50 protein-coding genes, 1 other RNA gene and 1 pseudogene (1 of these 52 running past the window's edge) are annotated in these 56,975 nt (G+C 63.7%); 35 read left to right on the top strand and 17 right to left on the bottom strand.

Annotation, left to right across the window (positions count from 1 at the left end):
• Positions 1-175, bottom strand: partial view of a tRNA (N6-threonylcarbamoyladenosine(37)-N6)-methyltransferase TrmO gene (gene tsaA, locus AC0L28_RS20720; protein WP_473479938.1) — the 5' end (the start) only. 416 nt of this gene lie to the left of the window's left edge; the window shows 175 of its 591 coding nt (coding positions 1-175); it begins with the start codon at positions 173-175; its stop codon lies off the left edge, out of view.
• Between the two features lie 87 nt (positions 176-262).
• Between tsaA and AC0L28_RS20715 the strand changes: the two genes are divergently transcribed.
• Positions 263-1,285 (top strand): ArsR/SmtB family transcription factor, encoded by a 1,023-nt coding sequence (locus tag AC0L28_RS20715; protein WP_473479936.1) that lies wholly within the window; start codon positions 263-265, stop codon positions 1,283-1,285.
• Positions 1,285-2,202, top strand: coding sequence for a methylenetetrahydrofolate reductase [NAD(P)H] (gene metF, locus AC0L28_RS20710; RefSeq protein ID WP_473479934.1), 918 nt, complete (start codon positions 1,285-1,287; stop codon positions 2,200-2,202). The genes AC0L28_RS20715 and metF overlap by 1 nt, the downstream gene beginning before the upstream one ends.
• A 597-nt stretch (positions 2,203-2,799) precedes the next feature.
• On the opposite strand, the gene AC0L28_RS20705 is transcribed toward metF, so the two are convergent.
• On the bottom strand, positions 2,800-3,717 hold the full coding sequence (locus AC0L28_RS20705) for a DMT family transporter (RefSeq protein WP_473479932.1): 918 nt from the start codon (positions 3,715-3,717) through the stop codon (positions 2,800-2,802).
• Between the two features lie 217 nt (positions 3,718-3,934).
• Here AC0L28_RS20705 and AC0L28_RS20700 point away from each other — a divergent pair, with 217 nt between their 5' ends.
• Positions 3,935-5,155: an alanine racemase gene (locus AC0L28_RS20700; protein ID WP_027153812.1), complete on the top strand. Its 1,221-nt coding sequence runs from the start codon at positions 3,935-3,937 to the stop codon at positions 5,153-5,155.
• Between the two features lie 155 nt (positions 5,156-5,310).
• Here the strand turns inward: AC0L28_RS20700 and AC0L28_RS20695 are convergent, their stop codons facing one another.
• Entirely contained in the window at positions 5,311-6,042 is a 732-nt protein-coding gene (locus tag AC0L28_RS20695; RefSeq protein ID WP_473479930.1) for an SDR family oxidoreductase, read from the bottom strand.
• A 130-nt stretch (positions 6,043-6,172) separates the two neighbouring features.
• Between AC0L28_RS20695 and AC0L28_RS20690 the strand changes: the two genes are divergently transcribed.
• A complete protein-coding gene (locus tag AC0L28_RS20690; protein ID WP_287259761.1) occupies positions 6,173-7,066 on the top strand; it encodes a LysR family transcriptional regulator in 894 nt (297 codons plus the stop codon).
• 121 nt (positions 7,067-7,187) lie between these two features.
• Here AC0L28_RS20690 and AC0L28_RS20685 read toward each other — a convergent pair whose 3' ends face one another.
• Positions 7,188-8,363: a lytic murein transglycosylase gene (locus AC0L28_RS20685; RefSeq protein WP_023798717.1), complete on the bottom strand. Its 1,176-nt coding sequence runs from the start codon at positions 8,361-8,363 to the stop codon at positions 7,188-7,190.
• An 80-nt stretch (positions 8,364-8,443) separates the two neighbouring features.
• Positions 8,444-9,235 carry a glycoside hydrolase family 25 protein gene (locus AC0L28_RS20680; RefSeq protein ID WP_023798718.1) on the bottom strand — a complete coding sequence of 264 codons (792 nt, stop codon included), beginning with the start codon at positions 9,233-9,235 and terminating at the stop codon, positions 8,444-8,446.
• Positions 9,236-9,458: 223 nt separating this feature from the next.
• On the opposite strand from AC0L28_RS20680, the gene AC0L28_RS20675 reads away from it, so the two are divergent.
• Positions 9,459-10,838 (top strand): serine hydrolase domain-containing protein, encoded by a 1,380-nt coding sequence (locus tag AC0L28_RS20675; protein WP_287259763.1) that lies wholly within the window; start codon positions 9,459-9,461, stop codon positions 10,836-10,838.
• A gap of 553 nt (positions 10,839-11,391) precedes the next feature.
• Here AC0L28_RS20675 and AC0L28_RS20670 read toward each other — a convergent pair.
• The 3 genes from AC0L28_RS20670 to AC0L28_RS20660 form a co-directional block, all read right to left on the bottom strand.
• Entirely contained in the window at positions 11,392-12,078 is a 687-nt protein-coding gene (locus AC0L28_RS20670; protein ID WP_473479927.1) for a class I SAM-dependent methyltransferase, read from the bottom strand.
• On the bottom strand, positions 12,075-13,322 hold the full coding sequence (locus tag AC0L28_RS20665; protein ID WP_473479925.1) for a BtaA family protein: 1,248 nt from the start codon (positions 13,320-13,322) through the stop codon (positions 12,075-12,077). Before AC0L28_RS20665 ends, AC0L28_RS20670 begins: the two co-directional genes overlap by 4 nt.
• Positions 13,323-13,404: 82 nt before the next feature.
• Entirely contained in the window at positions 13,405-17,337 is a 3,933-nt protein-coding gene (locus tag AC0L28_RS20660) for a hydantoinase B/oxoprolinase family protein (RefSeq protein WP_287259767.1), read from the bottom strand.
• A gap of 200 nt (positions 17,338-17,537) precedes the next feature.
• Here AC0L28_RS20660 and AC0L28_RS20655 point away from each other — a divergent pair, with 200 nt between their 5' ends.
• The 7 genes from AC0L28_RS20655 to AC0L28_RS20625 all read left to right on the top strand — a co-directional run bounded on the left by AC0L28_RS20655 (position 17,538) and on the right by AC0L28_RS20625 (position 21,832).
• Positions 17,538-17,738: a hypothetical protein gene (locus AC0L28_RS20655; RefSeq protein WP_023798723.1), complete on the top strand. Its 201-nt coding sequence runs from the start codon at positions 17,538-17,540 to the stop codon at positions 17,736-17,738.
• Between the two features lie 311 nt (positions 17,739-18,049).
• Entirely contained in the window at positions 18,050-18,769 is a 720-nt protein-coding gene (locus AC0L28_RS20650; RefSeq protein WP_023798724.1) for a J domain-containing protein, read from the top strand.
• On the top strand, positions 18,766-19,527 hold the full coding sequence (locus tag AC0L28_RS20645; RefSeq protein ID WP_287259771.1) for an N-acetylmuramoyl-L-alanine amidase: 762 nt from the start codon (positions 18,766-18,768) through the stop codon (positions 19,525-19,527). Before AC0L28_RS20650 ends, AC0L28_RS20645 begins: the two co-directional genes overlap by 4 nt.
• A gap of 183 nt (positions 19,528-19,710) precedes the next feature.
• Positions 19,711-20,502, top strand: coding sequence for a lytic transglycosylase domain-containing protein (locus AC0L28_RS20640; protein ID WP_473479922.1), 792 nt, complete (start codon positions 19,711-19,713; stop codon positions 20,500-20,502).
• A 59-nt stretch (positions 20,503-20,561) separates the two neighbouring features.
• An RNA gene (gene rnpB / locus AC0L28_RS20635) (RNase P RNA component class A) lies at positions 20,562-20,959 on the top strand.
• A 298-nt stretch (positions 20,960-21,257) separates the two neighbouring features.
• Complete coding sequence (locus AC0L28_RS20630) at positions 21,258-21,542, top strand: type II toxin-antitoxin system ParD family antitoxin (protein WP_091594133.1); 285 nt, start codon at positions 21,258-21,260, stop codon at positions 21,540-21,542.
• Entirely contained in the window at positions 21,539-21,832 is a 294-nt protein-coding gene (locus tag AC0L28_RS20625) for a type II toxin-antitoxin system RelE/ParE family toxin (RefSeq protein WP_287259775.1), read from the top strand. Before AC0L28_RS20630 ends, AC0L28_RS20625 begins: the two co-directional genes overlap by 4 nt.
• 9 nt (positions 21,833-21,841) lie before the next feature.
• Here AC0L28_RS20625 and AC0L28_RS20620 read toward each other — a convergent pair whose 3' ends face one another.
• Positions 21,842-22,957: a cystathionine gamma-lyase gene (locus AC0L28_RS20620; RefSeq protein ID WP_473479920.1), complete on the bottom strand. Its 1,116-nt coding sequence runs from the start codon at positions 22,955-22,957 to the stop codon at positions 21,842-21,844.
• Between the two features lie 426 nt (positions 22,958-23,383).
• On the opposite strand from AC0L28_RS20620, the gene mraZ reads away from it, so the two are divergent.
• From mraZ to AC0L28_RS20505, 23 genes are all read left to right on the top strand, one after another.
• Positions 23,384-23,842 (top strand): division/cell wall cluster transcriptional repressor MraZ, encoded by a 459-nt coding sequence (gene mraZ / locus AC0L28_RS20615; protein WP_023798730.1) that lies wholly within the window; start codon positions 23,384-23,386, stop codon positions 23,840-23,842.
• Positions 23,839-24,870: a 16S rRNA (cytosine(1402)-N(4))-methyltransferase RsmH gene (gene rsmH / locus AC0L28_RS20610; RefSeq protein WP_023798731.1), complete on the top strand. Its 1,032-nt coding sequence runs from the start codon at positions 23,839-23,841 to the stop codon at positions 24,868-24,870. The genes mraZ and rsmH overlap by 4 nt, the downstream gene beginning before the upstream one ends.
• A 4-nt stretch (positions 24,871-24,874) precedes the next feature.
• Positions 24,875-25,267: a cell division protein FtsL gene (gene ftsL, locus AC0L28_RS20605; RefSeq protein WP_023798732.1), complete on the top strand. Its 393-nt coding sequence runs from the start codon at positions 24,875-24,877 to the stop codon at positions 25,265-25,267.
• Positions 25,264-26,991, top strand: a complete 1,728-nt coding sequence (locus AC0L28_RS20600; protein ID WP_473479918.1) for a peptidoglycan D,D-transpeptidase FtsI family protein — start codon at positions 25,264-25,266, stop codon at positions 26,989-26,991. The genes ftsL and AC0L28_RS20600 overlap by 4 nt, the downstream gene beginning before the upstream one ends.
• 54 nt (positions 26,992-27,045) lie before the next feature.
• The gene (locus tag AC0L28_RS20595; protein WP_473479916.1) at positions 27,046-28,503 is read left to right on the top strand and encodes a UDP-N-acetylmuramoyl-L-alanyl-D-glutamate--2,6-diaminopimelate ligase; all 1,458 of its coding nucleotides are present in this window, start codon (positions 27,046-27,048) and stop codon (positions 28,501-28,503) included.
• Complete coding sequence (locus AC0L28_RS20590) at positions 28,500-29,933, top strand: UDP-N-acetylmuramoylalanyl-D-glutamyl-2,6-diaminopimelate--D-alanyl-D-alanine ligase (RefSeq protein ID WP_473479914.1); 1,434 nt, start codon at positions 28,500-28,502, stop codon at positions 29,931-29,933. Before AC0L28_RS20595 ends, AC0L28_RS20590 begins: the two co-directional genes overlap by 4 nt.
• Before the next feature lie 24 nt (positions 29,934-29,957).
• Positions 29,958-31,040: a phospho-N-acetylmuramoyl-pentapeptide-transferase gene (gene mraY, locus AC0L28_RS20585; protein ID WP_473479912.1), complete on the top strand. Its 1,083-nt coding sequence runs from the start codon at positions 29,958-29,960 to the stop codon at positions 31,038-31,040.
• A gap of 8 nt (positions 31,041-31,048) precedes the next feature.
• A complete protein-coding gene (murD, locus tag AC0L28_RS20580) occupies positions 31,049-32,452 on the top strand; it encodes a UDP-N-acetylmuramoyl-L-alanine--D-glutamate ligase (RefSeq protein ID WP_473479910.1) in 1,404 nt (467 codons plus the stop codon).
• Positions 32,452-33,603 (top strand): putative lipid II flippase FtsW, encoded by a 1,152-nt coding sequence (gene ftsW, locus AC0L28_RS20575; protein ID WP_023798738.1) that lies wholly within the window; start codon positions 32,452-32,454, stop codon positions 33,601-33,603. The genes murD and ftsW overlap by 1 nt, the downstream gene beginning before the upstream one ends.
• A gap of 1 nt (position 33,604) precedes the next feature.
• Positions 33,605-34,732, top strand: a complete 1,128-nt coding sequence (gene murG / locus AC0L28_RS20570) for an undecaprenyldiphospho-muramoylpentapeptide beta-N-acetylglucosaminyltransferase (RefSeq protein ID WP_473479908.1) — start codon at positions 33,605-33,607, stop codon at positions 34,730-34,732.
• Complete coding sequence (gene murC, locus AC0L28_RS20565; protein WP_473479906.1) at positions 34,729-36,135, top strand: UDP-N-acetylmuramate--L-alanine ligase; 1,407 nt, start codon at positions 34,729-34,731, stop codon at positions 36,133-36,135. Before murG ends, murC begins: the two co-directional genes overlap by 4 nt.
• Positions 36,132-37,097: a UDP-N-acetylmuramate dehydrogenase gene (gene murB, locus AC0L28_RS20560; RefSeq protein WP_473479904.1), complete on the top strand. Its 966-nt coding sequence runs from the start codon at positions 36,132-36,134 to the stop codon at positions 37,095-37,097. The genes murC and murB overlap by 4 nt, the downstream gene beginning before the upstream one ends.
• 303 nt (positions 37,098-37,400) lie before the next feature.
• On the top strand, positions 37,401-38,327 hold the full coding sequence (locus tag AC0L28_RS20555; RefSeq protein WP_473479902.1) for a D-alanine--D-alanine ligase: 927 nt from the start codon (positions 37,401-37,403) through the stop codon (positions 38,325-38,327).
• Positions 38,315-39,256 carry a cell division protein FtsQ/DivIB gene (locus AC0L28_RS20550; RefSeq protein WP_023798743.1) on the top strand — a complete coding sequence of 314 codons (942 nt, stop codon included), beginning with the start codon at positions 38,315-38,317 and terminating at the stop codon, positions 39,254-39,256. The genes AC0L28_RS20555 and AC0L28_RS20550 overlap by 13 nt, the downstream gene beginning before the upstream one ends.
• Positions 39,253-40,560 (top strand): cell division protein FtsA, encoded by a 1,308-nt coding sequence (gene ftsA / locus AC0L28_RS20545; protein ID WP_473479900.1) that lies wholly within the window; start codon positions 39,253-39,255, stop codon positions 40,558-40,560. Before AC0L28_RS20550 ends, ftsA begins: the two co-directional genes overlap by 4 nt.
• 67 nt (positions 40,561-40,627) lie before the next feature.
• Positions 40,628-42,286, top strand: coding sequence for a cell division protein FtsZ (ftsZ, locus tag AC0L28_RS20540; protein WP_023798745.1), 1,659 nt, complete (start codon positions 40,628-40,630; stop codon positions 42,284-42,286).
• Between the two features lie 273 nt (positions 42,287-42,559).
• Positions 42,560-43,507, top strand: coding sequence for a UDP-3-O-acyl-N-acetylglucosamine deacetylase (lpxC, locus tag AC0L28_RS20535; protein WP_473479898.1), 948 nt, complete (start codon positions 42,560-42,562; stop codon positions 43,505-43,507).
• Positions 43,508-43,722: 215 nt separating this feature from the next.
• Positions 43,723-44,592: an outer membrane protein assembly factor BamD gene (locus AC0L28_RS20530; RefSeq protein WP_128174186.1), complete on the top strand. Its 870-nt coding sequence runs from the start codon at positions 43,723-43,725 to the stop codon at positions 44,590-44,592.
• A gap of 13 nt (positions 44,593-44,605) precedes the next feature.
• Positions 44,606-46,276 carry a DNA repair protein RecN gene (recN, locus tag AC0L28_RS20525; RefSeq protein ID WP_473479896.1) on the top strand — a complete coding sequence of 557 codons (1,671 nt, stop codon included), beginning with the start codon at positions 44,606-44,608 and terminating at the stop codon, positions 46,274-46,276.
• 189 nt (positions 46,277-46,465) lie between these two features.
• Positions 46,466-48,616: an NAD-dependent DNA ligase LigA gene (ligA, locus tag AC0L28_RS20520; protein ID WP_128174182.1), complete on the top strand. Its 2,151-nt coding sequence runs from the start codon at positions 46,466-46,468 to the stop codon at positions 48,614-48,616.
• On the top strand, positions 48,616-49,308 hold the full coding sequence (locus AC0L28_RS20515; protein ID WP_473480034.1) for a DUF2461 domain-containing protein: 693 nt from the start codon (positions 48,616-48,618) through the stop codon (positions 49,306-49,308). Before ligA ends, AC0L28_RS20515 begins: the two co-directional genes overlap by 1 nt.
• 230 nt (positions 49,309-49,538) lie before the next feature.
• Positions 49,539-50,267 (top strand): AzlC family ABC transporter permease, encoded by a 729-nt coding sequence (locus tag AC0L28_RS20510; RefSeq protein ID WP_473479894.1) that lies wholly within the window; start codon positions 49,539-49,541, stop codon positions 50,265-50,267.
• A complete protein-coding gene (locus tag AC0L28_RS20505; RefSeq protein WP_023798752.1) occupies positions 50,264-50,560 on the top strand; it encodes an AzlD family protein in 297 nt (98 codons plus the stop codon). Before AC0L28_RS20510 ends, AC0L28_RS20505 begins: the two co-directional genes overlap by 4 nt.
• Positions 50,561-50,584: 24 nt before the next feature.
• On the opposite strand, the gene AC0L28_RS20500 is transcribed toward AC0L28_RS20505, so the two are convergent.
• The 8 genes and pseudogenes from AC0L28_RS20500 to AC0L28_RS20465 form a co-directional block, all read right to left on the bottom strand.
• Positions 50,585-51,724 carry a DUF1501 domain-containing protein gene (locus AC0L28_RS20500; protein ID WP_473479891.1) on the bottom strand — a complete coding sequence of 380 codons (1,140 nt, stop codon included), beginning with the start codon at positions 51,722-51,724 and terminating at the stop codon, positions 50,585-50,587.
• A 37-nt stretch (positions 51,725-51,761) separates the two neighbouring features.
• Entirely contained in the window at positions 51,762-53,132 is a 1,371-nt protein-coding gene (locus tag AC0L28_RS20495; protein ID WP_473479889.1) for a DUF1800 domain-containing protein, read from the bottom strand.
• Between the two features lie 72 nt (positions 53,133-53,204).
• Positions 53,205-53,444, bottom strand: a complete 240-nt coding sequence (locus AC0L28_RS20490) for a periplasmic heavy metal sensor (RefSeq protein WP_287173571.1) — start codon at positions 53,442-53,444, stop codon at positions 53,205-53,207.
• Positions 53,392-53,673 carry a periplasmic heavy metal sensor gene (locus AC0L28_RS20485; protein WP_287173496.1) on the bottom strand — a complete coding sequence of 94 codons (282 nt, stop codon included), beginning with the start codon at positions 53,671-53,673 and terminating at the stop codon, positions 53,392-53,394. Before AC0L28_RS20485 ends, AC0L28_RS20490 begins: the two co-directional genes overlap by 53 nt.
• 91 nt (positions 53,674-53,764) lie before the next feature.
• Complete coding sequence (locus tag AC0L28_RS20480) at positions 53,765-54,073, bottom strand: hypothetical protein (RefSeq protein WP_287173493.1); 309 nt, start codon at positions 54,071-54,073, stop codon at positions 53,765-53,767.
• The gene (locus AC0L28_RS20475; protein ID WP_353843274.1) at positions 54,070-54,339 is read right to left on the bottom strand and encodes a sigma-70 family RNA polymerase sigma factor; all 270 of its coding nucleotides are present in this window, start codon (positions 54,337-54,339) and stop codon (positions 54,070-54,072) included. The genes AC0L28_RS20480 and AC0L28_RS20475 overlap by 4 nt, the downstream gene beginning before the upstream one ends.
• Before the next feature lie 53 nt (positions 54,340-54,392).
• A pseudogene (locus AC0L28_RS20470) lies at positions 54,393-54,494 on the bottom strand (sigma factor); the annotation flags it as partial.
• A gap of 309 nt (positions 54,495-54,803) precedes the next feature.
• Positions 54,804-56,651 (bottom strand): aminopeptidase P family protein, encoded by a 1,848-nt coding sequence (locus AC0L28_RS20465; RefSeq protein WP_473479886.1) that lies wholly within the window; start codon positions 56,649-56,651, stop codon positions 54,804-54,806.
• Between the last annotated feature and the right edge of the window lie 324 nt (positions 56,652-56,975).

Here is a 56,975-nt window from a genome sequence, read left to right as displayed (position 1 = left end):
GGCAAGTTTCCCGCGAGGTCCAGGGCGAGGCGATGCGGCCGATGAAGACGACGTGGCCGTCCGGCGCCATATCGGCGGGATCAGTTTCAAGGAGCTTTTCGCCGCTGCGCGTTTCGAACACGGTTTTGCCCCGATCCTGCTTCCGGCTGTGCGCGATCCGCCACGCATGCGCCATTTTCTTGTCCGGGAGCGACATAGCGCTTGCAAGCCTTTCAAAATCGACATAAACATATGTTTATATCTTTTCAAAGAGAATGCTCGCATGTATGTCGCGCTCGACACCATGGTAGATACATTGAAGGCGGCGGCCGAATCCAGCCGATTGCGCATCCTGGCGTTGCTGTCGCGCGGCGACCTCACCGTTTCCGATCTCACCGAAATCCTCGGCCAGTCGCAGCCGCGCGTCTCCCGCCACCTGAAGCTTTTACTGGAGGCGGGGCTGATCGGCCGCTATCAGGAGGGCTCCTGGGCCTTCTTCCGGCTGTCGGATTCGGATGCGGCGCGGGACTTCGTGCTCAGGCTGGTCTCCGGTATCCGGGGTGCCGATCCGCAGGTCGAGCGTGACCTCGATCGGTTGGCGGCGGTCAAGCGCAAGCGGCAGGATCGCGCCGCCGAATATTTCTCCGCAAATGCCGCAAGCTGGGATCACATCCGCTCGCTGCATGTGCCGGACCGCGCCGTGGAGGCAGCGTTGCTCAAGCTCGTCGGCAAGCGGCCGTTCCAGTCGATGCTCGACCTTGGCACCGGCACCGGGCGGCTGCTCGAGATCTTTTCGCCGCTCTACCGGCGCGGCATCGGCATCGACATGTCGCGCGAGATGCTGACGGTGGCGCGCGCCAATCTCGACAAGGCCGGCATCTCGAATGCGCAGGTGCGCCAGGGCGACATTTTTGCGCCGCCGGTCGAGCGCGACGCCTTCGATCTCGTCACCATCCACCAGGTGCTGCACTATCTTGACGATCCTGCTCGCGCCATCCGCGAGGCAGCAAGGCTGCTGCGTCCGGCAGGCCGGCTGGTGATCGTGGATTTCGCTCCGCATTCGCTGGAATTTTTGCGCGACGCCCACGCGCATGTGCGGCTCGGCTTTGCCGACCGGCAGATCACCGAGTGGTTTTCCGAGGCCGGGCTCGACCTCGAAGAGCGCCAGGAATTCGAGCCGCGCGCCGGCAATGAACCCAGGCTCACCGTAAAACTGTGGCTCGGCCGTGACCAGCGCATGCTGATCGCCGATCCTTCCAACCACGCACAACCGGCCAATGCCTTTCCGATAGGGGAAACCGCCTGATGAACCAGTTCCGCTTTTCCCGCCGCCCTGACATTGGCGACAAGATCAGGGTTTCGTTCGAGTTCTTCCCGCCGAAGAGCGACGAGATGGAAGCAAGGCTGTGGGACACAGTTACCCGGCTACAGCCGCTCAAGCCGAAATTCGTCTCCGTCACCTATGGCGCCGGCGGCTCGACCCGCGAGCGCACGGCGCGCACGGTCAAGCGCATCCTCAACGAAACGACGCTGACGCCGGCGGCGCACATGACGTGCGTCGATGCGGCGCGTCACGAGGTCGATGAAGTCATCCAGGAATTCGCCGACATGGGTGTCATTCGCTTCGTCGCCCTGCGCGGCGATCCGGCCGAGGGCGTCGGCGCCGCCTACCGTCCGCATCCGGACGGCTATGCCAATGGCGCCGAACTGGTGGGGGCGCTGAAAGGTGTCGGCGATTTCGACATCTCGGTCTCGGCCTATCCGGAAAAGCATCCGGAGAGCCCGGATTTCGCCACTGACATCGATATGCTGAAGCGCAAGGTCGACAATGGCGCGACGCGAGCGATCACCCAGTTCTTCTTCGACAACGACCTCTACGAGCGCTATGTCGAGCGGGCGCGGCGGGCCGGCATCTACATACCGATCGTGCCGGGCATATTGCCAGTCCACAATTTTACCCAGGTCGCCAATTTCTCGGCGCGCTGCGGCGCGCTGGTGCCGGCGTGGATGGCCGAGCGCTTCGACGGGCTGCAGACGGACCCGCAGACACATGCGCTGGTGGCGGCCGCGGTGGCGGCCGAGCAGGTGCTGGACCTTGTCGAGCGCGGCGTCGGCGATTTTCATTTCTACACCATGAACCGCGCCGATCTGGTCTTCGCCATCTGCCACATGATCGGCATCCGCTCGCACGAGGCTGAAGCCGCAGGGTCCGCCGCGGCGTAACTCCCCGTCAAATCCGGGATGCAAAAAGGCCGGGTAAAAACCCGGCCTTTTCAATGACTTGGACTATTTTGTGCTGATCTTCCGTTGCTTGGCGGGTCTATGGAAGAAAGCCCATAATCAGCGCCCCGATGAAGGCAAATGCAGCACAAATCATCAATGCGTTGATTGGCCTCGTGAGTCCCATGTCATAGCCTCCTCTTAAAGAGCTATGGCCCGAGTCTAGGGGCATTTCTGCCACAGGCAAGCGGAAACTATGCTGCAATGCGACGACATTGTGGAATTTGCGACAGGCCATTTGCCGTTAGGCATTGAAACTCTTCGGTAAATCCCGCTTCGGCCCTGTGTACAAAATGTGACGGAGCTGGGGCAAGAATGGGTATGGCAGCTTTACCGCCGCTGAAAGTCGGAATCGATTTTCGCGTCGGTACGAAGATTCGACAAGTTGAGTTGGAGCGTCGTTTGGGCGTCCGATTGGACCCTCAAGCGTGTCAGGCCTGGGAAGCGACCCGCTTCAGCTTGTTGGTCATGCATGTCGTTATCGCAAACCGCTACGCACCCTCGGTTCAAGCCCGAGGGCGTGCTTTTGGGCGACATGCATCAGCGTCGGCCGAACAGGCGGCCGTCGATGGTGACGAGGCCGATCGCGATCAGCGCCATGCCGCCGAGCTCGAACAATTGGAGCCGTTCGCCCAGGAACAGAAAGCCGAGCAGGATCGCGCTGGCCGGCACGATGAGCGTGACCAGCGAGGCGTGGGTGGCGCCGGCCGAGGCGACGAGGTTGAAATAGAGGATGTAGGCGAAGGCGGTGGACAGCAGGGCCAGCGCCAACACCGCCGCCCAGACCGGCGGCGAGGCCGAAAACAGGTTGGCAGTGCCGTGGCCAAGCAGCACGATCGGGATCATGATGATGGTCGAAGCGGTCAATTGTCCAGTGGCGATGACCGGTGACGGCACACCCTTGAAGCGGCGGGCGATCATCAGGGCCACCGCATAGGACAGGGAGGCGCCGACCAGCGCAAATTTCGCCCAGACCGGACCGCCCAGCCCGGCAAGCAGGCCGGGACCGATCATCACCGCAGTGCCGACGATGCCGAGCGCGATCCCGGCAAGCTTGTTCCAGGAGAGCTTTTCGTCTGATGTCAGCGCGTTGGCGAGGATCAACGTCCAGAACGGCGTCGTCGAATTGAGCACCGAGGCGACACCGGCGCCAAGCTCGGTCTGGCCGGCGAAGATCAGCGAGAACGGTATGACGTTGTTGACGAGCGCCAGCAGAAAGAACAGGCCGGCATGCGGCAAGGCGATGCGGAAGGACGGACCGCGCAGGCCGAGATAGAGATGCAGCGCCAGCGCCGCGATGGCGACGCGAAACAGCACCAGCACCAGCGGCGGAATCTCGGCAACCGCAATGCGGGCAAAGAAGAACGAGCCACCCCAGATCGCACCGAGCAGCAGAAGCTGCGCCCAGTCTTTCAAGACCATGGGGCCGCGCATTGCCGTCGTGGTTGTGATCGCCATGGAGAATCCTCCCGGATGGTTCTGAATGCCAAGTCAATCAGGCGTCTGTTCAGGCCATATTCTGTTCGATGGCAAGGGCCACCCGAAACCAGATCAGTGGACTAGCATTGCATCATCTGCCGTAGCGCCGCAGCGTCAGGGGTGCGAGACACAGAATTGTTTTCATTCCCGCATAGGTTGGATTAATTGTGCGCAGTCTAAGCCAAGGGATTCGTCCATGCAGCAATTCGAAAATGCGCGCGAAGCGGCGCTGGCGCTTCGCCCGGACGATCCGATCTATTGCTTCCGCCCGCAGGTGCTGAAGGCGGACGCCAGGCAGTTCATGGGCATGTTTCCCGGCAAGACCGCCTATGCGGTCAAGACCAACGGCGAGCAGATCGTGCTGAAGGCGCTGGTCGAGGCCGGCGTCGGCGCTTTCGACGTGGCCTCGCCCGGCGAGTTCGCCGCCGTGCGCGCGGTCTCGCCGGACGCCGAGATGCTCTACATGCATCCGGTCAAGGCACAGTCGGACATCAAGCTGGCGCTGGAGAAATATGGCATCCGGGTCATCTCGCTCGACCACGAGGACGAGATCACCAAGCTGACCCGCGTGGTGCGGGCGCTCGATATCGATCCGGGTGCGATCACCGTGTTCGTGCGCATCCAGACGAAAGGATCGGCCGCCTACGAACTGTCGAAGAAGTTCGGCGCCGGACCGGCCAATGCGGTCGAACTGGCCGAACGGCTGAACCGGACGGGCTACAAGGTCGGCTTGTGCTTTCATGTCGGCAGCCAGATCGAGGATCCCGACACCTATGAGCGCGCGCTGGCCTCGGCCGACTGGGTGCGCAACCGCGTCAGCTTCGACATCGCCGGCCTCGACGTCGGTGGCGGTTTTCCCGCCGAATACGGCCATGATCCCAACCGCAAGCAGATCGAGATGCCGTCGCTCGGCCAGATCATGTCGCGGCTGTCGGGCGATCTCAAGGAATACCAGTTCGACCAGATGCCGCTGGTGGCGGAGCCGGGCCGGGTGATCGTGGCGCGCTGCCTGTCGCTGATCGTGCGCGTGCTGCTGCGCAAGGGCAAGCGGCTCTACATCAATGACGGCATCTGGGCGTCGCTGTCGGATTCATGGACCGGCAAGATCACGCTGCCGGCGCGCTTCATTCCAGACCCGGCGATCCGCTCGCGCAATGGCGAGGAGAAGACCATCGTGCCGTTCAAGGTGTGCGGCGCGACCTGCGATTCCGTCGACATCCTGTCGCGGCCGTTCTGGCTGCCGGAAACGGTCGATACCGGCGACTGGATCGAGATCGGTCATATCGGCGCCTATTCGCTGTCGCTGAGGACACGGTTCAACGGCTTCTATCCCGACACGTTTGTCGAGGTGACGACGCCGTTCGATGAGGGCGATGCGCCACAAGGGTTCGCCAGCCTGGAGACGATGGCGGATTAGTGAATAGTGTATAGTGAATAGTGAATAGTGAATAGTGAATAGTGAATAGTGAATAGTGAATAGTGAATAGTGCGTAGTAGTCAGTAGTCAGTATTCAGTAATCAGCGGTGACTGCCTAATTCCACTGCCACCACAACCTCACTATTCACTATTCACTAAGCAACGCCGCCGCCGGCCTGGATGTTCTCGCCGGTCAGCCAACGGGCCTCGTCGGAAGCGAGGAAAACCGCGACATCGGCGATGTCGCGCGGCGCTCCGATCCTGCCGAAGGGCGACATCCCGGCGGCGATCGCGCGATCCCGCTCGGGCAGCAGGTCAGTGTCGGTAAAGCCTGGCGAAAGCGCATTCACGGTGACGGAGCGCGGTCCGAGTTCGCGCGAGAGGACGCGGACGAACTGCTCGACGGCTCCTTTGCTGCCGAGATAAAGGGCGGTCTGGGTGAAGAACATCTTGGTTCCACCGGTGGAAACCGCGATGATACGGCCACCGTCGCGCACGCGCCGCGCCGCTTCCTGAAGCGTGAAGAAGGTGCCTTTGGCATTGGCGCCGAAGACGTGGTCGAAGTCGGATTCGGTGGCCTCGACCAACGGCTTTATGACGGCGACGCCGACATTGGCGACGACGATATCAATCGCGGCCATCTGCTTCTCGGTTTCATCGAACAGCCGGCGAATGTCGGAAACAATGGAGATATCGGCGCGAATGGCGACGGCCTTGCCGCCATTCTCGCGGATGGCGGCAACGGCTTCCTGGGCGGCTTTCTCGTTGCCGACATAATTGACGACCACGGCCGCGCCGTTTGCCGCGAGCCCCTCGGCGATGGCGCGGCCGATGCCGCGCGAACTGCCGGTCACGAGCGCGATTTTGCCTTCAAGCGAATGATACATAGCTGTCCCTTTCTCGTCTGGCTACGGCCGTTCCAAATCGAGCGGCGGCGTTCCATGTGGACGTTAGGGGCATGCTATTGATCAGATAATAGCCTATAATCGAACAGGCTTGTTAAGTCTGGGGTACATAATGCGAGGGACCGAGTTTTCCGAGCTGAGGGCGTTCGCGACGATCGTCGAGGAAGGCAGCTTTGTCCGCGCCGCGGCCAGGCTCAGAATTTCGCCGCCGGCGCTTAGCCAGACGATACGCGGGCTGGAGGAGCGTGTAGGTGTCCGGCTGCTCAACCGCACGACCCGCAGCGTGTCGCCGACCGCTGCAGGCGAAACGCTGTTTGCCCGCCTCGCTCCGGCATTCAGCGAACTCGAAGGGGCTGTCGCCGACGCGCATGCATCACGCGATCGACCGGCAGGCTCGCTGCGTATCAATGTTCCACGCATCGCCGCTATGCGTTTCATCGTGCCCATCCTCGGCGATTTCCGCCGCGCCTATCCCGATATTGCCCTCACCATCATCGTCGACGACATGCTGACCGATATTGTCGAGGGACGATTCGATGCCGGAATCAGGCTTGGTGAGCGGCTGCATAAGGACATGGTGGCGGTGAAACTCAGCGGGGAGCTGGAGATGGCCGCAGTGGCGGCGCCCAGCTATCTCGAGGATCACCCCATGCCCCGTCATCCCGCCGACCTGCACCATCACCAATGCATCAATTTCCAGTGGCCCGGTGGCGGCAACGTCTATCGATGGGAGTTCGCGCGAGGCCAACACGCTTTGGAAATAGCCGTGAACGGCGGTCTGACGGTCAACGACACGGAACTGATGATCAGGGCGGCCCTGGATGGGATCGGCGTGGCTTACATGCTGGATTACCAGGTTCGGCCGTGGATCGAAACCGGCAAGCTCATCCGTTTTCTCGAAGCCTGGTCGCCGAGATTTCCGGGCTTTTACCTATATCATACAAGCTCCCGGCAGGTTCCGCCGGCCTTGCGAGTCTTCATCGACTTCCTGTTTGCCAGGCGGTGATGGATTAGTGAATAGCGAATAGTGAATAGTGAATAGTGAATAAGTCAGTAGTCAGTAGTGAGCACCTAGTTCCATTCACCATTTACCATTCACTATTCACTACTCACTACTCGCTAACCTGCTACAGCTTCGCCAAAAGCTCTGGTGTCGGCCAGCCGTCGACCGGCAGGCCTAGCCGCATCTGCTCCTTGCGGATCGCTTCGCGGGTGTTGGTGCCCAGGATGCCGTCGACCGTGCCTACGTCATAGCCTCTGGCCTCGAGCTTTGTCTGCAATGCCCTCATCTGGTCGCCGTTGAGGCCGGGTTCGGGATTGCGCGGGTCGAATTGCGGCGCACCCGCCAGCCGCGCGGCGAGATTTGCCGCGGTCAGCGCATAGGTGAAGGACTGGTTCCATTCGAGGTAGACGTCGAAATTGTCGTAGACCAGGAAGGCTGGCCCCTTGCGGCCCATAGGCAGTGCGAGGCCTGCCTTCAGGCCGTTGTCGACAAGCGGCGTGCTGTTCGGGTTGGTGACACCCCACTGAGCCCATTGCGCCAGCGGCAGCTTGTTGGTGCGGCCGGTCTGGTCCCATGGCAAGTCGTCCGGCACGCGGACTTCCTCGATCCAGGGCTGGTCGCGTTTCCAGCCGCGCGACGTGATCTTGTTGGCCGTGGTCATGATCACATCAGGCGCGCTGCCGCGCAGGTCGATCACTTCGTCGCCGTCGCCGTCGACGCCTCGGCCGAGATAGTCGGAAGGCAGCATCTGCGTCTGGCCGATTTCGCCCGCCCAGGCGCCGGTGACGTCGGCCGGGACCACGCCGCGATCGATCAGCGTCAACAATGGCACGATCTGGGGCCGGAAGAGCTGCGGGCGACGACAGTCGTGAGAGAGCGTGACCAACGCGTTCAGCGTTTGGAAATCGCCCTGCACGGCGCCGAAATCGGTTTCCAGCGCCCAGAAGGCGGCAATGACCGGGGCCTGAACGCCGAATTCGCGATCGGCGCGGGCAAACACGTCGGCATATTCCTTTAAGACGACCGCGCCCTGCTTCAGCCGATAGGCCGATATCATGCGGTTCGAAAACTCGATGAAGGTCTGGGTAAAGACGCCTTGGGCGCGATCTCGCGCCAGCACCTTTCCATCGAGAGCGGCGGTTTCCAGTGCCTCAAGTCCGGCAGTGCCGACGCCGGCGTTCTTCGCCTCGGCCACAACGCCCTGCTTCCAGGCCTGGAAATCGCCGCCGCATTGCTGTGCCACCGCCGGCGACGTGGCGGCCAGAAACAGCGCCGCGAGAATTTCCAAGCGCAATCGCATCGCCATCCTCCCGAGAAGATTACCGGCGGTTGCAGGCGTCCTTCATTGGCTGTGTCGAAAAGCAGGCTGCAGGCCCGCTGTCAACGGGTGTTCTGCCGCAGCCATTTGTTCCAGGTGGCTTCCGAGCCGTTGAACACGTTGATATCGGCCTTCCCTGAGATGCCCGGCACAATACCGGTTCCGGTGTACTGCCAGAAGGTGAACGGGTGGCTGCCGTATCTTTTGCGCGGATGGCCGGCCACCGAACGCAGCCAGTAGGGATAGCCGCGGAAGGCCGACAGGCCGTTGTCGTCGAAGAAATCGATCGAGGTGTAGATGATCGGCTTCTTGCCATAGTGCTTTTCGACGATTTCGAGGAAAGTGCTCATCTCGCTGCGCACCGTGGCCGCATTGGGGCGCAGCTTGCAGGTCGGCGATTGCGGGTTCCATTCCATGTCGAGAACCGGCGGCATTGCCGAGCGGTCTCTGGGCACGTTCTGGATGAACCAGCGCGCCTGCGTCGCGGCCGGTGTGCAGAAATAGTAGAAATGATAGGCGGCGCGCGGAATTCCGGCGGCTTTCGTGCGGCTCCAATGCTCGTTGAAATACGCGTCGAAGCGATCGCCACCTTCCGTCGCCTTGACGAAAACGAAGGAAATGCCGCTTGCCCTGGCCGCCGGCCAATCGACCGAGGTCTGGTATTTGGAGACGTCGGTGCCATGGACGGCATAGCTCCACGGCGCGCCGCTGTCCCACTCATGCGGGTCGGAGTCGTCAAAACGGGGTGCGCGCACCGCAACGCTCGGCGCGCCCGATGAGGGAGGCGCAAGATCGTCGACGGTCGAGCAGGCGCCCAGCAGCGTCAGCAAGATGAAAGCCGCGAAACGGCGCATCGCTACTCCTGAACCGGTTTCAGCCGGCCGCTGATGGGTTGTTGCTGCAGGTGGTCCCTCGACCGTGCCCCCAAGCGATCGCCCCACAGGACCGCTCTCCTATCCCTGGTGTATCGCTGATCATGGTTGATATTCCGTTGACAGCGCTCGACCAGAACCGCGATTTTGCCGAAGCAATGACGGCAAATCGATGGCATAGATGAGCTTCCGGGGGAATCGGAAAATGCAGATTGCTCTGAGGCTGGTGAAGTGGCTGCTCGGGCTGGCCGTATTGGCGGTCGCAGCACTCGCCGCCTGGCTTTACATCGCGCCGCCGGAACTGATCCGAGTCGGCTCGGGTTATACGGCCAAGATCGTCTGCTCGAATGTCTTCATCGCCGGACGCGATGCCGATGAGGTGCTCGCAGTCGACGTGCAGGCGCCGGGCCATCCACTGCTGCGGCTGATGAGGATGTCCGTCGACAAGGAGCAGGGCACGGTTTCGGCCGGGCTGTTCGGCGTGTTCGGCAAGAGCGTCGCCGTCGTTCGGAACGGGCTTGGTTGCACCGCGGTTCCGGGCGGCGACATCGCCCGGGCCAAAGCAGTCGCCGGGCCGGCGCTGACACCGGCGCCGCCGCTCGCCGCGCTCTGGCCGGAGGGCGACAAGGTCGAAGCATCGCAAAACCCCGAGATCGCGAAAATCCTCGACGATCCTGCAATGACCGGCGCCGGTATGCGGGCGGTGGTGGTGGTCAAGAACGGCCGCATCGTCGCCGAGCGTTATGGCGCAGGCTTTACCCAAAAGTCGCCGCTGCTTGGCTGGTCGATGACCAAGACGGTCAATGCCGCGATCGTCGGCACGGTGGTGAAGGACGGCAAGATGGTGATGACGAACCTGCGCCTGTTCGGGCCCTGGAAAGCGGACGGCCGCGCCGCCATCAGCCTCGCCGATATGATGGCGATGTCGAGCGGGCTGGAGTTCAACGAGGATTACGGCGACGTCACCGACGTGACGCGGATGCTCTATCTGGAGCCTGATATGGCGGGCTTTGCCGGATCCAAGCCGCTGACCGGCGAGGTGGGCAAGGTATTTTCCTATTCAAGCGGCACGGCAGCGATGCTGTCGCGGCTTTGGCAGGATGCGATCGGCGACAAGAACAAGGCGCTGGCGTGGCCAAGGATTGCACTGTTCGACCCACTCGGCATGCAGAGCGCGGTACTGGAGACCGACGAGCACGGCACCTTCGTCGGATCGTCCTATCTCTACGCCACCGCCCGTGACTGGGCGCGCTTCGGCCAGTTCCTGCTGCAGGATGGTGTCTGGAACGGCCAGGAGGTCCTGCCTGCGGGCTTCGTCGCCTGGATGCGGGAAGCCGCACCCGCCTCGAAAGTCTACGGCAGAGGCCAGGTGTGGATCGAGGGTCCGGGCGACGAGGAGAGCCCCGGCGCCGGTATCGCTGCGGGCCTGCCAAGGGATAGCTATTGGATGGAAGGCCATGACGGGCAGACGGTCGCCATAATCCCCTCGGCGCAGCTTGTGGTGGTGCGGCTCGGCCTGACGCCGGCCAAGCTCGGCTACCGGCCGCAGATTATGCTGGCAGCACTGGTGAAGGCGCTGCATTAGAGGAATGCGGCGATCGCTCGCCGCAGCGTCTATGCAGTTGTCGCCAAAGGCCTTCCACGATCAACACGCGCCCGCCCGTCTGGCGAGGAGCGAAGCGACGCGACCGATCTTGGGATTCCGTGACCTTGGAGCGCTGCTGCGGTGCAGAACCTTCGATCGCGGAGCGAGGCGCCCCCCTCTGTCCTGCCGGACGTCTCCCCCACAAGGAGGGAGATTGGCAGCTCGCGCGCCTCACCCTTCTTTCAACGTTGAAGATTGGCGAAGCCGGACGCGACATCTGATCTCCCCCCAAGTGGGGGAGATGTCCGGCAGGACAGAGGGGGGCGCGACGGATCACTGCTGTTTTCGTTCTGAGCCGCTGCATTCTTCGGCTGATGTCACGGAATGGATCCCAGGTTCCGCGCTGTGTCGCTTCGCTCCTTGCTTGACCTAGGATGACGAAGGCGCGGGGGCTTATGGCTAATCGCAGACGTTGGAGATTGGCGGTTGCAGGCCGGTCGGCAGCGACCCTCCACAGGGCTCAGTCAAAGAGCAAATCCTCTGGGCTGCGGAACTAGCTGGCGATCTTGATCACGGCCAGCCAGGCGTAACCGCGATAAAGCGTTCTAAACCGAAGGGTTGCGCCGCGCCTTGCAGATTCCGATTGCAGGATGTCCCGCAGTGCCTCGCGCGGCTCGACGTGGAATTTTCTCAACCAGCCGCGCAGCAGCGTGCGGAACCAGCGGGGCAGGGCCTCCTGCTGGCCGAAATCGACGACGTGCAGCGAACCGCCGGGTGACAGGGCTGCAAGTGCCGCCGAAATCGTCTTCTCCCAGCCGGGGATCATCGACAGCGAATAGGAGACAAAAATGCGGTCGAAACTTTCGACGGAAAATAGCACCTTCGCGTCGAAATCGGTGGCGTCGCCGCGCGCCAGCGTGACGCGGCCTGAGACGCCTTCGCGGGCAATGGCAGCAGTGGCCGTTTCCAGCATTTCGGCTGAAATATCGAGACCGAAGAAGCGGGCGTCGGGACAAAGCCGGGCGGCGAGGACGATGTTGCGGCCGGTGCCGCAGCCAAGCTCGAGCACGGTGCCGCCGGCGGGCACATTCAGCCCCGCGATCAGCCGGTCGCGGCCGAGCAGGTAGTATTTGCGGGTCAGGTCGTAGACGTGGCGCTGCCAGCGGTAGACGCCGTCCATCAGCTCGGCGTGCCCGGCCGGCGGTTCGCCGTGCCTGGCCGGCAGTTCGGTCGCGCTCATGCGGCCTGCTTCACATAAAGGTGGAAGCCGCCATAGATGGCCGAACGGTCGCGGGCCGAGAATTCGCGCGACGCCTCCTCCGCATAGCTCCACTGGTCGAGCAGCGAATTCGAGACCCGGCCGGGCAACAGGCTGGGTTCGGCCGCGGTGCGGAAGATGACGCGGGCATCGGTCGACGCGGTACGGGTGATCTCGGCCCACAGCGCATTGAGCTGGTCGTCGGTCATCCAGTCCTGCGCGTCGAGCAGGACGAAGCGGTCGACCGAACCGGCATCCTTGCCGGCAAGGAACTCGATCAGATTGGCATGGTGGATGGCGATGCGGTCGGCATTGTTGCGGATCGTTTTGTAGTTGCGTTTTTCGAGATAGGCAGGCAGCGCCGCCTCGCCGGGATTGGGGTAGCGGCGGGCAAAAGCCTGCCAGGCGAAATAGTTGTTCTCCAGCGGAAAATCGCAGGCGAGCTTTTCCAGCCGGGCCTTCAGCACGCTGGCCATGGTGCCGTCGCCCGAGGTGATCAGCGAATCGTACTGTGCCGGCGGAATGCCGAGGCCGAACAGCGAGGCTTTTCGCGATGTTGCCCATTTCAGCAGCGGTTTTTCGAAAACCGGCGCCAGTTCCTCGTCGAAGAATCGGCGCTGGTCGACGAGGCTTTTGGCTTCCATGATGCCGGCCGGATCGACGCCGAAGAATTTGGCGGTGCGATGGCCCATGGCAATGAACAGGCCGAGCAGCCCGGTCTGGTAAAAATTGCTGTCGAAGACGGCGATGCGGCGACGCCGGCGCCAGTTGCGATGTTCCCAGTAATGACGGCTGACCGGGTCGAGATGCGGCGCGATGAAACGGTCGTAGGCTTGCGAATTGTGACGGGTCTCGGCAGCGCCGAAGAAACGGAACAGGTCACCCTGCGACGGCAGATGGCGCACCGCTTCGAGCTTCATGCGGTTCAGCGCGATATGGGCGGCGTTGAGATCGACGGCGTCGATCCGTTCCGGTGACCGGGTGAGATAGGCAAGGATGTTACAGCCACCCGAGGCGATGGTGACGACGCGGTGGCCCTGGCCAAGCTGCATCGCCTCCATGTCGACGTCGGGGTCTTCCCAGATCTGTGGATAGACGAGGCCGGAAAACAGCAAGGCGAAGAGCCGCTCGGAGAGGCCGGCCTTAGACAGCGGGCGGTTCTGGTAGACGGCCTTGCCAACTTGCTTGCCGCGGCGAAAAACCAGTTCTCCGGAAACATCCGTCATGACAAGGCGATTCCCCGTTTGCTCTGGCGCAAGCGGGTAGCGCAGGTGGATGACAGGCCGGTGACAGTCTGTTGAGGCGAGTTCAGGCGTTGCCAAATCCGCCCGGCGTCGGCGTCGTCACGATGACGGCTTCACCGGCCTCGAGCACCGTCTGGTCGCAAGCCTTCAGGACTTCGATGCGGCCATCCTTGCGGCGAACCTTGGTCGAGCCGACCTCGCCATCGCCGCCGCCGTCCAGGCCTCGCGGCGGGCGATTGCGATGTGAGGACAGGATCGCGCATTCCATCTTTTCGAGGAAACGGATGATGCGCTCGGTGCCGTCGCCGGCACTCCATTTGCCTTTGCCCCCGGAGCCTTCGCGGATGTGGAAATCCTCGAGCAGGACGGGGAACCGCAACTCCAGCACTTCCGGGTCGGTCAGGCGCGAATTGGTCATGTGGGTGTGGACGCCGGAGGTGCCGGCAAAGCCGCGACCGCTGTTCATCCGGCCTGCCGGCGAGCCGGAGCAGATCGTCTCGTAATACTGGTACTGCTTGTTGCCGAAGGTGAGGTTGTTCATCGTGCCTTGCGCATTGGCCATCGCGCCCATGGCGCCGAACAGCGCATTGGTGACATGCTGCGAGGTCTCGACATTGCCGGCGACGACCGCGGCCGGGTAGGTCGGCTTCAGCATGCAACCTTCGGGAATGATGATGTTGATCGGTCTCAGACACCCGGCATTCATCGGGATCATGTCCTCGACCATGACGCGGAACGCATAGAGCACGGCTGCGCGGGCGACCGGCTCGGGGGCGTTGAAGTTGTTCTTCATGACCGACGATGTGCCAGTGAAGTCGACGGTCGCCTCGCGCTTTTGCCGGTCGACCGATATCTTCACCTTGATGATTTGGCCGGTGTCGGTCGGATACTCGTATACGGAGCTGTCGGGCAACCGCTCCAGCACGCGGCGCACGCTTTCGGCGGCATTGTCCTGGACATGGCCCATATAGGCCTCGACCACGCCAAGGCCGAAATGCGCGACCATCTCGCGCAACTCGGCAACGCCCTTTTCATTGGCGGCAATCTGCGCCTTGAGGTCGGCGATGTTCTGGTGCGGATTGCGCGCCGGGTAGGGGTGGTCGGTGAGCAGCGTCTCCAGCTCCTTCTCGCGGAACCGGCCGCGATCGACGATGCGGAAATTGTCGAACAGCACGCCTTCCTCGTCGACGGTGGTGGCGAGCGGCGTCATCGAGCCGGGCGCCGTGCCGCCAATGTCGGCATGATGGCCGCGCGAGGCGACGTAGAAGAGGATCTTTGGCGATTGGCCGATCTCCCCCCTTGTGGGGGAGATGCCAATTGGTGACAAAGAGGGCAGGGCAGAGGGGGGCAACGTCGAGCGCTCAGCTTCGCGGTATGCCGGCTCGCCAATTGGAGGCGTTGGCGGGACAGCGCCCCCCTCTGTCGGCTTCGCCGACATCTCCCCCACATGGGGGGAGATTGGGCGCCCATCCTCAAAGACCGGCGTCACCACGGTGATGTCTGGCAGATGCGTGCCGCCATTATAAGGCGCATTCAGTGCAAAGACGTCGCCGGGGTGGATGTCGCCGGAGTTCAGCCGAATGATGGTTTCCACCGAACGGTCCATGGAGCCGAGATGCACCGGCATGTGCGGCGCATTGGCGACCAGCGCGCCATTGCGGTCAAAGACGGCACAGGAGAAATCCAGCCGTTCCTTGATGTTGACCGAATAGGCGGTGTTTTGCAGCGTCACGCCCATCTGTTCGGCGATCGACATGAACAGGTTGTTGAACACCTCCAGCATGACCGGATCGGCCTCGGTGCCGAGCGCCGCCAGCCGGCGCTTTTTCTCGATGCGACGCAGGAGCACGTGGTTCCTGGCGGTGATTTCGGCCTGCCAGCCCGGCTCGACGACGATGGTCTGGTTCGGTTCGATGACCAGGGCAGGGCCGCCAAGCTTGTGCCCCGGTTTGAGCGCCTCGCGGCGGAAAATGCCGGCGTCTCGCCAGGTGCCGTCGATGAAGATTTGCCGATTTTCCGAAGGGCTTGCGGCGATGTCTTCAAGGATTGAATCACTTTCCTCGCGGCCGGCGTCGCCGCTGTCGATGCCTTCGACGCCGACCGATTCCACGATCATCGGCTTGTCGTCATAGACGAAGCCGAACTGCGCCTTGTGGGCGGCTTCGAAATCCGCCTTGGCCCGTGCGATCGAACCGTGCTCGAAATTCACCGGCAGCGCGGTGTCGGTGCCGTCGTAGCGGATCTGCAGCACCGGTTTCGAGGCGACGGCGCCCTCGGCAATGCCTTGCGCGGCAAGCTCGTCGATGACGGCTTTGCGCAGCGTCGCGATGAGTTCATCGATTGCCGGCCTGGACACTTCCGTCAGCGGTTTCAGCAGCGCCTGCTGGCGCGACGAAAAAATCGAGGACAACCCAATGCCATAGGCCGACAGCAGCCCGGAGAAGGGATGGATCAGCACCGCCTCCATGCCGAGTGCGTCGGCAACGAGGCAGGCGTGCTGGCCGCCGGCGCCGCCAAAACAATTCAGGAGATACTCGGTGACGTCGTAGCCGCGCTGCACGGAAATCTTCTTGATGGCGTTGGCCATGTTTTCGACGGCGATGGTGACGAACCCTTCGGCGACCGCCTCCGGCGTGCGGCCGTCGCCGATTTCGGCGGCGAGTGCGGCGAATTTCTCGCGCACGGTTTGCATGTCGAGCGGCTCGTCCTGGCCGGGTCCAAAAATGGCCGGGAAGAAGTCGGGGTGCAGCTTGCCCAGCATGACATTGGCGTCGGTGACGGCCAGCGGGCCGCCGCGCCGGTAGGCGGCCGGGCCGGGATTGGCGCCGGCCGAATCCGGCCCGGCGCGAAAACGGCCGGCCTCGTAGTGCAGGATGGAGCCGCCGCCGGCGGCGACGGTGTGAATGCGCATCATCGGCGCGCGGATGCGCACGCCGGCAACCTCCGTGTCGAAGGCGCGCTCATAGTCGCCGTCATAATGAGCGACGTCGGTTGAGGTGCCGCCCATGTCGAAGCCGATGACCTTGTCGAAACCGGCGAGCTTTGCTGTCTCGACCATGCCGACGACGCCGCCGGCCGGACCGGACAGCAACGCGTCCTTGCCCTGGAACATATCGGCGGCGGTAAGGCCGCCGGATGACATCATGAACATCAGGCGAGGGGATTCCCTCCCCCTTGAGGGGAGGGTGGCGGCGAAGCCGCCGGGTGGGGTCGGCTCGACTGGGTTCGACGCTCTGGCGGTGCCTTCTAAGATGACCCCCTCTGTCGGCTTCGCCGACATCTCCCCCTCGAGGGGGGAGAGGACGCCCAGCTCTTGCGCCACCTTCTGCACATACCTTGCCAGAATCGGCGACAGATAGGCGTCGACCACGGTCGTATCGCCGCGGCCGACCAGCTTGATGAGCGGCGAGACCTCATGACTGACCGAGACCTGCGAAAACCCCAGTTTCCTGCAGACTTTTGCAACCGCCTTTTCGTGGTCGGGATATTTCCAGGCATGCATGAACACGATCGCCACCGCGTCGATGCCGTCGGCCCTGGCTTGTTCGATGGCCGGGCGCATGGCGGCGATGTCGAGCAGCCTTTCGACGCGGCCGTCGGCGCGCACGCGCTCATCGACCTCGATGACGCGCTCGTTGAGCTGTTCGGGAAGGATGATCTGCTTGGCGAAGATATCGGGCCGCGCCTGATAAGCGATCCTCAGCGCGTCGCGAAATCCCCTGGTGATGAGCAGCAGCACACGGTCGCCCTTGCGCTCCAGAAGCGCGTTGGTGGCAACGGTGGTGCCCATCTTGATGTCGCCGATCAGGCCGGATGGGATCGGCGCGCCGGATTTTAGCCCGAGCAGATCGCGAATGCCCTGGATGGCGGCGTCGGCATAGGCTTCGGGATTTTCGGATAGCAGCTTGCGCGGGTGCAGCCCGCCTTGCGGGTCCCGGCCGATGACATCGGTGAAGGTGCCGCCGCGGTCGATCCAGAAATCCCATTTGGCGGTCACGGCAGCTCTCCCGGGCATTTTATTGATTCAAATGTGCTAATTCGCCATGGTCTGGTGTTAATTCGCCATGGCTTCGCCGGCAACGCAAAAGCAGATGATGTTACATACGGAAATGCAACGTTATGAAACCCATGGGGCATTCGGTGCATTCTGTCCTCGATCGTCACCGGTAGCGGGGGCGTGATTAGAGGAGAGATGTCATGAAGAAACTCATTCTTGCGTCGGTTTCGGCGCTTGCCCTGCTTGGCGTTGCGGCTTGCAGCGACAGCGGCACGGGCGGGGACGCCACCACCACGCAGAGCACCAACCCGCCGGCGAACGAACAACCGATGCAGCCGGCTCCCGACGCGACCAAGCCGGCCGAGCCGGCTCCGGCACAGCCATCTGCGCCCGCGCAGTAATTCTTATGTGATGAACAGAAGGCCGGCATCCTGCCGGCCTTCTGACTTCAGGACAGTCTTCTTGCGGCCGCCGCCGCAAGCTCGGTTTCGCCTGTCACTTTTTGGCCCAGCAGAAGGGGCCGAAATGGCGAGGTGACGAAGGCTTGCAGTTTCGCGCGCCATGGCCGCTGCTGCCGGCTAATTTCCATGATCGACGGTTGCGCCAGCTGCTCAGGCGGCCGCGAAATCGGCTGGGCCGGCCCTGCGGCATTGTCTTCAGCTTGATAGCGGTGGGGTTGATAGCGGCGGCCAGTTAGCCCTAATAGGTGCCCATGTCGATTTGGGATCGCCTCGGCGACTTCATCACCCGCGTTTCGTCCTCAACCTCGTCCGGCGTCGCCGACGTGGTCGAGGCTGTGCGCACGGTTTTCTCCGGCGACCCCGACCTGCGCCGGCGCGTCGCCTTCTCGGTGGCGATGATCGCGCTGTCGGCCAAGATGGCCAAGGCCGACGGCATCGTCACCCAGGACGAGGTGCGCGCCTTCCAGCAGATATTCGAAGTGCCGAAGGAGCAGACGCGCAATGTGGCGCGGCTCTACGATCTGGCCAAGCGCGACATCGCCGGCTTCGAGACCTATGCCGCGCGCATGGCGCAGCTTTGCGGCTCCGGCCATTCGAACTGCGCGATGCTGGAGGACATTCTCGACGGGCTGTTCCATATCGCCAAGGCCGACGGGCTGGTCCACGAGCGCGAAGGTCAGTTCCTGCATCGCATCGCCGAGATCTTCCGGATCGAGGAGGCGCATTACCAGAGCATTCTGGCCCGGCACGTCGATCTGGGTGCGGCCGATCCGTATGTCGTGCTCGGCATCGAGCGGGGAAAAACCTTCGAGGAGGTCAGGAAGCGTTACCGCAAGCTGGTTTCGGACAACCATCCCGACCGGCTGATCGCACGCGGCCTGCCGCAGGAATTCATCAAGATCGCAACCAGCAGGATAGCGGCGATCAACGCGGCCTATGAGATGATCGAACGGGGCCTGCGGCACGCATGAGCGGCTTCCTGCCCGACGAGCCGAGCGCCGAGGTCAGGGTATCGCCGAATTTCGGTCCACGACGCGAGACGGTCGACATGATCGTGCTGCACTACACCGGCATGGAGACCGGCGCCGGCGCCGAAGCATGGCTGTGCGATCCGGCCAGCGAGGTTTCGTCGCACTACCTCGTCCATGAGGACGGCCGCATCGTCCAGATGGTCAGGGAAAGCGACCGTGCCTGGCATGCCGGCAAGAGTTCCTGGTTCGGACGAAGCGACATCAACTCCTGTTCGGTCGGCATCGAGATCGTCAATCCGGGACATTCGCTGGGCTACCGAAATTTTCCGAAACGGCAGATCGATGCCCTGATCGGCCTGTGCGAGGGGATTGTTCAGCGCCATTCCATCCCGGCTCAACGGGTGCTCGCCCATTCCGACGTGGCGCCGGGACGCAAGATCGACCCGGGCGAGAGATTCCCCTGGAAGGCCCTGTTCGATGCCGGTGTCGGCCATCTTGTCGAAGCGGCACCCGTCAGGCGCGGCGCGGTGCTGAAGGCCGGCGACGCGTCTGCCGAGGTCGAGGCGCTGCAGTCGATGCTGGCGCTCTACGGTTATGGCGTGGAGATATCAGGCGCTTTCGACCGGCAAACCGAAATCGTGGTCGAGGCTTTCCAGAGGCATTTCCGGCAACGCAAAGTGGATGGCGTGGCCGACGGATCGACAATCCGCACGCTGGAACGGCTGCTTGGCTCGGTGAGGGCAGTTCCGTCCAAGTAGTCTTTTCCTGGCTGTAAGTTACAGCCTGTCATTTAAAGTGACTTGCCCCGCCTTTTTTGCCGCCAATTCGACCGTCAAATGCGATCCGTGCAAGTTGTCGGACCTACAGCCTCCCAAATGTTCCGACGTTGATTGGCGTAGCTGCGTGAAGTTCTTCGCGCGGTTTAAACAGAACAGGATCCCATGCAGAAATTAACCGTTTTAACGGCAGCTGTTGCTGTCGGCGTAATGACTTTTGCCATCGGTGCGGCCAATGGCGCGCCTTTGAGCCAGCGGGCCGACCAGGGTTTCATGACCGCGTCCGATAAGACTGCCACGCCGAAAGCCGGGCAAGATGCCGGGGAAAAAAGGACAGCCTCCGCAAAGGCGAAAAAAGCTGCTGCGGTGAAAGCGAAAAAGCCAGCATCCGCAAAGGCGGAAAAGGTCTCTGCAAAGAAGGCAGTCGTTGCAAAGAAGCCAGTCGTTGCAAAGAAGGCAGTCTCCAAGCGGCATGTGAAGCGCAACAGGACCCGCATCGACCAGGCGACGACGGCGTCGATCGGCCGGCAAAACCGGGCGGCGGCGCCGAAGCCGGCGGCCGCTGGCGATAGCGGCCAGTATTCGACGATCATCGAGCGTCATGCGGCCAGCAATGGTGTGCCGGTCTCGCTCGCCAAGGCCGTCATCATGATCGAGAGCAGGTTTCAGCCGAACCAGGTCGGCCGCGCCGGTGAGATCGGCCTGATGCAGATCAAGCCGTCGACGGCGCGGATGATGGGTTACAGCGGCTCGATCAAGGGTCTCCACGATCCCGAGACCAACATCAAATACGGCATGAAATACCTCGCCATGGCGCGCAACCTCGGCGACGGCACGACCTGCGGCACGATCCTGAAGTACAATGCCGGCCATGGCGCCAAGCGGATGAACCCGATTTCCGCGGCCTATTGCGGCAAGGTCAAAGTGCAGCTGGCCGCGCTTGGAGCGCCGGCGTAATAGACCGGGACCTGCTTTTTTGTTTGCGTTTTCGAATGTGAATCCCTTTATACGCCTTGCCAGCTGGCCGGGCGGCCGCACCCGCGAAGCCGAAAGGCTGCGGGTGAGGAAAGTCCGGGCTCCATGGAGACACGGTGCCGGTTAATGGCCGGCGGGGGCGACCCTAGGGAAAGTGCCACAGAAAGCAAACCGCCACGATCCGTCGTGGTAAGGGTGAAAGGGTGGGGTAAGAGCCCACCGCGCGACTGGCAACAGGAGCGGCACGGTAAACCCCACCGGGAGCAAGACCGAATAGGGGCGGTGCGAGGGGAAACCCTCGAGGGCTGTTTCCGGCTCACCGCCCGGGTAGGTTGCGTGAGGCGCATGGCAACATGCGCCCAAGATGAATGGCCGCCACGTTCTCGCGCCGCAAGGGGCGAGGGCCATACAGAACCCGGCTTACAGGCCAGCTGGCAATTTTCGTCCAGATTCTACGTTTTCGTCCAGATTCTAGGGGGAAACTCCCTGATATCAGCAGGTTGCGTCTTCGGGCGCGCTTGCTGGTTCAGGCGCTTCATTGACTGAATCAGCTTTTACTGGGCTGTGCATGGAGCAAGCGTTTCTTGAAACTGGTGCGATTAAATCGTACTTTCCTAAAGCGCGTCGCGTTCGACCGTCCTCTCGCGACGCGCTTTAGGTTGTTGTTTATGCAGTCGCAGAACCGCTGCACACTTTTGCGCGACATGCATTAGTACGGGCGGTATCAGGAGCGCACCATGGGTCAGGTCGACAAACGCAGCATCACGCTCTCGCCGGAATTGGCGGCGGCGGTCGACGATGTGGTCGCCGCCGGCGAATATGCTTCGGCGAGTGAGGTGATCCGCGACGCGCTCAGGCAATGGAAGGACCGCCGTGACTTGCACGGCTACACGCTCGAGGAGTTGCGCAAGCTGGTGCAGGAGGGGATCGACAGCGGGCCGGCGCTGGACGGCCCGCCAATCATGGAACGACTGCGCGCCAAATATCTGAAAATGGCCGAGGCCAAAGGCCTTGAGGAGTGAAATACCGCCTGCTTCCTCAGGCATTAATCGACCTCGAACGTATCGGCGACTACATTGCCGAACACAATCCTAATGCCGCGATCCGCCTCGTGAAAATCCTGGAGAGGCGTTGGGATTTGCTGACCTTGCATCCTTTCTCGGGGGCACCGCGCGAAGACATTGCGCCCGGCATCCGCCATCTGGTCGTCGGCGAATACCTCACCTTGTACCGTGTCGGCGCGGATGCAGTCGAGATCCTGCGTGTGCTGCATGGCCGGCGCAGTATCGAAGCCGACGATCTGGCTTCGTGATCGGTTCGCTCAACCGTCGACGCCGTCCAGTGACGCCTCGATCGCATGCCAAAGCGCTTCCACCGGCTCGCAGCCGACCGACAGGCGAACAAAGCCGGGCGGCACCGCATCACCCCAACGGGCGCGCCGTTCGGCCGAAGAGTGGACGCCGCCGAAGGAGGTCGCCGGCTGGATCAGGGCGCAGGCGCCGATGAACGCTTCGGCCCTGGCTTCACTCCCCAGGTCGAGGCCGACAAGGAAGCCGAAACGCTCCATCTGGGTGGTCGCCAGATTGTGTGAAGGATCATCCTCCAGTCCAGGAAAGCGGACGGATTTCACGGCCCGATGATCTGTCAGGCGTCGGGCGATCAGTTCGGCCGATTTGCACATGCGGTCGAAGCGGACCTCCAGTGTCTCGAGGCCTCGATGGACCAGCCAGGCTTCGAATGGTCCGGGGATGGAGCCCGACAGTTTGCGCCACTCGCGGATGCCGGTGATGATGCCGGCGTCACGGCTGGCGACATGGCCGAACAGCGCGTCGGAATGGCCATTGGGCGCTTTTGTGTCAGCAGCAACGACGATATCGGCGCCGAGGTCGAGCGGGCGCTGACCGTAAGGCGTCATCGTGGTGTTGTCGGCGACGACCAGCGCGCCGGCCTCGTGCGCAAGGCGCGCCACGCCGGCCAGGTCGCAAATGTCCAGCCCGGGATTGGATGGGGTCTCGACGAACACCAGCCGGTAGCCGGAAAAACCGCCGTCCACAAAGGACTTGGTCGGTCGTGTGTCGAACGGGACATCGAAAGGTTTGAGGAAGCGCTCGGCAAGCAGGCGCGGCGTGTAGTAACCGTCGGACGGCAACAGGATGCGATCGCCCGCCTTGAGCAGCGCGAAGAAGACCGCCGCGATCGCGGCCATGCCCGACGGGAACGCTACGGACGGCGCGTCCTCGAGGTGGCCGAGCATGTCTTCCACCGCTTCCCATGTCGGATTGTCGTAGCGCCCGTACTGGCTGACGCCGGCCGGATTGCCGGGCAGATGGAAAGTGGTCGTCATTGTCAGCGGCAGCGAGACCGGGTCGCCCTTGGCGAGCTTGACGCCACGCAAATGGGCAAGGGTGGCCGCGCGCGATTTGGCTGTTTCGGACATGTATTTTCAACCTTCTGACCGAGAAAAGAACCTGTTTCTGACCGAGAAAAGACAGGCCGACGCTATGCGTGGTGGCGCTCCGCGGCAAGCCGCCTCCGGTTAGGCCAAACCGCTCTAAACGCTTCGTTAGGCTTAATGGAGCATAAACACGGGAGTGCCGTCAAAGCTGCCCTCATCGGTTGTGGCGCGCGTTTTGTGAAGCCTATTCCCGTTGACGCCCATAGTACCCCATGATATCCCATTCAGATATTCAAGCCTTCGTTCCGCGTCAGGGTGAAGCGTACGCCAATCGGGCAGCCGCGGCGGCTGCGCGTTCGCCTGTTTTTGCCTTTTGGAGCGAAGTGAGTTTTGGGCAGGGACCGCGCTGCGGCGGCGCGGGCGGGAAGATGCAGAGGGGTGCGGCGGCGCAAGCGGCCGTAACGCGTAATGGACCGGTTTCTGTCAAGCGCGGTGAACAGGATCGATGCGAAGGGGCGGGTGTCCGTTCCAGCGCATTTCCGTGCGGTTGTGCAGAAGCGCGGTTATTCGGAACTCTATGCGCTGCGCTGCCTGGACCGTCCGGCGATGGATGTCGGTGGGCTCGACCTGCTCGACCGCTACGAGCAGCGCATCGCGCAGGAAGACCCCTTCCTGCAGACCTCGGACGACATGTCGTTCTTCTGCCATGGCGATGGAACCTTTCTCAAGCTCGATCAGGACGGCCGCATCTCGATGACCGATTTCATCCGCGAGCATACCGGCATTTCCGCGGAAGTGGCTTTTGTCGGCCGCGGCAATTTCTTTCAGATCTGGGAACCTGGACGGCTCACCGCCTATGGGGCGGAAGCACGCGCCCGGCTTTTGCAGCTTCGGCAGGGGACGAAGCCTGGGGAGCGGCCGGAATGATGGCGGGCTACGGCGATGACCCTCACGCCGTTGGCGGACCAGCCCGTCACATTCCGGTCCTCCTTGCCGAAGTGCTGGAGGCGCTTTCGCCCAAGACGGGCGAGGTGGTCGTCGACGGCACATTCGGCGCCGGCGGCTACTCCAAAGCCATTCTGGCGAGCGGCGCCTCGGTTGTCGCGATCGACCGCGATCCGGATGCGATTGCTGCCGGTCGTGTTCTCGAGCAACAATCGGGCGGCAGGCTCCGGCTTGTTCAGGCGCCGTTCTCGACATTGGACGAGCATGTCGAAAGCGCTGACGGCGTCGTGCTCGACATCGGCATCTCCTCCATGCAGATCGATCAGGCGGAGCGCGGTTTTTCGTTCCGTGCCGACGGACCGCTCGATATGCGCATGGCGCAGGCTGGCCTCAGCGCCGCCGATGTCGTCAACTCTTTCAAGGTGGGCGATCTTGCCCGCATCTTCGGGTTTCTTGGCGAAGAGCGCCATGCCGGCCGCATCGCCCGCATGATTGAAAGCCGTCGCGAAAAACATCCGTTCGAGCGCACGCTCGACCTTGCAGACGCCATTGAGACGCATATCGGCCGCGCGCCGAAGGACAAGATCCATCCAGCGACCCGCGTCTTCCAGGCGTTGCGCATTTTCGTCAATGACGAACTCGGCGAACTGGCCAAAGCGCTGTTTGCGGCTGAACGCGTGCTGAAACCGGGCGGACGGCTGGCCGTGGTGACGTTCCATTCCCTGGAAGACCGCATCGTCAAGCGCTTCATCGCCGATCGCGCCGATGCGGCGACCGGATCGCGGCACCTGCCCGAGGCGCAGGCGCGCAGCGCCACCTTCAAAAAGGTGGGCAGCGGCGTGACGCCCGGTGAGGCCGAGATATCGGCCAATCCGCGGGCGCGCTCGGCAAGGCTGCGCGCGGCGATCCGCACCGACGCGCCGGCGCGCGCCGGCGATTTTTCGATTTTCGGGCTTCCAAAACTTCCTGATCCAAAACTTCCCGGTGCCGAGCGGCCGGGAGAGAGGTGAGCACGTGTTTCGTACCAGCGACATAGTCCTTATCGCCGTCATGGTTTCGGCCGCGGCCTTGACCTTCAAGACCAAGCGCGAGGCCGAGGAACAATTGGCGGCGGTGCACAAGATCCAGGCGCAGATCCGCTACGAGGAGGATACGATCGATCTCCTCAAGGCGGACTGGAGCCTGCTTACCCAACCGTCGCGCCTGCAAAAGCTGGCCGAGACCTATAAATCGCAACTCGAGCTCGAGCCGGTCAGCGCCCGCCAGATCATCGGGCTGGACGATCTGCCGGCAAAACCCCTCACCATCGAGGACCTTTCGTCCGAGCGGCTGGGCGGCATGGCCGACAGTTCCAGCAAGGAACCGATGGGCAACGACCCCGTGGTCACCGGAGGCATCGTCCAATGATCGCCAGATTTCCAGTGATCACCAGTCTGCTGACGCGCCGCGCCAAGTCCGGTGACGACGGATCGATTGTGGTCGAAGGCGCCCGCAAGGCGACCGGCGGCAAGGGCAGGACCCGCGTCGTGATGACGATGGCGGTGTTTTTCGGCATCTATCTGACCATCACCGGGCGGCTGGTCTATCTCGGTTTCCAGAACCCCGACTTGTCCGGCGGTCCGCAGAGCCGGGTGACGGCGTCCCGGCCCGACATCGTCGACCGCAACGGCGAAGTTCTGGCGACCGACATCAAGACGGCGTCGCTGTTTGCCGAACCGCGCCGCATTGTCGACGCCGACGAGGCGATCGAAAAACTGGCGACGGTGCTTCCCGAAATCGACTACGAGCAGACCTATCACAAGCTGAAGAGCGGCGCCGGCTTCGTCTGGCTGCAGCGGCAACTGACGCCCAAGCAACAATCGGAGATTCTGCAGCTCGGCATTCCGGGCATCGGCTTCCGCACCGAAAAGCGCCGCTTCTACCCGGCCGGCGAAACCTCGTCCTACATTGTCGGCCTCACCAACATCGACAACCAGGGCATCTCCGGCATGGAGAAATACATCGACGAACAGGGGCTGAGCGATCTTCAGGCGTCCGGCCTGGCGGTGGCCAAGGATCTGAAGCCGGTGCAGCTCTCGATCGACCTGCGCGTCCAGCATATCGTGCGTGATGAGGTCGCCACCGGCATGGAAAAATACCGCGCAATCGCGGCGGGCGCCGTCGTTCTCAACGTCAAGACCGGCGAAGTGGTCGCGATGGCCTCGGTTCCGGATTTCGATCCGAACAACCCCTATAATGCGCACGACAAGGACCGCTTGAACCGCATGTCGGCCGGGCTCTACGAGATGGGCTCGACCTTGAAGAGCTTTACCACCGCCATGGCGCTCGATTCCGGCAAAGTGACGCTGGAAAGCCGTTTCGACGCTACGCGCCCGATCAGGATCGGCCGCCAGACCATCCATGATTTTCATGGCAAGTCCCGGGTGCTGTCGGTGCCCGAAGTGTTCATCTATTCGTCCAACATCGGTTCGGCCAAGGAAGCTGAAGCGGTCGGCATCGAGGGGCACCGCGAATTCCTGCATCGCCTGGGTATCCTCGAGAGAATGCAGACGGAACTGCCTGAGGTCGCCCGCCCGACCGAGCCAAAAGTCTGGAAACAGGTCCATTCGATCACCATCGCCTTTGGTCACGGTGTGTCGACGACGCCCCTGCAGACGGCGGTCGGCTGTGCCGCGCTGATGAACGGCGGCTATCTGATCCAGCCGACATTCCTGAGACGGGCGCAGGAACAGGCGATGTCGGTGGCCAAGAAAGTCGTCAGCGACAAGACATCCGAGAACATGCGCTATCTCTATGCACTCAACGCCGAGAAAGGCTCAGGCAGGAACGCCAGGGTTCCGGGTTATCGCGTCGGCGGCAAGACGGGAACGGCCGAGAAGGTTGTCAACGGCCGCTACTCAAAGGACAAGAACTTCAACGCCTTCGTCGCGGCTTTCCCGATGGATGATCCGCAATACATCGTGCTTACCATCGCCGACGAACCGAAGCCGGAAAAACCCGGCATGGGTGCGACGGCCGCCTCGAATGCTGGCGTCATGGCTGCAAACATTATCCGACGTTCGGCTTCCATGCTTGGCGTGAAGCCAGATTTCAGCCATGAAAATGGCGCAACGCTGGTTTCCTATCAGTGATTCTGAGGGCGCGCCGGCAACTGCGCGCTATTTTGTTGCTATGAACGGGGTTCGATGAAGCTGAAAGACCTAGCTGGTATCCTGCCTGTCGAGGGGACAGCTTCCTTCGATACGGAGGTTACCGGGATTTCTTCGGATTCCCGCCAGGTAGGACCGGGCGTGGTCTTCTTCGCGCTCGCTGGCACCAAGACCGATGGCGCGGCCTATTCCGCCGATGCCGCCAAGCGCGGCGCCGCAGCGATCGTGACCGGCAAGGGCAGCGGCGCCGTCTCCGGACTGCCGGTGCCGGTTTTCGCCGTCGACGATCCGCGCCTGGCGCTGGCGCTGAGTGCGGCCCGCTACTTCGGCAGGCAGCCGCAAACCATGGTCGCGGTGACCGGCACCAGCGGCAAGACATCGGTTGCGGCTTTCACCAGGCAGATCTGGGAGCAGTCAGGCTTTGCCGCTGCTTCGATCGGCACGACCGGCGTGGTGGCGCCGGGCCGCAACGAGTACGGCTCGCTGACCACCCCCGACCCGGTCGACCTGCACAGGCTGCTGCGCGAACTGGCGGATGCCGGCGTCACCCACGCATCGATGGAGGCCTCCAGCCATGGTCTCGATCAGCGCCGGCTTGACGGCGTGAAACTCGCAGCCGGCGGGTTCACCAATCTCGGCCGCGATCATATGGACTATCATCCGACAGTCGAGGACTATCATCGCGCCAAGCTGCGCCTGTTCGACGCGCTGCTGCCGAAGGGCGCGCCGGCCGTCATCTTTGCCGACGATCCCTGGTCGGAGCCGACGATCCAGGCGGCAAGGGCCGCGGGACTGGATGTGCTGACGGTCGGCCGCCACGGCGAGTTCCTGACACTGAAGCGGGTCGAGCACGAGCGCCACCGCCAGCGTGCCGAGGTGGAAGTCGATGGCGTTCTCCACGAGATCGACCTGCCGCTGGCCGGCGATTTCCAGATCGCCAATGCCCTGGTTTCGGCGGGCCTCGCCATTTCTACTGGAACACCTGCCGCCAAAGCCCTGATGGCGTTGGAGAAATTGAAGGGCGCCCCGGGCCGGCTGGACCTTGTTGGCACCGCTGCCAACGGTGCGCCGGTCTATGTCGATTACGCGCACAAGCCGGACGCGCTGGAAAACGTGTTGGCTTCGGTGCGGCCGTTCACCACCGGCCGCGTCATCGTCGTGTTCGGCTGCGGCGGCGACCGCGACCGTGGCAAGCGTCCGATCATGGGCGAGATCGCCACGCGGCTCGCCGATGTCGTAATCGTCACCGACGACAATCCGCGCTCGGAAGTGCCCGAAACGATCCGTGCCGCGATTCTTGCCGCTGCACCCGGCGGCATCGAGATCGGTGACCGGCGCAAGGCGATCCACGAGGCAGTCGCCATGCTCCATGCCGGCGATACGCTGATCGTGGCCGGCAAGGGGCATGAGGAAGGCCAGACCGTCGGCGCCGAGACGCTGCATTTTTCCGACCATGAGGAAGTCCGCGCCGCGCTCCAGGAGCACGCCGCATGAGCTTCCTGTGGACGTCAGAGGATCTCGTCGCCGCCATGGGCGGACGACCGCTCGGTCCGATGCCGGAGGGTATCGGCGGCATCTCGATCGACAGCCGCAGCCTTGAGCCGGGCGATGCTTTCTTCGCGATCAAGGGCGAGGCGATGGACGGCCATGATTTCGCGACCGCCGCCATCAAGGCCGGCGCCGGCGTGCTGGTCGTCGCTGAGGGCAAGTTGCCGTCGCTCGGGCGGCTGACGGCGCCGATGATCGTCGTGCAGGACGTCTTGGCCGCGCTGGAAAAGCTGGGGCTGGCCGCGCGCGCGCGCTCCAATGCCAAGATCATCGCGGTGACCGGTTCGGCGGGCAAGACCACCACCAAGGAAGCGCTGCGCCATGTGCTGTCCGTAGTCGGCAAGGTGCACGCATCGGCGCAGTCTTTCAACAACCACTGGGGTGTGCCGCTGACGCTGGCGCGGCTGCCTGTGGATTGCGACTATGCCGTGTTCGAGATCGGCATGAACCATCCTGACGAGGTCCGGCCACTGGCCAGGATGGTCCGGCCGCATGTCGCCATCGTCACGCTGATCGCCGCGGCACATCTCGGCTTCTTCCGCAACCTGGACGAGATCGCCAGGGCCAAGGCCGAGATTTTCGAAGGACTGGAACCGGACGGCGCCGTCCTTCTCAACCGCGACGACCCGCGCTGGAAGCTTCTGGACAAGATGGCGAGAGCCGCCGGCGTCGAGCACATCTACGGCTTTGGCGAGAATGCCCGTGCGACCTTCAAGCTGCTGGCATGCGCGCTGCATGCCGATCATTCCGTCATCACTGCCAAGATCGGCGGTCAGGAGATCACCGCCAGGGTCGGCGCGCCGGGCCGACACATGGTGCAGAATGTGCTGGCCGTGCTGGGCGCCGCGCACCTGGTCGGCGCCGACATAGCCAGGGTGGCGCTGGCGCTGGCCGATCTTTCGGCCGAACGCGGACGCGGCAAGCGCCATGTGCTGCGCCACCCGAAAGGTCCGATCACGCTGATCGACGAGAGCTACAACGCCAATCCGGCGTCGATGAGCGCAGCGATGGCGCTGCTCAACGCGACGCCGGTGTCGGGCGAAGGCAGGCGTATCGCGGTGCTCGGCGACATGCTCGAGCTCGGCGACCATTCGGCGAAGCTGCACGCTGCCCTTGCCGATCTCATCGTCGGCACCGACACGCGCACGGTGTTTCTTGCCGGCCCGCAAATGCGGGCGCTGGCCGATATCCTGCCTGATGAGATCGAGACAGAATATCGCGCCGGCGCAGAGGATCTGAAACTGGTGCTTCTGTCGGCGCTGAAGCCGGGCGACGTGGTGATGATCAAATCGTCGAAAGGCATCGGATTTTCCAAACTGGTCGACGCACTGCTCAGCAAATTTCCGGCGGCAGCCGCAACCGCCAAACAGACCTAGAGCCAGGTCCGGGGACCGAATCGCATGTTCACACTGCTCGTCGAATTCGCGGACAAGATCTCCGTCTTCAACGTCTTCCGCTACATAACCTTCCGCACCGGCGGCGCGCTGATCACCGCGGCGCTGATCGTCTTCATCTTCGGCCCGGCCATCATCAATTCGCTGAGGCTGCGGCAGGGCAAGGGCCAGCCGATCCGTGCCGACGGGCCGCAGACGCATTTCAAGAAAGCCGGCACGCCGACCATGGGCGGGCTGATGATCCTGTGCGGCATCATCGGCTCGTCGCTGCTATGGGCGAACCTGTCCAGCATCTATGTCTGGGTGGTGCTGCTGGTGACCCTGGGTTTCGGCTCGATCGGGTTCTACGACGATTATCTCAAGGTGACGAAGCAATCGCATCTCGGCTTTTCCGGCAAGGCGCGGCTGGGGCTTGAATTCATCATCGCCGGCATCGCCGCCTGGGTGATCATGCACAACGGCCAGGCGCCGTTCTCGTCGTCTCTGACCTTCCCCTTCGCCAAGGAGTTCCTCATCAATCTCGGCTGGTTCTTCATCCCGTTCTCGTGCTTCGTCATCGTCGGCGCCGGCAACGCGGTGAACCTGACCGATGGCCTCGACGGCCTTGCGATCGTGCCGATCATGATCGCGGCGGCGTCCTTCGGCGTCATCGCCTACCTGTCCGGCAATGCGGTGTTCGCCGAGTATTTGCAGATCCATTTCGTGCCCGGCACCGGTGAATTGGCGGTGGTCCTCGGCGCAGTGATCGGCGCCGGCCTCGGCTTCCTGTGGTTCAACGCACCGCCGGCGGCGATCTTCATGGGCGATACCGGCTCGCTGGCGCTTGGCGGCCTGATCGGCACGGTTGCGGTTGCCACCAAGCACGAGATCGTGCTGGTCATCGTCGGCGGCCTGTTCGTTGTCGAGATCCTGTCGGTCATCATCCAGGTCGGCTACTTCAAGATGACCGGCAAGCGGGTATTCCTGATGGCGCCGATCCACCATCATTTCGAAAAGCTCGGCTGGACCGAAAGCCAGGTGGTGATCCGCTTCTGGATCATCGCCGTCATCCTGGCGCTGGTCGGCCTGTCGACCCTCAAGCTGCGATAGGAGGCCGCTTGATCCCCGCCGCATCCTTCGCAGGCAAGCGCGTTTCACTCTTCGGGCTCGGCGGCTCGGGGATCGCCACTGCGCGCGCGTTGATCGAGGGCGGGGCGGAGGTGCTCGCCTGGGACGACAATCCCGGCAGTGTCGCCAATGCCGCGGCCGTCGGTATCGCGACCGGCGACCTGCGTGGCGCCGACTGGGCGAAATTCTCGGCCTTCGTGCTGTCGCCCGGCGTGCCGCTGACGCATCCGAAGCCGCACTGGACAGTGGAACTGGCGCGCGCTTCAGGCGTCGAGATCATTGGCGACATCGAGCTGTTCTGCCGGCAGCGGACCTTGCTGGCGCCGGCTGCACCCTTCGTCGCCATAACCGGCACCAACGGCAAATCGACGACCACGGCGCTGACGGCGCATATCCTGAAATCGGCCGGATGCGACACGCAGATGGGCGGCAATATCGGCCGCGCGGTGATGACGCTCGATCCGCCGGAGCCGGGGCGGCATTATGTCGTGGAATGCTCGTCCTACCAGATAGACCTGGCGCCCTCGATCAATCCGACTGCCGGCGTCCTGCTCAACCTGACGCCCGATCATCTCGACCGTCATGGGACGATGCAGCACTACGCCGCGATCAAGGAGCGGCTGACGGCCGGCAGCGAAACGGCCATCGTCGGCGTCGACGATTCCTGGTGCGCCCAGCTCGCCGACCGGCTGGAGCGGGCAGGCCGGCACGTCATTCGCATTTCGAAGCGCCTGCCGCTGACCGACGGCTATTTCGCCGAGGGCACCGATCTGATGGAGGCGGTGCACGGCCGTTACAGCCGGGTCGCCTTTCTCGAAGGCATCGGCTCGCTGCGCGGCCAGCACAATGCGCAGAATGCGCTGGCCGCTCTCGCCGCCTGCCTCAAGGTCGGGCTCGATCTGGGCGAGATCCAGTCGGGGCTGGAGAGCTTTCCCGGGCTGGCGCACCGTATGGAGCAGGTCGGCCGCAAGGGCCATGTGCTGTTCATCAACGATTCCAAGGCGACCAATGCCGATGCGGCTGCGCCCGCATTGTCCTCCTTTTCGCGCATCTACTGGATCGCCGGCGGGTTGCCGAAAGAGGGTGGCATCGAGCCGTTGCGCGGCCTCTTTCCGCGCATCGCCAAGGCCTATCTGATCGGCGAGGCCGCACCAGCCTTCTCGGCGACGCTTGGCGAGGCGGTGCCCTACGAGATCTCCGGCACTCTGGCGGCAGCTGTCGAGCATGCGGCAAGCGACGCGGCCAGGGACGACTGCAACGGCGAGGTGGTGGTGCTGCTTTCACCGGCCTGCGCCAGTTTCGACCAGTTCAAGAATTTCGAAGTGCGCGGCGAAGCCTTCAGGCAAGCTGCGAGCACTATTGATGGCGTGAAGCTCATCGGAGGGGCACGATAATGCAAAGCCGTCTCGACAAAAGCCCGGTTGCCACTTGGTGGTGGACGATCGATCGCTGGTTCCTGGCTGCGTTCCTGTCGCTGATGGGGCTCGGCATCGTGCTGTCCTTCGCGGCAAGCCCGGCGGTGGCCCAGCGCATCGGCCTGGACAGTTTCCACTTCGCCACGAGGCAGATCATCTTCACCATTCCCGCACTTGGCGTGATGCTGGCCGTCTCCTTCCTGGAATCGCGGCAGATCAGGCGCATGGCCCTGGCGATGCTGTGCATCACGCTGGTGCTGATGTTGGCGGTGCTCTACATCGGCGTCGAGGTGAAGGGCGCGCGTCGCTGGGTGTCGCTCGCCGGGGTGTCGCTGCAGCCGTCGGAATTCCTGAAGCCTGCCTTCGTCGTCATCTGCGCCTGGCTGTTTGCCGAACACAAGCGCCAGCCCGACATTCCAGGCAATCTGTTCGCCATGCTGCTGCTGGCCCTCGTCATCTCGCTGCTGGTGGCGCAGCCCGATTTCGGCCAGACCATGCTGGTGCTCGGCACCTGGGGGGTGATGTTCTTCATGGCCGGACTGCCATGGCTGTGGATCATCGCGCTGGGCGCTGTCGGCATCGGCGGCGTGTTTGCCGCCTATACCGTGTTCCCGCATGTCGCCGGCCGCATCGATCGCTTCATGACCGGCGAGGGCGACACGTTCCAGGTGGACATGGGCCGCGATGCGCTGATCAATGGCGGCTGGTTCGGCGTCGGTCCGGGCGAGGGCACCGTCAAGCGGGTGATACCCGACAGCCATGCCGATTTCGTCTACTCGGTGGCCGGCGAGGAGTTCGGACTGATCATGTGCTTCTTCATCATGATCATCTTCGCCTTCATCGTGCTGCGCGGCCTCGGCACCGCGCTCAAGGAGCAGGACGATTTCACACGCTATGCGGTCGGCGGCCTGGTCACGGTCTTCGGTCTGCAGTCGGTCATCAACATGGCCGTCAATCTGCAGCTGATGCCGGCCAAGGGCATGACCTTGCCGTTCATCTCCTATGGCGGCTCTTCGCAGATCGCCATCGCCATCTCGATGGGCATGGTGCTGGCGCTGACGCGCAAGCGGCCGGAAAAGCGCAAGCAGTTGGGCTTCGCGCCGTCGCAGCGCGCCATGCCGGCGGAGTGAAATGTCGAGGGGCGCGATCCTTTTGGCGGCCGGCGGCACGGGCGGGCATCTCTTCCCGGCCGAGGCGCTGGCGCACGAGCTGATCAGGCGCGGCTGGACGGTGCATCTGGCCGCCGATGATCGTGCCGAGCGTTTTGCCGGCCAGTTCCCGGCCGCGGGTATCCATCCGATCCAGTCGGCGACCATCGGCTCGAAAAATCCTTTCGCCGTGCTCGCCGCCTTCTGGAAGATCTGGGGCGGCGTGCGGCAGGCATCGGCCGTGATCGGTCGGGTCAAGCCAGCCGTGGTGGTCGGTTTCGGCGGCTATCCGACGCTGCCGCCGCTCTATGCGGCGACGCGGCGCAAGGTGCCGACGCTGATCCACGAGCAGAACGCGGTGATGGGGCGCGCCAACCGGGCGCTCGCCGGCCGTGTCGATGCCATCGCCGGCGGGTTTTTGCCAGAAGATTCAACCGCTGCAGGCGCCAAGACGGTGACGACCGGCAATCCGGTCAGGCCGCAAGTGCTGGAGGCGGCAAAGACGCCCTATGCGGCGTCGACCGGGGAGCAGCGGTTCCGCTTCCTGGTGTTCGGCGGCAGCCAGGGCGCACAGTTCTTTTCCGATGCGGTGCCGGCGGCGGTTCGACAGCTTTCCGATGCACAACGCGGGCGGCTTGATATCACCCAGCAGGCGCGTGCCGACGATGTCGAGCGGGTGAAGGCGGCCTATGCCGCCCTTGGCGTCGAGGCTGAGGTGTCGCCCTTCTTCACCGACATGGCGGCGCGCATGGCTGCGGCGCATCTGGTGATGTCGCGGTCCGGCGCATCGACCGTATCGGAAATCGCGGTGATCGGCCGGCCGGCGCTGCTGGTGCCCTATCCGCATGCGCTCGACCACGACCAGGCGGCCAATGCCGCGGCATTGGCCGCGGCAGGCGGCGCCGAAGTGCATCCGCAATCGACGCTTTCGTCCGAGCGCATAGCCGCGCTCGTCGGAGCGCTGATGGACGATCCGGAGCGGCTGACCACGATGGCAGCGGCGGCGAAATCGGCCGGAAAACCGGACGCGGCACGGTTGCTCGCCGATCTGACAGAGGCTATTGCGTCGAAGAAAAGCGTATCGGAATTCAGGAAGGAGACGCACGTATGAAGATGCCGCAGACGATCGGCCTCGTGCATTTCATCGGCATCGGCGGTATCGGCATGAGCGGCATCGCCGAGGTGCTGCATAATCTCGGCTACCAGGTGCAAGGGTCCGACCAGGCCGACAGCGCCAATGTGCAGCGGCTGCGCGACAAGGGCATCGAGTGCTTCGTCGGTCACCATGCCGACAATATCGGCGATGCCGAAGTGGTCGTCGTCTCGACGGCGATCAAGAAATCCAATCCGGAGCTGAAGGCGGCACGCGAGAAACTGCTTCCCATCGTCCGTCGCGCCGAGATGCTGGCGGAACTGATGCGCTTCCGGCAGGCGGTGGCCATCGGCGGCACGCATGGCAAGACGACGACGACCTCGATGGTGGCGACGCTGCTCGAGGCCGGCGGGCTCGATCCGACCGTGATCAATGGCGGCATCATCAATGCCTACGGCACCAACGCCCGCATGGGCGATGGCGAATGGATGGTGGTGGAGGCCGATGAGAGCGACGGCACGTTCCTGAAGCTGCCGGCCGAGATTGCCGTCGTCACCAACATCGATCCCGAACATCTCGACCATTACGGCTCCTTCGACAAGGTGCGCGAGGCCTTTCGCCAGTTCGTCGAAAACGTGCCGTTCTACGGCTTCGGCGTCATGTGCACCGACCATCCGGAGGTGCAGGCGCTGGTCAGCCGCATCGAGGACCGGCGCGTCATCACCTATGGCGAGAACGCACAGGCCGACGTGCGTTTCATCAATCACCGCATGGATGGCCCGACCTCGGAATTCGACGTGGTGATCCGCGACCGCAAGACCGGCGGCCAGTCGACGATATCAGGCCTGCGCCTGCCGATGCCCGGCCGTCACAACGTCGCCAATGCGACGGCGGCGATCGCCGTCGCGCATGAGCTCGGCCTTTCGGCCGAGGCGATCAGGAAGGGCCTGTCGTCCTTCGCCGGCGTCAAGCGGCGCTTCACCCGTACCGGTTCGTGGAACGGCGTCGATGTGTTCGATGATTACGGCCACCATCCGGTCGAGATCACGGCGGTTCTCAAGGCGGCGCGCGATGCCACCAAGGGCCGCGTCATCGCGATTGCCCAGCCACACCGCTTCACCCGGCTTCACGACCTGTTCGACGAGTTTTCCGTCTGCTTCAACGATGCCGACACGGTGATGGTGGCGCCGGTCTATGCGGCAGGCGAAGAGCCGATCGACGGGGTGACGTCCGAGGCATTGGTGTCGCGCATCCGCTCCGGCGGCCATCGCGACGCGCGCTACATCGAAGGCCCCGCGGCGATTGCGCCGGTTATCCGCGACCTGGCCAAACCAGGCGATTTCATCGTCTTCCTCGGTGCCGGCAACATCACGCAATGGGCCTACGCGCTGCCCAGGGACCTCGGCGGTACTGCCTCATGATGCGTGGCCAGGCATTGATCGACAAGCTTGGCGGCCGGCTTGCCGGCCTGCGCGGCCGCATCACGCCCAATGCCGAGATGGACAAGATCACCTGGTTCCGCGCCGGCGGGCTGGCCGACGCGCTGTTCCAGCCGGCCGACGAAGACGATCTCGCTGCGTTCCTGGGGGCAGTGCCCGAAGAGATACCGCTGACCACCGTCGGTATCGGCTCGAACCTGCTTGTCCGTGACGGCGGTATTGCGGGCTTCGTCATCCGGCTTTCGGCCAAGGGCTTTGGCGAAGCCGAAGTGACTGCGCCAACCACAATCAAGGCGGGTGCGGCGACGCCCGACAAACGCCTTGCCGCTGTCGCCTATCAGGCTGGCATAGGCGGCTTTGAGTTCTACCACGGCATTCCGGGCGCCATCGGCGGTGCGCTGAGGATGAATGCCGGCGCCAATGGCGTCGAGACGCGCGAGCGTGTTGTCGAGGTGCGGGCGCTCGACCGCAAGGGCAATGTGCATACGCTGAGCAACGCCGATATGGGCTACACCTATCGCCATTCGGCAGCACCTGCCGGGCTGATCTTCACATCAGCGGTGTTCGAAGGCGTTTTGGCAGACAAGGCCGCGATCAAGGCGGCAATGGACGCCGTCCAGCATCATCGCGAGACCGTGCAGCCGATCCGCGAAAAGACCGGCGGCTCGACCTTCAAGAATCCGGAGGGCACCTCGGCCTGGAAGGAGATTGACAGAGCGGGCTGTCGGGGGCTGATGATCGGCGGTGCGCAGATGTCGCCGATGCATTGCAACTTCATGATCAACACGGGAACCGCCACCGGCTACGACCTTGAATATCTTGGCGAGACAGTGCGCGCGCGCGTGCTCGAACGGTCGGGCATCCGGCTGCATTGGGAAATCAAGCGCATCGGCAAATTCCGGCCAGGGCACGAGGTCCAGGAATTCCTCGGACAGTTGCTGTAAGGACTCAACAACACAGTTTTCGCGGCCGTTTTTGCGGAAAGTGAATCTCGCGGAATCGTAAGGACTTGCCAGCGATTCAACTCTCTGATTCTCTGCCCTGAAGCGTTTCCTGATTTGAGTCGTTTCGACGCGTCACCAGCGTTTTTCCGTCAGGGGCTGCCTGCCGGGAGGCTTGGGGACTCGATGTTGCAGAAATCGTCAGAGCAGGGAGTGCTCCGAGCGTTTGAGTGTATGGCCCTTTCCGGGGCGTGTGAGATGCAGACCCGCAGTGAAAGGGCCCGCCGTGATAGGGAATGACGGGAAATGAAAAGCAAGCACGTGGCCGTCCTTCTGGGTGGATTCTCGTCCGAGCGGCCCGTGTCCTTGTCTTCGGGGAAAGCCTGTGCCGATGCGCTCGAGACGGAAGGCTACCAGGTCACTCGCGTCGACGTCTCGCGCGATGTTGGATCGGTGCTGGCCGAGCTCAAGCCTGATGTTGCCTTCAATGCGCTGCATGGTCCTTTCGGCGAGGACGGCACCATCCAGGGCATCCTCGAATATCTTGCCATCCCCTACACCCATTCCGGCGTGCTCGCCTCGGCGCTTGCCATGAACAAGGAGCAAGCCAAGAAGATCGCCAAGTCTGTCGGCATTCCGGTCGCCGAATCGAAGGTGGTCAATCGCTTCGCCATCCAGAACAAGCACCCGATGAAGCCGCCTTACGTCGTCAAGCCGGTCAATGAGGGGTCGAGCTTCGGTGTCGTCATCGTGCACGAAGGGCAGTCGCATCCGCCGCAGGTCATCGGTTCGTCCGACTGGAAGTATGGCGATACCGTCATGGCGGAGCGCTATGTGCACGGGCGGGAGTTGACCTGCGCGGTGATGAGCGATGTGGCGCTCGGCGTCTGCGAGATCATCCCGACCGGCCATTCCTTCTACGACTATGATTCAAAATACGTCGCGGGCGGATCAAAACACGAATGCCCTGCAAAAATTTCACAGAATATTTACCAAAAAATACAGACACTGACGCTCAGGGCTCACCAAGCCATCGGCTGCCGGGGCGTTTCCCGGTCGGACTTCCGTTATGATGATCGACACTCCGAGAACGGCGAAATTGTCTGGCTCGAGGTCAACACTCAGCCCGGCATGACGCCGACATCCTTGGTGCCTGAGATCGCCGCGCAGGCGGGACACTCGTTCGGCGATTTGTTGAGTTGGATGGTGGAGGACGCTTCGTGTCTGCGTTGAGGTGGGGACAGGGCAAGGGGAAGGGCGCGGCCGGGCCGACGCTGTTCGGCGTGGCGTTGTCGTTCGACCATTTCGTGCTGCCGCGCCTGCTTCGCCGGCCGGCGCGCATGCTGGCGCGTCTGGGCGAGGACGACTTCGAGGTGCCGCCGTTTTCCGCAGCCGTGCTGTCGGCGGCGCTGCTCGTATCGGGCAGTGCCTATGGCGCCTATCTCGGCGGGCATGTCGACGCTATCGTCCAGGGCATCACCGCGCGCACGGGCTTTGCCGTCGACCAGATCAAGGTCGTCGGCAACCGCGCAACCTCCGAGATCGATATTCTCGACAGGATGCAGCTCGATGGCTGGACGTCGCTGATCGGCTTCGATGCCGAAGCCGCGCGGGAACGCATCGCCACGCTGCCCTGGGTCGAGGTTGCGGCGGTGCGCAAGGTCTATCCGCACACGCTGGAGGTGCGCATCGAGGAGCGTGAGCCCTTCGCGCTCTGGCAGCAGGGCAGCGAGCTTTCGGTCATCGAGCGCTCCGGCGCCGTGATCGCGCCATTCTCCGGCGGCAAGCAGTCGCTGCTGCCGCTGATCGTCGGCACCGGCGCCCCGGCCAAGGCGCCGGATTTCCTGGCCAGGATCAAGAAATACCCAGAGCTTGCCGCACGGATCAAAGGCTACATCCGCATCGGCGAACGACGTTGGGATCTGAAGCTGGAAAACGGCATCACGGTCAAGCTCCCCGAGGATGGCGAGGACCAGGCGATCGCCGATCTGCTCAGGATGGACCGAGAGAACGGGCTTTTGACGCGCGATATCGCCGCCGTCGACATGCGCCTTTCCGATCGCCTCGTCGTCCAGTTGACGCCGGAGGCGGCGACGCAGCGTCAGGCCGCGCTCAATGAAAAGCCGAAAATGCCGAAGCGCAAGCCGGAGACGAAGATATGAGCTGGCTTGGCGGCAACAGCGATACCTCGTCGCGCCGGTCCGGCATCATGACGGTGCTGGATGTCGGCTCGAGCAAGGTCTGCTGCGTGGTGGCCAAGCTCAAGCCGCGCGAGGACGGCATGCTGCTGCGCGGGCGCTCGCATCGCATACAGGTTATCGGCATCGGCCACCAGAAATCGCAAGGCGTGAAATCGGGTGTCGTCATCGATCTCGACAGGGCCGAGCACGCCATCCGCCTTGCCGTCGATGCCGCCGAGCGCATGGCCGGGCTGACCGTCGATTCGCTGATCGTCAACATGACGGCCGGCCGGCTGAAGAGCGAAAGCTTCTCGGCAACCATCAACCTTGGCGGCCATGAGGCGGACGAGGCCGACATCAAGCGCGTGCTTGCCGCCGGCGCCAAGCAGGCGCTGCGGGCCGAGCGAGAAGTGATCCATTCGCTTCCCGTCGGCTTTTCGCTGGACGCCGAGCGCGGCGTGCGTGATCCGCGCGGCATGGTCGGCGACCAGCTCGGCGTCGACATGCACGTGCTGACGGGTGACGCGGCACCGTTGCGCAATCTGGAGCTTTGCATCAACCGTTCGCACCTGTCGGTCGAGCGCATGGTGGCGACGCCCTATGCCAGCGGTCTTGCCGCACTGGTCGACGACGAACTCGAGATGGGCGCAGCCTGCATCGACATGGGCGGCGGCACCACGACGATCTCGATGTTTTCGGAAGGCAAGTTCGTTCATGGCGACGCCATCGCCATCGGCGGCAACCACGTTACGCTGGACATGGCCAAGGGCCTGTCAACCTCGCTCGATGCCGCCGAGAGGCTGAAAGTGATGCATGGCTCGGCGCTGCCCGGCAGTGCCGACGACCGCGACCTGGTCTCGATACAGCCGATCGGCGAGGACGGCGAGGTGCCGCTTCAGATCCCGCGTTCGGTGATGACGCGCATCATCCGGGCGCGCATCGACGAAACGCTCGAACTGTTGCGCGACCGGCTGAACAGGTCCGGCTACGGCAACGCGGCCGGCAAGCGCGTCGTGCTGACCGGCGGCGCCAGCCAGCTTTCCGGCCTGCCCGAGGCAGCGCGCCGCATTCTCGGACGCAATGTGCGCATCGGCCGTCCGCTCGGTGTAGCGGGCCTGCCGGAGGCGGCCAAGGGGCCGGCTTTCTCGACGCCAGTCGGGCTTCTGATCTACCCGCAGATGGCGAATTTCGAGAGCCATCCGGCGAAAGGAATTTCTGGTCTCAGGATGACCGGAACAGGCGGAAAACTGCATCGAATGAGTCAGTGGTTGAGAGACAGTTTTTAAATTGACGGGGACAGCCCCATAGGCGGCCGCAGCGGCGAAGCGGCGGGAAAGGCAAAGGACGGAGACAATGACCATCAATCTGCAAAAGCCGGACATCACCGAGCTGAAGCCGCGTATCACCGTGTTCGGTGTCGGCGGCGGCGGCGGCAATGCCGTCAACAACATGATCACCGCCGGCTTGCGCGGCGTCGAGTTCGTGGTGGCCAATACCGATGCGCAGGCGCTGACCATGTCCAAGGCGGATCGCCTGATCCAGCTCGGCGCGCATGTCACCGAGGGCCTGGGTGCGGGGTCGCAGCCGGAAGTCGGACGCGCCGCGGCGGAGGAATGCATCGACGAGATCGTCGATCATCTCTCCAACACCCATATGTGCTTCGTCACTGCCGGCATGGGCGGCGGCACCGGCACGGGGGCCGCGCCGGTCGTTGCACGTGCGGCGCGCGAGAAGGGGATTCTCACCGTCGGCGTCGTCACCAAGCCGTTCCATTTCGAAGGCCAGCGCCGCATGAAGACGGCGGATCTGGGCATCGAGGAATTGCAGAAATGCGTCGATACCCTCATCGTCATCCCCAACCAGAACTTGTTCCGGCTGGCCAATGACAAGACGACCTTTGCCGACGCTTTCGCCATGGCCGACCAGGTGCTCTATTCCGGCGTCGCCTGCATCACCGACCTGATGGTCAAGGAAGGGCTGATCAACCTCGACTTCGCCGACGTCCGCTCGGTCATGCGCGAGATGGGCAAGGCGATGATGGGGACGGGCGAAGCTTCCGGCGAGGGGCGCGCCATGGCCGCCGCCGAAGCCGCGATCGCCAATCCGCTGCTCGACGAGACCTCGATGAAGGGCGCCAAGGGGTTGTTGATCTCGATCACCGGCGGCCGCGACCTGACCCTGTTCGAAGTCGACGAGGCGGCGACCCGAATTCGCGAGGAGGTCGACCAGGAAGCCAACATCATCCTGGGTGCGACCTTCGACGAGGATCTCGAAGGCGTCATCCGCGTCTCGGTGGTTGCTACCGGCATCGACAAATCGGCGGCAGAAATCGCTGCCGCGCCGATCGCCATCCGCACGGCTCCGCCAAAGCCGGTCAGCCGTCCGGCCGCTCCGGTCACGGAAAGCCGTCCGGCGCCTGTCCAGCAGGGAGGCTACGAGCCGCGCGCCGCCGATCCGGTCGCCGAGGCAATCCAGCTCGCCGAGGCGAATGCGGCGGCGATGGCGCGTCCCGCGCCGGCCTCCCAGGCGGAAGATTTCCGCCCGCAGAGCAAGATCTTCCAGGCGCCGCCGGCCCAGCCGCAGCCGATGCTGCAGCCAATGGTTCAGCAAACGATGCAGCCCGCGCCGCAGCGTGAAGTGCTTCAGCCGGCAGCGCCCCAGCGCATGCCGCGCGTCGAGGACTTTCCGCCGGTGGTGAAAGCCGAGGTGGAAGCCAAAAGCCGTCCGGCCGACCACGAGAACAGCGGACCGATGGGACTGCTCAAGCGCCTGACCAACGGCCTTACCCGTCGCGAAGAAGAGCCTGCACGGCTGCAGCCGGCGCAGCCGCGCGAGCCGAAACTGCGCCAGGCGGCACCCGAAGTGCGCCGCCTTGCCAGCCAGGATCCGCAGCTTTACGCGCCACGCCGCGGCCAGTTGGACGACCAGGGCCGGCTGACGCCGCAGAGCAGGGCTGTCCAGGAAGACGATCAGCTGGAGATTCCGGCATTCCTGCGCCGCCAGGCCAACTAACCTGTTAACGGACCGTAACAGTTATAAACAGGCAGACAAGAAATTGTTTGCCTGTTAACGCTAAAAGTGCCTGTAAAACAAGGAGTTATGAGACCGTATCCGGTTCGGATCGCGGTTACAGAAAGTAAGAAACCGTGATTTGGAGACTTCCTGCCGGACCACTATCTTCGCCGCGATCAATTTCGGTTTGCTGGGATTCGGGGAAGTGGCCCTGCCTGCCGATCAAAGAGCCGCGCCCTTGGGCTTATGAAGCGGACGTAGGCAGTATGGGCTATGGGGTTTGTTTTGCACGACTATCAGACGACACTTAGATCGCGTGCGACGCTGACCGGCACCGGCGTTCACAGCGGCAATTCCGTTACCGTTCATTTCCTGCCGGCAGACGCTGATGCGGGTGTCGTGTTCCAGCTTTCGAATGGAAGCGAAGTCCGGGAGTTCCGCGCACTTGTTTCCGAGGTCGGCGCCACCGATCTGTGCACCATGCTCGGCGATCCGGCAGGCGAGCACATCGCCACAGTCGAACATCTGATGGCCACGGTTTTCGGGCTCGGCATCGACAATGTCGTCATCGAGATCGACGGCCGTGAGGTTCCGATCCTTGACGGCAGCGCCATGGCGTTCGTGGAGGCTATCGACCAGGCGGGCATCGATACGCTGCCGGTCAAGCGCCGCTACATCAGGGTGGTCAAGCCGGTTCGCATCGAGAACGGTGCCTCCTGGGCGGAGTTCAGGCCCTATGACGGCACGCGCTTCGAAATCGAGATCGATTTCGAAAGCCCGGCGATCGGCCGTCAGCTGTTTGCATCCGACATGAACGCCGACATTTTTCGCCGCGATATCGCGCGGGCGCGCACCTTTGGTTTCATGAAGGACGTCGAGCGGCTCTGGGCAGCCGGCTATGCGCTCGGCTCCTCGCTGGAAAACTCCCTGGTGATCGGTGACGACAACCGCGTGATCAACATCGGAGGCTTGCGCTATCCCAACGAATTCGTGCGCCACAAGACGATGGATGCCATGGGCGATCTGGCGCTGGCCGGCGCCCGGTTCATTGGCTGCTTCCGTTCCTATCGCGGCGGCCACAGGCTGAATGCGGCAGCCCTGCGCCGCCTTTTGTCGGACCGTTCGGCGTTCGAGATCGTCGAGACGACACGCCGCGAGCGCGGTCGCACCGTCGAAAAGAGCGCCGTCTATGCACCTGTCTACGCGCCCTGGATGATCTGATTCTTTACGTTTTTCGGGTTTTATGGCCGCCGGCCTGTGTTGCATGAATGCACCATCGGCCGGCGAAATCACGCAAGTGTGCGGGTTGCGCCAGGCTGCCACAAAAATGTGCGAATGGCCGGAGATAGCGTTGCCGGGCACGGCGATTATGGTTATGCCTGCTGCCCCAGGGCGAGATGTCGACTGAAATGACGCCGAAAGGGCGGAATCCAATCATGTTCTTTAAGCGAATTGGTCAATCGAAAGCGCCGCATCGGGCTGTTTTCCTGGCGCTTTCGGTGGTTGTTCCATCGCTGTTCCTGTCGGCCTGCATGTCGTCCGAAAAGGATGTCGACCTGTCGACCTATGTCGAGCAGACCGAGCCGGCAGACGTTCTCTACAATCAGGGCCTCGCCAATCTGAATGCCGGGCGCCTGCAGGAGGCGAGCCGCAAATTCGGTGCGGTCGACCGCCAGCATCCCTATTCCGAATACGCCCGCAAATCGATGGTGATGGGCGCCTTTGCCGACTATCGCCAAGGCAACTATACCGAGGCGATCGGTTCGGCCAAGCGCTATCTCACGCTCTATCCGTCGACCGACGACGCTGCCTATGCCCAGTATATCATCGGGCTGAGCTATTACCGGCAAATCAGGGATGTCACCCAGGATCAGAAGGAAGCGCGTCAGACCGTGCAGACGATGCAGGATCTGGTGACGCGCTGGCCCGATTCCGAATATGTCGACGACGCCAAGGAAAAGATCCGCTTCGCCAACGACCAGCTCGCCGGCAAGGAGATGCAGATCGGCCGCTATTATCTCGAGCGCCGTGAATACATCGCCGCCGTCAAGCGGTTCCGCGTCGTGGTGGAGACCTATTCCAACACGCGCCATGTCGAGGAAGCGCTCGCGCGTCTTACCGAAACCTACTACGCGATGGGGCTGACATCGGAAGCGCAGACTGCCGCTGCTGTGCTCGGCACCAACTATCCCGACAGCGTGTGGTACAAGGATTCCTACAAGCTCCTGCAGACTGGTGGGCTCGAGCCGCGCGAGAATGCGGGCTCGTGGATCGCCAAGGCCGGGAAGCTGATCACCGGCGCCTGAGCGGCGCGTCACCATGCTTTCCAGACTGTCGATCCGCGATATCGTTCTGATCGAGAAGCTGGACATCGACTTCTCGTCCGGTCTTTCGGTGCTGACCGGCGAAACCGGTGCTGGAAAATCCATCCTGCTCGATGCGCTGTCGCTGGCGCTTGGCGCCCGCGGTGACGCCTCGCTGGTGCGGCATGGCGCAGCACAGGGCCAAGTCATCGCCGTGTTCGACGTGCCGCGCAACCATCCTGCCCGCATGCTGCTTGCCGACAACGCTATCGAGGGCGATGGCGACATCATCCTGCGCCGCGTGCAGACGGCGGATGGCCGTACCCGCGTCTTCGTCAACGACCAGCCTTCCAGCGTGACACTGATGCGCGATGTCGGTCACGCGCTGGTCGAGATCCACGGCCAGCATGACGAGCGTGCCTTGGTCGATCCCGGTGCCCATCGCGAATTGCTCGACAGTTTTGGCGGTCATCTCGGCGCTGTGCGGGCGACCGGCGAGGCATGGCGGTACTGGCGGGCCTGCGAACTGGAACTTTCGCGGCATCGTGCCAAGGTGGAAGCGGCGGCCCGCGAGGCCGACTATCTGCGCGCCGCGGTCGCCGAATTGACGAAGCTCGATCCCCAGCCAGGCGAGGAAGCCGACCTCGCCGAGTTGCGCGCCTCGATGATGCGGGCGGAAAAGATCGCCTCGGAAATCCACGATGCGCAAGATGTGCTCTCGGGCCCGTCTTCGCCCCTGCCGCAACTCGCCAGCCTGTTGCGACGGCTGCAGCGCAAGGTGACCGAGGCGCCCGGCCTGCTCGACGACGTGGTCAAATCGCTCGATGAGGCGATGCTGTCGCTCGACGTAGCGCAATCGGGCGTGGAAGCGGCACTTCGCGCCACCGAGTACGATCCGCGGCGGCTGGAACAGGCCGAGGAGCGGCTGTTTTCGCTGCGCGCCGCCTCACGCAAGCACAGTGTGGCGGTCGACGATCTGGCGCAATTGCGCGATACGATGGCCGCCGATCTCGCCGATCTCGACGCCGGCGAGGAGCGCCTGCACGGGCTGCAGAAGCAGGCCGCCGCCGCGTGCGAGACCTATGACATTTCCGCTGCCCAGCTTTCGTCGCTTCGCCATGCGGCGGCGGTCGGGTTGACCAGGGCGGTGATGGCCGAACTGCCGGCGCTGAAGCTCGAACGGGCAGCCTTCATCGTCGAGATGGCAAGCGAGGCCGAGAGCCGCATGGAAGACGGCATCGATCAGGTCGAGTTCTGGGTGCGCACCAATCCCGGCACAAGACCGGGCCCGATGATGAAAGTCGCCTCCGGAGGCGAACTTTCGCGGTTCCTGCTGGCGCTGAAGGTGGCGCTGGCCGACCGCGGCTCGGCGCCGACCTTGGTCTTCGATGAAATCGACACCGGCGTTGGCGGCGCGGTGGCGGACGCCATCGGCCAAAGGCTGGCGCGGCTGTCAAAACGCGTGCAGGTGCTTTCGGTTACGCACGCGCCGCAGGTGGCGGCACGCGCGGCGACGCATTTCCTGATCTCCAAATCCGGCAGCGCCGATCGCGTCGCCACCGGCATCGCCGAGATGGACCGGGCGGCGCGCCAGGAAGAGATCGCGCGGATGCTCGCCGGAGCGACCATCACCGACGAGGCGCGTGCGGCCGCCGAGCGGCTGCTTCGCGAAAACACCGCGGCATAGCAGAGCTCATGCTCGGCGTTGTGGATCGAGTCAGGATGTGGCTCCATCCTGCTGTTCAGCAATGATTTTCTCAAAATCCTGATCTATTGTGGCGCGCCGCGCGTCCTTCGAACGCGCAAGGACGCTGTAGCAATTTGATTTCGCGCATGGCCCAGGAAATCGTTCCGGGTCAGCGTCGAGGAGCCGTGCATGCTCGAAAAACCAGTCGATTCACTCAGCGAAAGTGAAGCAGCCAGCGAGCTGAAGCGGTTGGCCGAGGAAATCGCCGCCCACGACCAGCGTTACCACGCCGAGGACGCGCCGACGATTTCGGACGCGGCCTACGATGCGCTGCGGCGGCGCAACCTTGCCATCGAGCAGCGGTTTCCTGCCCTTGTGCGCGAGGATTCGCCTTCACGCAAAGTCGGCGCGGCGGTGTCGGAGAAATTCCGCAAGATCGTCCATGCCATTCCGATGCTGTCGCTCGACAACGCTTTCGCCGATGCGGACGTGATCGATTTCGTCGGCCGCATCCGCCGTTTCCTCAGGCTCGGCGCCGACGCGCCGCTGGCGATGACTGCCGAGCCGAAGATCGACGGCCTGTCGCTGTCGCTGCGCTACGAGGCCGGACGGCTGGTGACGGCGGCAACGCGTGGCAACGGCCAGGTCGGCGAGGATGTGACGGCCAACGCCCGCACCATCGCCGAGATTCCCAACGTGCTCTCAGGCGATTTTCCCGATGTGCTGGAAGTGCGGGGCGAGGTCTATATGCGCCTCACCGACTTTGCCGAGCTCAATCGCCGCAATGCCGAGGCCGGAAAGCAGGTTTTTGCCAATCCGCGCAACTCGGCGGCAGGCTCCTTGCGCCAACTCGACACCTCGATCACAGCCAGCCGGCCGCTGCGGTTTTTCGCCTATACCTGGGGTGAGGTGAGCGCCATGCCCGCCGACACGCAGATGGGCATGGTGGCGGCGTTCGAGCGCTTTGGCTTCAGGGTCAATCCGCTGATGAAGCTGTTCGACAGCGTCGAGGGACTGCTCGAGCAATACCGGCTGATCGAATCCAACCGGGCGACGCTTGGCTACGACATCGACGGTGTCGTCTACAAGGTGAACAGCCTCGAGCTGCAGCAGCGGCTGGGCTTCGTCTCGCGTTCGCCGCGCTGGGCGATCGCTCACAAATTCCCGGCCGAGAAGGCGACGACGATCCTGACCGGCATCGACATCCAGGTCGGCCGCACCGGCGCGCTGACGCCGGTGGCGCGGCTGGTGCCGGTGACGGTCGGCGGCGTCGTGGTGACCAACGCGACGCTGCACAATGAGGACTACATCAAGGGCATCGGCAACAACGGCCAGCCGATCCGCGAAGGCCGCGACATTCGCATCGGCGACACGGTGAGCATCCAGCGTGCTGGCGATGTCATTCCGCAGGTCATCGACGTGGTCATGGAAAAGCGGCCGCCTGACAGTGTGCCATATGCTTTCCCAGTGCTTTGCCCGGCCTGCGGCAGCCACGCCGTGCGCGAGGAGGGGGAAGCAGTCAGGCGCTGCACCGGCGGATTGATCTGCCCCGCGCAGGCGGTGGAGCGTCTGCGCCATTTCGTCTCTCGGGGTGCTTTCGATATCGAGGGGCTCGGTGAGAAGCAGATCGAGTTCTTCTTCCACGCCGAGGATCCGTCACTACGCATCTATTCGCCGGCCGACATTTTTACGCTGAAGAAGCGGCAGGCAGCATCGCTGACCAAGCTCGAGAACGTTGACGGTTTCGGCGCGACCTCGGTACGCAAGCTGTTCGCGGCAATCGACGATCGGCGGCAGGTCGAGTTCTCGCGCTTCCTCTATGCGCTCGGCATCCGCCACATCGGCGAGACCAATGCCAAGCGGCTGGCCCGCCATTTCCTTTCCTTTGCCGCTTTCCGCGAAACCGGGCAAAGCGCCGTCATGCCGGCCGGCAAGGGTGACCCTGGCAACGCTGCCTGGCAGGAGTTGAACGGCATCAACGGCATCGGCTCGATCGTTGCCGAGGCGGTGGTCGATTTCTTCGCTGAAGACCATAACCGGCAGGCGCTCGATGCATTGCTGGCGGAAGTAACAGTGCTCGACGAGGAGCCGGTCGGTGGCGTGTCGTCGCCGGTCTCCGGCAAGACGGTGGTCTTCACCGGCGCGCTGGAAAAGATGTCGCGCGACGAGGCCAAGGCGATGGCCGAAAAGCTCGGCGCCAAGGTCGCCGGCTCGGTGTCGAAGAAGACCGATCTCGTCGTTGCCGGGCCAGGTGCCGGCTCCAAGCTCAAGCTCGCCACCGAATTCGGCATCGAAGTGATCGACGAGGATGCGTGGTTGGCGCGGATCGGCAAGGCGTGATGGAAGGCGCGTTCACCGGTTTCGGCCAAAAGGCCATTCCCTTCCTCAAGGCGCTCGATTTTCATCAGAGCCGGGAGTGGTTTCTGGAAAACCGCGACCTCTTCGAAAGCGAGCTGCGCGACCCCTTCGGCGATCTGGTCGAAACGCTCTCCGAGCGCTTCGCAGCGGCAGGGCTGGGTTTGCGCGGCAATCGCAAGAAGTCGCTGTTCCGGATCACTCGCGACGTGCGCTTCGCCAAGGACAAGCGGCCCTACAACCGGCATCTGTCGGCAATCCTCTCGCCTGATGGCACCAAGATGGAACAGGGCGTGTTCTTCATCCATATCGGGCTTGAGCGCTGCTTTGCCGGCGTTGCCTGGTGGCAGCCGGGGCCGGCGCTGCTGCTGGCGATGCGCCAGGCCATCGCGGCGCGGCCGGGTGAATTCCGGGCGCTGATCGAGGCGCTGAAGCAAAACCGCCTCGAACTCGATGCGGAAGGCTGCATGAAGCGCGCGCCACGCGGCTTCGAGCATGTCACGGCGGCCGATCTCGCGGTGGCCATCCGCAACCGGCATTTCGCCGTCCGGCACGAAGTCGACCCTGCGGGAATCCACGGGCCGGCGCTGGTCGACGAGCTGGTCGATTTCGCCTTGCGGGCCAAGCCGCTGCTCGACTGGGGCAGGGCGATCGAAGCCAAGGTCCCGGTGGACTGAGCACTGGCCGAAACGCGCACGCCTGAACCTGCGACGAGGATCACTTCCGCTGATTGTTGGCTCAAGCGAATTGGTGTGACAAGGCTGACAGCGCTCCCTACATACCAGCTTTCCCCCCGCATCGGCCCGAAAATCGGGATCGATTTTCGGATGGCCCGACGCGTGGATTCAAAGTGTTAGAGCGTCCTTTGATCGTCCAAAAGGACGAGCGGTGCTCCGAGGAGTGGCTGATGTCGGCGGAAGCAATCTCCGAAAACCGCGCAAAAAGCGATTTCTGGCAAGGCGTGCGGCTCAGCATGCCCGTCGTGGTGGCGGCGGCGCCGTTTGGACTGCTGTTCGGGGCGCTCGCCGTAGACAACGGATTTTCGGTGCTTGAAGCCTTGCTGATGAGCGCCATGGTTTTCGGCGGCGCCAGCCAGATGGTCGGCATCCAATTGTTCGGGCAGCATGTCGCGCCATGGCTGATCGTGCTGTCGATCTTCGCCGTGAATTTCCGCCATGTGCTTTACTCCGCGGGCATCGGCCGGCGCATCGCGCACTGGCCGCCGGTGCAGCAGGCGGTCGGCTATTTCCTGCTCACCGATCCGCAGTTCGCCGTGGCCGAGCGCAAGGCGGAGGCTGGCGAGACGGTCGGCTTCGCCTGGTATATGGGGCTTGGCCTGCCGGTCTATGTGTTCTGGGTGACCGAAAGCGCGCTTGGCGCGGTATTCGGCAGGCTTATTCCCGATACCCATGCGCTGGGCATCGATTTTCTGCTGCCGATCTATTTCCTCGGACTGGTCATGGGCTTTCGCAAACGGCCACTGTGGCTGCCGGTGGTCGTCGCCAGTGCTGCTGCCTCCATCATCGCCTACAAGACGGTGGGCTCGCCCTGGCACGTCTCGATTGGCGCCGTGGCCGGCGTGCTGCTCGCGGTCATCCTGCCGCCGCGCCACAGCGGCGTGGAGGCGCGGCCATGAGCACGACCTTGTGGATCATCATCGCCGGCGCGATCGCGACCTATCTGACCCGCATCGGCGGCCATCTGGTGATCTCGCGCTTCGAAAACATCCATCCGCGCGTCGAGGCCGGGCTGAACGCTGTGCCTGCCGCAGTGCTGACGACGCTGGTGGCGCCGGCAGCACTTGGCGGCGGGCCGGCGGAATGGGCTGCATTGATCGTCGCCGGGCTGGTCTCGCTGCGCAGCGGGCTTATGGCGATGTTTTTGGCCGGCGCCGTCGTGCTGGTGCTGGCCCGGCAGTTCGTCGGATAACCGGACCGGCTGAGTACGCCAGTCCTATTTGCGCACGATGTTGGAGATCGCGGGATCGAATCGACCTCCTGCAAAGAGCCTGCGCATCGTCTCTTGCGGATCGAGACCAAACGTTTCGGCTGATTTCACCGCAATCAGCGCGTCGAGGTCGAGCGTCGGGGCGAGGTCGCGTCCTTGGTAGAGTGCACCGGTAGACAGTCCCGGCCAGTCGGCCAGCACCCGCCCGCCATTCACCGCTCCGCCAGCGATCATCGCAGCCGATGCCGTACCGTGGTCGGTGCCGCCAGTGCCGTTGACGGCGACAGTGCGGCCGAACTCGGTGGCGACCAGCACGGTCGTATCCTTCCAGATATCGCTGAGGCCAACGTGCAACCCATCGATGAGCGCGTCGAGCGCTCTGAGCTGGTTGGCCAGCCTGGCTTGCTGGCCGCTATGGGTGTCCCAGCCGCTGGTTTCGATCATGGCAACGCGCGGTCCGCCGGCCTTGGCGAGGAAGCCCGCGGCGGTGCGGCCGACGCTCGCTGCGTCCTTGCGCTGCGCGTTCACCGCGCCCAACGCCCGTGTCTCCATCGCGCTGCTCCACAGCGCATGCAGCTGTTCGTCGGCGTCATAGAGCTTGCCGACGCGTGTCATCAGGTCGTCCGGCGCCTCCGGCAGGGCGGACGGCGCATAGGAGGTGACGTCTGCCTCGCCTCGCAGCGCCAGCGGGATGGTCGGTGCAAAAGCGATTGCTTCGCCGCGAGACTTCGGCAGCATGCCGACCAGCCGGTTCAGCCAACCGTCCTTGCGCTCGTAGGGCGAGCTGCCGCCGCTTTCGAGCACATTTTGACCGTCGAAATGCGAGCGCTCGCGATAGGGCGAAGCGACCGCGTGGACGAACAGCGCCTGCTTGTCCTGATGCAGCTTGCGGAGACCGGTGAGCGAAGGATGCAGGCCAAACGTGCCGTCAAGCTTTATCGGATCGTCGATGGCCAATGGGCCGCGCAGTGCGCGGTAGGCGGGGTCGGCATAGGGAACGATGGTGTCCAGCCCGTCCGCGGCGCCGCGCTGGATGATGAAAACGAAGCGGCGATCGGTTTCCACATTGGCGAAGACGATGCGCGGCGCGATCAGCATCGAGCCGAGGCCGGCGCCGGCGAGAGTAAGGAATTGACGGCGTTCCATCTTGGTCATCTCCTCTGGAAATCATCTTCGCTGAAAGTCATCTTCGTTGGAATTCGGGCGACACGAGCAGCAGCGCGATGCCGGTGCGCCGGCTCTCGGCGCGCTCGATCCCGGCCATCGTCAGGTCGCTGAGTGAGCCGGCAAAGAGTTTTCGCGCGAGATCTCGCGGATCGATATCGCCAACTTGCGCGGCGAGGCGCTGCGCCACCTCGACCCGGCGGACCAGTGCGTCGGGTGCTGCCCAGCTCCCGGCAACATCGTCATAGCCGGCCGGCGAACGCGGCCGCCATACCGGTTGGCCGAGTTGGTTGAGCAGTTGCGCCAGACGCGGCTTGCCGAGTTCGCTGCGGCCCAGGCCGCGCAGCGCCGAGATCGTCCATTCCCACGGCGTCTTGAACTTCGCCGCTGCTGGTTGCCAGGCTTCTGGACTGTCGAGGAGCGCGCGGTAGACCGCGACGAGATCGCCCTTTGACCGGCGAAAGGCTTCGGCGAGCCGCGTCACGACCGCGGCCGGCGGCTCGTCGGCGATGAAGTGGCGCGCCAGCTTGGTTGCGATGTGCGTTGCGGTTGCCTCGGCCGCCGCGAGGTCGCCGAGCACGGCGAGCGCCTGTTTGTCGCCGCGCTGGTCGTAGGTCTGGCCGATGATCGTGCGTTGGCCCGGTTCGTGCAGCCCGGGTCGAAAGGTGAAAGCGCCGGCCTGGCCTCGCCCTTTAGCGCGTCCGGTGCTGAAACCGGTCAGCGCCAGTGCGAATTCGGTCACGTCGGCCTGGCTGTAGCCGGAGCGTGCACCGAGCGTGTGCAGTTCCATGATTTCGCGGGCCAGGTTCTCGTTGATGCCGGGTTTGCGCTTGGCGTTGCGTTTCGCGGCGCGGTTAGCAAATTTTGAGTTGGGACCGATCGAGCGCACCTGGTCGATATAGAACAGCATCGCCGGGTGGCGCTCGGCGGCGAGCAGCATATCCTCGAAGCGACCGAGCACATGTGGGCGGATCGCCTCGCGCTCGAAGGCGCCGGCGATCAGGGTCACCTGCGGTTTCTCCGCCGAGATGGCGAAATGGTTCGACCAGAAATGCACGAGCCGCTCGATGAAGGGCGTCGATGTTTCGAGCGCCGCGCGTGCTCGCAGGTCGACCTCGTCGCGATAAAGCGCTTGAGCCTCCTGGCGTGCCGCCTTGCGGGCGGCCATCTTTGCGGCCGCGTCGGCGTCTTTGGCCTCGAGCATCGCTTCGGCATAGCCGGCGCCGAGTGTGGCCGAGTCCTGCGCGCCGGAAAAGACCGCCGGGTTTGCGTCGTAACTTTCGAACTGCGCTATCAGCCAGGATTTCGGGTCGGCCGGCGCCTCGTCGTCGGGCCGGGCGCCCAGGCCGAAGCGGTTGAGCGCAACCGCGACATCGCTCGGACTTGCCAATGGTGCCTCCGTCAGCATTGCTTTTGGAGGCTTCAACGCGGCAGTGACTGGAATCCGTCGCTGTTTCCAGCTCTATTTTTCGCCCGCTCGGCGCAGCATGTTGCTGCGGCCGCGCAGGCCGTCGACAAGTCGCGCCCTGTCGGCTGGCGTCAGTCCCGTCGCGAAGGTCACGATTGCCTGTTCGAGCCGGCCGCGCAGCGCCATATCGGCTTGCCGGACCGAGGCGAGCGTCTCATTGACCGCCGCTGCGTCGATCGGCTCAGCCTCGATCAGGCGCGCCACCGCCTCGCGGCCGACCCGAGCCGCTTCGATGTCGGCAGCCGACTGGCGCCGCGCCTCTGCGAAGCGCCTGGCGGAACGCCTTGCGCTGGTCGGGCGACAGGCCGGCCGCGGCGAAGCGCAGGCCGCGCTGGTCGCCCGCTCTGTCGCGCTGCCCCTGCTGCGCCTGCCATATATAGCCAGCGCCGGCGGCGGCGCCGAGCACGAAGACGTTCAGTGCCAACGAGACGGCAAGCAGGATCCTGATGCTGCGTTCGCTCATTGCACGTCCCCCTGCATGTCGCCGAATGCGGTCAGCGCATAGGTGTCGCCATCGTCAGGGGTGCTGTTGGGTGGCAGCAGCACGGCGACTGTCAGCGCCCCGGCCACCGCGCCCGCCAGTCCGATGCCGGCCAATCCGGCACACCGCCAGACGAGCTGGGTGCGGCGCCACAGCGCCGCCGGCGCCGTGGCGATGATCCTTCGCGCGAGCGCGTCGTCCGGAGCTGCGACGCGATGCGCGACAGCAGATCGTCGAGCTCCACCGCCGGTGCAAGCGCGGCTTCGGCTTGAGCCGGATTGGCGGCGATGAAGTCCAGCGCTGCCGTGCGCTCGTTTTCAGGCCAGCGCTGCGGCGACCCGCCATAGGCGGCAACGAGCTCGGAAAACCTCTCTGGAGTCATGTCATTTCGTCCCTGTCTCGTCCGAGCCTGGAGCGCAGCTGCCGCCGCGCCCGCGACAACAGGCTTTCCAATGCCTCGATGCTGATGCCCATGACCTCTGCCGCATCGCCGTTCGAAAGCTCCTGATAATACTGCAGCACGATCGCCTCGCGCTGGCGCTCCGGCAGCTCGGCCAGCGCGCGCCGCACCTGGTGCTGATCGTCGGCCGCGAGCATATCCGCTTCCACGCCCGGGCGTTCGTCGGGGCGATCGGGAAGTTCCGCCACCGGCGTCTCCCGCCGCCTGCGCAGAGATTGAGTGCGACGCGATGCAGCCAGGTGTCGAACTTCGCCTCGCCGGCGCGCCAGCCCGGAGCCGCCCGCCAGATGCGCAAGAACGTCTCCTGCGCGACATCCTCGGCCTCGCCGCGGTCGCCCAGCATTCGCGTGGCGAGACGGATCAGCCGCGGCAGCTTGCGCTCGACCATGGCTTCCACCGCGGCCGCATTGTTCTGAGCGATCAGCGCCAGCAGCCGCTCGTCGGTTTCGCCCACGCTCTGCCTTCTCGTTCCACCACGCCAGACCTTGTGCCGACACGACCGTCACCCTGCACCCGCCATGTGTCTTCAACGAGTTTCGCTGCGAAATCCGTCGGCGACCCTTGGAGGTTAGAAGGCAGCGATAAGGCCGCAGGCCATTGCCGCGGACCGGCATCCTGGGTCCCTAGCTGAGCCACCAGTCTTTCCGAGAAATCAAATCTTCTGGTCGTGCGGCAGCGGTGCGGTTGCCTTCTCCAGCCAGGCCAGCGTCTCGCCGTCGAGCATCGGTCCGATCTCGGCCAGCACGCGGGCGTGGTATGTGTCGAGCCAATGCAGCTCGTCGCGCGTCAACAGGTCGGATCGCACCAGCCTGGTGTCGATCGGCGCCAGCGTCAGCGTCTCGAAGTCATGCACGGCGATGTCGCCGCCCTCTATCGGCTCGGCCGGCGTCACCAGTATGAGATTCTCGATGCGAATGCCGTAAGAACCCTCCTTGTAGTAGCCCGGCTCGTTGGAGACGATCATGCCTGCCAGCAGCTTTTCGGTGCCGGTCCTGGCGATGCGCTGCGGGCCCTCGTGCACGGCCAGATAGGAGCCGACGCCATGGCCCGTGCCATGGGCGAAATCGCAACCGTGTTTCCACAGGGCAAGGCGCGCCACGGCGTCGATCTCGGAGCCGCGCGTGCCCGGGGGAAAGCGCAGCATGGAAATGCCGATCATGCCCTTCAGCACCAGCGTGAAGCGTTCGCGCATTTCCTCGGTCGGTGTGCCGATCGGTACGGTGCGGGTGATGTCGGTGGTGCCGTCCTGATACTGCCCGCCCGAATCGAGCAGGAACAGTTCGCCAGACTGAAGCTTTCGGCTGGTGGCGCGGGAAACGCGGTAGTGCATGATGGCGCCGTTCGGGCCGGCGCCGGCGATGGTGTCGAAGGACACGTCGCGCAGCGGCATCTGTGTTTCCTCGCCGGTGCTGCGGCGGCACTCCTCGAGCTTGGTGACCACCGCGATCTCGTCGAGCTTGCCCGGTTCCTGGCGGTCGAGCCAGCAAAGCAGCTTGGCGACCGCGGCGCCATCGCGGCGGTGCGCGGCGCGGGCGCCGTTGATCTCGGCCTGGTTTTTCGTCGCGCGCGGAATGCGGGCAGGGTCTGGCGCAGTGATGACGGTGCCGCCATTGTCCTCGACCAGCATCCTGAGCTTCTCCGCCGCCAGCACCGGATCCAGCGCGATCTTCGCGCCGCCCTTGGCCAGGGCTGCGATAACAGCTTCGAATTCACCGGGTTCGTGCAATTCGGCGAGCTGCGTCAGATAGGCCGCGACGGTGCGTGAAAACTTACGCTGGTCCATGAAAAGCAGGTGCGATCGATCGGCGGCGAGCACGGCGAAGCCGAGCGCCAGCGGCGTGTGCGGCACATCGCCGCCGCGGATGTCGAAGGCCCAGGCGATGGAGGACGGGTCGGTCAGCACGGCATGGGTAGCGCCATCCTTGCCGATCGACTCGGCCAGCCGCGCCAGCTTGTCCTTGGCCAATTCGCCTGCAAAGCCGATAGGATGAAGCTCGACCGGCGCCAGCGGCGGTTCGGGCTGGTTCTCCCAAATGGCGTCGATCGGATTCCTCTCGAGCGGCACCAATGTCGCTCCCGATTTTTCGGCCGACGCTTTCAGCGCTTTCACGTCGCCGATCGTCTGCAGCCACGGGTCGAAGCCAAGCCGCACGCCCTTGCCGAGATTGTCCTTGATCCAGGTGGCGGGCGGATTGTCGACCAGGCTTTCGATCGAAAAGATGTCGAGATCGACCTCGTGGCGCACCTGCAGCGTGTAGCGGCCGTCGACGAACATGATGGCACGGTCGCCGAGCACCATGGCGACGCCGGCCGAGCCGCTGAAGCCGGTCAGCCATTTCAGCCGCGCCGAGCGGTCGGCGACATATTCGCCCTGATGCTCGTCGGCACGCGGCACGATGAAGCCGTCCAGCCCGTTGGCCGCCAGCCATTGACGCAGCAACGCCACACGTGGCTTGCCGACGGCGGGGTCGCCTGCGGAATCAAAGGTCTGGAACATCATGGCCTCTCCTCGGATGCTGGATGTGAGCGGCGGACTTTCAAGTCGAACCGTGCCGCCGCTCACATCTAGCCTTTTGTTTGAGCATCGGGTTTTCCCAAACCGGTTTCCACTTTTGGGCCCGATGCTTTGGCGCGACCGTAGCGCATGACCCCGAAAATCGGAATCGACTTTTGCTACGCCAGGCGCCGGCCGAATTCGGTCCAGCAGGGCAATCGCTTCAGGTCTGCGCTGCCCCTCATCTGCCTGCCGGTGTCCAGTTGAAAGATGGGTAACACTTTGAACCGGATACATGGGTTACAGTTTTCCCCCTGTCGTGGGGGGGGG

The organism is Mesorhizobium sp. WSM4847, from assembly GCF_055811335.1.
Note: the sequence above shows the minus strand (reverse complement) of the source record. Positions and strands in the feature narration are given on the sequence as shown.

What these genes read in the sequence shown, in the direction of transcription:
- AC0L28_RS20715 (WP_473479936.1), top strand. Translation starts at nt 263, where the DNA reads ATGTATGTCGCGCTCGACACCATGGTAGATACATTGAAGGCGGCGGCC.
- metF (WP_473479934.1), top strand. Translation starts at nt 1,285, where the DNA reads ATGAACCAGTTCCGCTTTTCCCGCCGCCCTGACATTGGCGACAAGATC.
- AC0L28_RS20705 (WP_473479932.1), bottom strand. Translation starts at nt 3,717, where the DNA reads ATGGCGATCACAACCACGACGGCAATGCGCGGCCCCATGGTCTTGAAA.
- AC0L28_RS20700 (WP_027153812.1), top strand. Translation starts at nt 3,935, where the DNA reads ATGCAGCAATTCGAAAATGCGCGCGAAGCGGCGCTGGCGCTTCGCCCG.
- AC0L28_RS20695 (WP_473479930.1), bottom strand. Translation starts at nt 6,042, where the DNA reads ATGTATCATTCGCTTGAAGGCAAAATCGCGCTCGTGACCGGCAGTTCG.
- AC0L28_RS20690 (WP_287259761.1), top strand. Translation starts at nt 6,173, where the DNA reads ATGCGAGGGACCGAGTTTTCCGAGCTGAGGGCGTTCGCGACGATCGTC.
- AC0L28_RS20685 (WP_023798717.1), bottom strand. Translation starts at nt 8,363, where the DNA reads ATGCGATTGCGCTTGGAAATTCTCGCGGCGCTGTTTCTGGCCGCCACG.
- AC0L28_RS20680 (WP_023798718.1), bottom strand. Translation starts at nt 9,235, where the DNA reads ATGCGCCGTTTCGCGGCTTTCATCTTGCTGACGCTGCTGGGCGCCTGC.
- AC0L28_RS20675 (WP_287259763.1), top strand. Translation starts at nt 9,459, where the DNA reads ATGCAGATTGCTCTGAGGCTGGTGAAGTGGCTGCTCGGGCTGGCCGTA.
- AC0L28_RS20670 (WP_473479927.1), bottom strand. Translation starts at nt 12,078, where the DNA reads ATGAGCGCGACCGAACTGCCGGCCAGGCACGGCGAACCGCCGGCCGGG.
- AC0L28_RS20665 (WP_473479925.1), bottom strand. Translation starts at nt 13,322, where the DNA reads ATGACGGATGTTTCCGGAGAACTGGTTTTTCGCCGCGGCAAGCAAGTT.
- AC0L28_RS20655 (WP_023798723.1), top strand. Translation starts at nt 17,538, where the DNA reads ATGAAGAAACTCATTCTTGCGTCGGTTTCGGCGCTTGCCCTGCTTGGC.
- AC0L28_RS20650 (WP_023798724.1), top strand. Translation starts at nt 18,050, where the DNA reads ATGTCGATTTGGGATCGCCTCGGCGACTTCATCACCCGCGTTTCGTCC.
- AC0L28_RS20645 (WP_287259771.1), top strand. Translation starts at nt 18,766, where the DNA reads ATGAGCGGCTTCCTGCCCGACGAGCCGAGCGCCGAGGTCAGGGTATCG.
- AC0L28_RS20640 (WP_473479922.1), top strand. Translation starts at nt 19,711, where the DNA reads ATGCAGAAATTAACCGTTTTAACGGCAGCTGTTGCTGTCGGCGTAATG.
- AC0L28_RS20630 (WP_091594133.1), top strand. Translation starts at nt 21,258, where the DNA reads ATGGGTCAGGTCGACAAACGCAGCATCACGCTCTCGCCGGAATTGGCG.
- AC0L28_RS20620 (WP_473479920.1), bottom strand. Translation starts at nt 22,957, where the DNA reads ATGTCCGAAACAGCCAAATCGCGCGCGGCCACCCTTGCCCATTTGCGT.
- mraZ (WP_023798730.1), top strand. Translation starts at nt 23,384, where the DNA reads ATGGACCGGTTTCTGTCAAGCGCGGTGAACAGGATCGATGCGAAGGGG.
- rsmH (WP_023798731.1), top strand. Translation starts at nt 23,839, where the DNA reads ATGATGGCGGGCTACGGCGATGACCCTCACGCCGTTGGCGGACCAGCC.
- AC0L28_RS20600 (WP_473479918.1), top strand. Translation starts at nt 25,264, where the DNA reads ATGATCGCCAGATTTCCAGTGATCACCAGTCTGCTGACGCGCCGCGCC.
- AC0L28_RS20595 (WP_473479916.1), top strand. Translation starts at nt 27,046, where the DNA reads ATGAAGCTGAAAGACCTAGCTGGTATCCTGCCTGTCGAGGGGACAGCT.
- AC0L28_RS20590 (WP_473479914.1), top strand. Translation starts at nt 28,500, where the DNA reads ATGAGCTTCCTGTGGACGTCAGAGGATCTCGTCGCCGCCATGGGCGGA.
- mraY (WP_473479912.1), top strand. Translation starts at nt 29,958, where the DNA reads ATGTTCACACTGCTCGTCGAATTCGCGGACAAGATCTCCGTCTTCAAC.
- ftsW (WP_023798738.1), top strand. Translation starts at nt 32,452, where the DNA reads ATGCAAAGCCGTCTCGACAAAAGCCCGGTTGCCACTTGGTGGTGGACG.
- murG (WP_473479908.1), top strand. Translation starts at nt 33,605, where the DNA reads ATGTCGAGGGGCGCGATCCTTTTGGCGGCCGGCGGCACGGGCGGGCAT.
- murC (WP_473479906.1), top strand. Translation starts at nt 34,729, where the DNA reads ATGAAGATGCCGCAGACGATCGGCCTCGTGCATTTCATCGGCATCGGC.
- murB (WP_473479904.1), top strand. Translation starts at nt 36,132, where the DNA reads ATGATGCGTGGCCAGGCATTGATCGACAAGCTTGGCGGCCGGCTTGCC.
- AC0L28_RS20555 (WP_473479902.1), top strand. Translation starts at nt 37,401, where the DNA reads ATGAAAAGCAAGCACGTGGCCGTCCTTCTGGGTGGATTCTCGTCCGAG.
- ftsA (WP_473479900.1), top strand. Translation starts at nt 39,253, where the DNA reads ATGAGCTGGCTTGGCGGCAACAGCGATACCTCGTCGCGCCGGTCCGGC.
- ftsZ (WP_023798745.1), top strand. Translation starts at nt 40,628, where the DNA reads ATGACCATCAATCTGCAAAAGCCGGACATCACCGAGCTGAAGCCGCGT.
- lpxC (WP_473479898.1), top strand. Translation starts at nt 42,560, where the DNA reads ATGGGGTTTGTTTTGCACGACTATCAGACGACACTTAGATCGCGTGCG.
- AC0L28_RS20530 (WP_128174186.1), top strand. Translation starts at nt 43,723, where the DNA reads ATGTTCTTTAAGCGAATTGGTCAATCGAAAGCGCCGCATCGGGCTGTT.
- recN (WP_473479896.1), top strand. Translation starts at nt 44,606, where the DNA reads ATGCTTTCCAGACTGTCGATCCGCGATATCGTTCTGATCGAGAAGCTG.
- ligA (WP_128174182.1), top strand. Translation starts at nt 46,466, where the DNA reads ATGCTCGAAAAACCAGTCGATTCACTCAGCGAAAGTGAAGCAGCCAGC.
- AC0L28_RS20515 (WP_473480034.1), top strand. Translation starts at nt 48,616, where the DNA reads ATGGAAGGCGCGTTCACCGGTTTCGGCCAAAAGGCCATTCCCTTCCTC.
- AC0L28_RS20510 (WP_473479894.1), top strand. Translation starts at nt 49,539, where the DNA reads ATGTCGGCGGAAGCAATCTCCGAAAACCGCGCAAAAAGCGATTTCTGG.
- AC0L28_RS20505 (WP_023798752.1), top strand. Translation starts at nt 50,264, where the DNA reads ATGAGCACGACCTTGTGGATCATCATCGCCGGCGCGATCGCGACCTAT.
- AC0L28_RS20500 (WP_473479891.1), bottom strand. Translation starts at nt 51,724, where the DNA reads ATGGAACGCCGTCAATTCCTTACTCTCGCCGGCGCCGGCCTCGGCTCG.
- AC0L28_RS20485 (WP_287173496.1), bottom strand. Translation starts at nt 53,673, where the DNA reads ATGAGCGAACGCAGCATCAGGATCCTGCTTGCCGTCTCGTTGGCACTG.
- AC0L28_RS20480 (WP_287173493.1), bottom strand. Translation starts at nt 54,073, where the DNA reads ATGACTCCAGAGAGGTTTTCCGAGCTCGTTGCCGCCTATGGCGGGTCG.
- AC0L28_RS20465 (WP_473479886.1), bottom strand. Translation starts at nt 56,651, where the DNA reads ATGATGTTCCAGACCTTTGATTCCGCAGGCGACCCCGCCGTCGGCAAG.